The organism is Haloarcula sp. JP-Z28, assembly GCF_011440255.1.
GTDB classification, from domain to species: Archaea; Halobacteriota; Halobacteria; order Halobacteriales; family Haloarculaceae; genus Haloarcula; species Haloarcula marismortui.
On sequence record NZ_JAAOHT010000016.1, the window covers coordinates 1 to 54,325 of the forward strand.

62 protein-coding genes, 1 tRNA gene and 3 pseudogenes (1 of these 66 cut by a window edge) are annotated in these 54,325 nt (G+C 62.5%); 41 read left to right on the forward strand and 25 right to left on the reverse strand.

The window, feature by feature from the left end; all coding sequences use genetic code 11:
- Positions 1–305: 305 nt before the first annotated feature.
- Complete coding sequence (locus G9463_RS08630; protein ID WP_165896477.1) at positions 306–1,376, forward strand: HAMP domain-containing sensor histidine kinase; 1,071 nt, start codon at positions 306–308, stop codon at positions 1,374–1,376.
- A gap of 19 nt (positions 1,377–1,395) precedes the next feature.
- Here the strand turns inward: G9463_RS08630 and G9463_RS08635 are convergent, their stop codons facing one another.
- On the reverse strand, positions 1,396–1,827 hold the full coding sequence (locus tag G9463_RS08635) for an SRPBCC family protein (protein ID WP_165896478.1): 432 nt from the start codon (positions 1,825–1,827) through the stop codon (positions 1,396–1,398).
- A gap of 60 nt (positions 1,828–1,887) precedes the next feature.
- Between G9463_RS08635 and G9463_RS08640 the strand changes: the two genes are divergently transcribed.
- From G9463_RS08640 to G9463_RS08660, 5 genes are all read left to right on the forward strand, one after another.
- The gene (locus G9463_RS08640; protein ID WP_004962357.1) at positions 1,888–2,790 is read left to right on the forward strand and encodes an ABC transporter ATP-binding protein; all 903 of its coding nucleotides are present in this window, start codon (positions 1,888–1,890) and stop codon (positions 2,788–2,790) included.
- Positions 2,791–4,800, forward strand: coding sequence for an ABC transporter permease (locus G9463_RS08645; protein WP_165896479.1), 2,010 nt, complete (start codon positions 2,791–2,793; stop codon positions 4,798–4,800).
- Complete coding sequence (locus G9463_RS08650; protein WP_165896480.1) at positions 4,793–5,881, forward strand: ABC transporter permease; 1,089 nt, start codon at positions 4,793–4,795, stop codon at positions 5,879–5,881. Before G9463_RS08645 ends, G9463_RS08650 begins: the two co-directional genes overlap by 8 nt.
- 43 nt (positions 5,882–5,924) lie before the next feature.
- Entirely contained in the window at positions 5,925–6,902 is a 978-nt protein-coding gene (locus tag G9463_RS08655) for an aldo/keto reductase (RefSeq protein ID WP_165896481.1), read from the forward strand.
- 132 nt (positions 6,903–7,034) lie between these two features.
- Positions 7,035–7,328: a hypothetical protein gene (locus G9463_RS08660; RefSeq protein ID WP_011223047.1), complete on the forward strand. Its 294-nt coding sequence runs from the start codon at positions 7,035–7,037 to the stop codon at positions 7,326–7,328.
- A 7-nt stretch (positions 7,329–7,335) separates the two neighbouring features.
- Here the strand turns inward: G9463_RS08660 and G9463_RS08665 are convergent, their stop codons facing one another.
- Complete coding sequence (locus tag G9463_RS08665; RefSeq protein ID WP_165896482.1) at positions 7,336–7,836, reverse strand: macro domain-containing protein; 501 nt, start codon at positions 7,834–7,836, stop codon at positions 7,336–7,338.
- Between the two features lie 119 nt (positions 7,837–7,955).
- Between G9463_RS08665 and G9463_RS08670 the strand changes: the two genes are divergently transcribed.
- From G9463_RS08670 to G9463_RS08725, 12 genes are all read left to right on the forward strand, one after another.
- On the forward strand, positions 7,956–8,660 hold the full coding sequence (locus G9463_RS08670) for a YqjF family protein (protein ID WP_165896483.1): 705 nt from the start codon (positions 7,956–7,958) through the stop codon (positions 8,658–8,660).
- 21 nt (positions 8,661–8,681) lie between these two features.
- Complete coding sequence (locus G9463_RS08675) at positions 8,682–9,356, forward strand: DUF2071 domain-containing protein (protein ID WP_004962383.1); 675 nt, start codon at positions 8,682–8,684, stop codon at positions 9,354–9,356.
- An 80-nt stretch (positions 9,357–9,436) separates the two neighbouring features.
- Complete coding sequence (locus G9463_RS08680) at positions 9,437–10,822, forward strand: response regulator (RefSeq protein WP_004962385.1); 1,386 nt, start codon at positions 9,437–9,439, stop codon at positions 10,820–10,822.
- A gap of 36 nt (positions 10,823–10,858) precedes the next feature.
- Positions 10,859–11,653: an HAD-IIA family hydrolase gene (locus G9463_RS08685; protein WP_004962387.1), complete on the forward strand. Its 795-nt coding sequence runs from the start codon at positions 10,859–10,861 to the stop codon at positions 11,651–11,653.
- Positions 11,654–11,719: 66 nt separating this feature from the next.
- Positions 11,720–12,310 carry a DJ-1/PfpI family protein gene (locus G9463_RS08690; RefSeq protein WP_004962389.1) on the forward strand — a complete coding sequence of 197 codons (591 nt, stop codon included), beginning with the start codon at positions 11,720–11,722 and terminating at the stop codon, positions 12,308–12,310.
- 227 nt (positions 12,311–12,537) lie between these two features.
- Positions 12,538–12,762: a zinc ribbon domain-containing protein gene (locus G9463_RS08695; RefSeq protein WP_004962392.1), complete on the forward strand. Its 225-nt coding sequence runs from the start codon at positions 12,538–12,540 to the stop codon at positions 12,760–12,762.
- Between the two features lie 11 nt (positions 12,763–12,773).
- On the forward strand, positions 12,774–12,935 hold the full coding sequence (locus G9463_RS08700) for a hypothetical protein (RefSeq protein WP_004962397.1): 162 nt from the start codon (positions 12,774–12,776) through the stop codon (positions 12,933–12,935).
- Between the two features lie 158 nt (positions 12,936–13,093).
- Complete coding sequence (locus G9463_RS08705) at positions 13,094–13,342, forward strand: MTH865 family protein (RefSeq protein ID WP_004962398.1); 249 nt, start codon at positions 13,094–13,096, stop codon at positions 13,340–13,342.
- Positions 13,343–13,470: 128 nt separating this feature from the next.
- Complete coding sequence (locus tag G9463_RS08710) at positions 13,471–13,620, forward strand: hypothetical protein (protein ID WP_004962400.1); 150 nt, start codon at positions 13,471–13,473, stop codon at positions 13,618–13,620.
- 80 nt (positions 13,621–13,700) lie between these two features.
- A complete protein-coding gene (locus tag G9463_RS08715; RefSeq protein WP_004962401.1) occupies positions 13,701–14,393 on the forward strand; it encodes a metal-dependent transcriptional regulator in 693 nt (230 codons plus the stop codon).
- Positions 14,390–15,097: a TMEM165/GDT1 family protein gene (locus tag G9463_RS08720; RefSeq protein WP_127013378.1), complete on the forward strand. Its 708-nt coding sequence runs from the start codon at positions 14,390–14,392 to the stop codon at positions 15,095–15,097. The genes G9463_RS08715 and G9463_RS08720 overlap by 4 nt, the downstream gene beginning before the upstream one ends.
- 60 nt (positions 15,098–15,157) lie before the next feature.
- Entirely contained in the window at positions 15,158–15,556 is a 399-nt protein-coding gene (locus tag G9463_RS08725) for a hypothetical protein (protein ID WP_011223055.1), read from the forward strand.
- A 75-nt stretch (positions 15,557–15,631) separates the two neighbouring features.
- On the opposite strand, the gene G9463_RS08730 is transcribed toward G9463_RS08725, so the two are convergent.
- Genes G9463_RS08730 through G9463_RS08740 form a run of 3 tightly spaced genes read right to left on the reverse strand, consistent with a single transcriptional unit; the run spans position 15,632 to position 18,494 of the window.
- Positions 15,632–16,606, reverse strand: a complete 975-nt coding sequence (locus G9463_RS08730) for a metal ABC transporter permease (protein WP_011223056.1) — start codon at positions 16,604–16,606, stop codon at positions 15,632–15,634.
- Positions 16,603–17,400 (reverse strand): metal ABC transporter ATP-binding protein, encoded by a 798-nt coding sequence (locus G9463_RS08735; RefSeq protein ID WP_165896484.1) that lies wholly within the window; start codon positions 17,398–17,400, stop codon positions 16,603–16,605. The genes G9463_RS08730 and G9463_RS08735 overlap by 4 nt, the downstream gene beginning before the upstream one ends.
- 8 nt (positions 17,401–17,408) lie before the next feature.
- A complete protein-coding gene (locus tag G9463_RS08740; protein WP_165896485.1) occupies positions 17,409–18,494 on the reverse strand; it encodes a metal ABC transporter substrate-binding protein in 1,086 nt (361 codons plus the stop codon).
- Between the two features lie 154 nt (positions 18,495–18,648).
- Between G9463_RS08740 and G9463_RS08745 the strand changes: the two genes are divergently transcribed.
- From G9463_RS08745 to G9463_RS08755, 3 genes are all read left to right on the forward strand, one after another.
- Positions 18,649–19,239, forward strand: coding sequence for a winged helix-turn-helix transcriptional regulator (locus G9463_RS08745; protein ID WP_165896486.1), 591 nt, complete (start codon positions 18,649–18,651; stop codon positions 19,237–19,239).
- 129 nt (positions 19,240–19,368) lie between these two features.
- Positions 19,369–22,002: a heavy metal translocating P-type ATPase gene (locus G9463_RS08750; protein WP_165896487.1), complete on the forward strand. Its 2,634-nt coding sequence runs from the start codon at positions 19,369–19,371 to the stop codon at positions 22,000–22,002.
- Positions 22,003–22,048: 46 nt separating this feature from the next.
- Positions 22,049–23,803, forward strand: coding sequence for an AarF/ABC1/UbiB kinase family protein (locus G9463_RS08755; protein WP_165896488.1), 1,755 nt, complete (start codon positions 22,049–22,051; stop codon positions 23,801–23,803).
- A gap of 35 nt (positions 23,804–23,838) precedes the next feature.
- Here G9463_RS08755 and G9463_RS08760 read toward each other — a convergent pair whose 3' ends face one another.
- The gene (locus tag G9463_RS08760) at positions 23,839–25,365 is read right to left on the reverse strand and encodes a cryptochrome/photolyase family protein (RefSeq protein WP_165896489.1); all 1,527 of its coding nucleotides are present in this window, start codon (positions 25,363–25,365) and stop codon (positions 23,839–23,841) included.
- A 170-nt stretch (positions 25,366–25,535) separates the two neighbouring features.
- Between G9463_RS08760 and G9463_RS08765 the strand changes: the two genes are divergently transcribed.
- Positions 25,536–26,108 (forward strand): halocyanin domain-containing protein, encoded by a 573-nt coding sequence (locus tag G9463_RS08765; RefSeq protein WP_004962431.1) that lies wholly within the window; start codon positions 25,536–25,538, stop codon positions 26,106–26,108.
- Between the two features lie 21 nt (positions 26,109–26,129).
- Here G9463_RS08765 and G9463_RS08770 read toward each other — a convergent pair whose 3' ends face one another.
- From G9463_RS08770 to G9463_RS23985, 3 genes are read right to left on the reverse strand one after another with little or no spacing between them, the layout of a single operon-like run.
- A complete protein-coding gene (locus tag G9463_RS08770) occupies positions 26,130–26,432 on the reverse strand; it encodes a hypothetical protein (protein WP_004962433.1) in 303 nt (100 codons plus the stop codon).
- Positions 26,429–26,629, reverse strand: a complete 201-nt coding sequence (locus tag G9463_RS23980) for a hypothetical protein (protein ID WP_240149980.1) — start codon at positions 26,627–26,629, stop codon at positions 26,429–26,431. Before G9463_RS23980 ends, G9463_RS08770 begins: the two co-directional genes overlap by 4 nt.
- Entirely contained in the window at positions 26,630–26,791 is a 162-nt protein-coding gene (locus G9463_RS23985; RefSeq protein ID WP_370457902.1) for a winged helix-turn-helix domain-containing protein, read from the reverse strand.
- Positions 26,792–27,033: 242 nt separating this feature from the next.
- Here G9463_RS23985 and G9463_RS08780 point away from each other — a divergent pair, with 242 nt between their 5' ends.
- Together G9463_RS08780 and G9463_RS08785 are read left to right on the forward strand one after the other, a co-directional pair.
- Entirely contained in the window at positions 27,034–27,924 is an 891-nt protein-coding gene (locus G9463_RS08780; protein ID WP_240149981.1) for a halocyanin domain-containing protein, read from the forward strand.
- 157 nt (positions 27,925–28,081) lie between these two features.
- A complete protein-coding gene (locus G9463_RS08785) occupies positions 28,082–28,900 on the forward strand; it encodes a halocyanin domain-containing protein (protein ID WP_165896510.1) in 819 nt (272 codons plus the stop codon).
- 24 nt (positions 28,901–28,924) lie between these two features.
- On the opposite strand, the gene G9463_RS08790 is transcribed toward G9463_RS08785, so the two are convergent.
- Positions 28,925–29,698, reverse strand: a complete 774-nt coding sequence (locus G9463_RS08790; protein WP_004962437.1) for a fumarylacetoacetate hydrolase family protein — start codon at positions 29,696–29,698, stop codon at positions 28,925–28,927.
- A 163-nt stretch (positions 29,699–29,861) separates the two neighbouring features.
- On the opposite strand from G9463_RS08790, the gene G9463_RS08795 reads away from it, so the two are divergent.
- From G9463_RS08795 to G9463_RS08810, 4 genes are read left to right on the forward strand one after another with little or no spacing between them, the layout of a single operon-like run.
- A complete protein-coding gene (locus G9463_RS08795; RefSeq protein WP_127013386.1) occupies positions 29,862–30,596 on the forward strand; it encodes a prephenate dehydrogenase/arogenate dehydrogenase family protein in 735 nt (244 codons plus the stop codon).
- The gene (locus G9463_RS08800) at positions 30,593–32,068 is read left to right on the forward strand and encodes a class I SAM-dependent methyltransferase (protein WP_165896490.1); all 1,476 of its coding nucleotides are present in this window, start codon (positions 30,593–30,595) and stop codon (positions 32,066–32,068) included. The genes G9463_RS08795 and G9463_RS08800 overlap by 4 nt, the downstream gene beginning before the upstream one ends.
- 36 nt (positions 32,069–32,104) lie before the next feature.
- On the forward strand, positions 32,105–32,914 hold the full coding sequence (gene surE / locus G9463_RS08805; RefSeq protein ID WP_004962440.1) for a 5'/3'-nucleotidase SurE: 810 nt from the start codon (positions 32,105–32,107) through the stop codon (positions 32,912–32,914).
- A 7-nt stretch (positions 32,915–32,921) separates the two neighbouring features.
- Positions 32,922–33,845, forward strand: coding sequence for a DMT family transporter (locus G9463_RS08810; RefSeq protein WP_165896491.1), 924 nt, complete (start codon positions 32,922–32,924; stop codon positions 33,843–33,845).
- A gap of 11 nt (positions 33,846–33,856) precedes the next feature.
- Here the strand turns inward: G9463_RS08810 and G9463_RS08815 are convergent, their stop codons facing one another.
- The 3 genes and pseudogenes from G9463_RS08815 to G9463_RS08825 all read right to left on the reverse strand — a co-directional run.
- On the reverse strand, positions 33,857–34,543 hold the full coding sequence (locus G9463_RS08815) for a hypothetical protein (protein WP_165896492.1): 687 nt from the start codon (positions 34,541–34,543) through the stop codon (positions 33,857–33,859).
- On the reverse strand, positions 34,540–35,457 hold the full coding sequence (locus G9463_RS08820; RefSeq protein WP_193569575.1) for a GAF domain-containing protein: 918 nt from the start codon (positions 35,455–35,457) through the stop codon (positions 34,540–34,542). Before G9463_RS08820 ends, G9463_RS08815 begins: the two co-directional genes overlap by 4 nt.
- 118 nt (positions 35,458–35,575) lie before the next feature.
- Positions 35,576–36,697 (reverse strand): annotated as a pseudogene (locus G9463_RS08825) (DHHA1 domain-containing protein); the annotation flags it as partial.
- 63 nt (positions 36,698–36,760) lie between these two features.
- On the opposite strand from G9463_RS08825, the pseudogene G9463_RS08830 reads away from it, so the two are divergent.
- Positions 36,761–36,892: pseudogene (locus tag G9463_RS08830) on the forward strand (ISH3 family transposase); the annotation flags it as partial.
- A 168-nt stretch (positions 36,893–37,060) separates the two neighbouring features.
- Here the strand turns inward: G9463_RS08830 and G9463_RS08835 are convergent.
- Complete coding sequence (locus G9463_RS08835; protein WP_370457904.1) at positions 37,061–37,216, reverse strand: alanine--tRNA ligase-related protein; 156 nt, start codon at positions 37,214–37,216, stop codon at positions 37,061–37,063.
- Between the two features lie 221 nt (positions 37,217–37,437).
- On the opposite strand from G9463_RS08835, the gene G9463_RS24310 reads away from it, so the two are divergent.
- Positions 37,438–37,566, forward strand: coding sequence for a hypothetical protein (locus G9463_RS24310; RefSeq protein WP_255458684.1), 129 nt, complete (start codon positions 37,438–37,440; stop codon positions 37,564–37,566).
- Positions 37,567–37,710: 144 nt separating this feature from the next.
- Positions 37,711–37,851 carry a hypothetical protein gene (locus G9463_RS08840; protein ID WP_165896476.1) on the forward strand — a complete coding sequence of 47 codons (141 nt, stop codon included), beginning with the start codon at positions 37,711–37,713 and terminating at the stop codon, positions 37,849–37,851.
- A 332-nt stretch (positions 37,852–38,183) separates the two neighbouring features.
- Here the strand turns inward: G9463_RS08840 and G9463_RS08845 are convergent, their stop codons facing one another.
- The 4 genes from G9463_RS08845 to G9463_RS08860 all read right to left on the reverse strand — a co-directional run bounded on the left by G9463_RS08845 (position 38,184) and on the right by G9463_RS08860 (position 40,277).
- Positions 38,184–38,582 (reverse strand): hypothetical protein, encoded by a 399-nt coding sequence (locus tag G9463_RS08845; RefSeq protein WP_127013826.1) that lies wholly within the window; start codon positions 38,580–38,582, stop codon positions 38,184–38,186.
- 62 nt (positions 38,583–38,644) lie between these two features.
- The gene (locus G9463_RS08850; RefSeq protein WP_127013390.1) at positions 38,645–39,457 is read right to left on the reverse strand and encodes an HD domain-containing protein; all 813 of its coding nucleotides are present in this window, start codon (positions 39,455–39,457) and stop codon (positions 38,645–38,647) included.
- 47 nt (positions 39,458–39,504) lie between these two features.
- Positions 39,505–39,972: a peroxiredoxin gene (locus tag G9463_RS08855; RefSeq protein ID WP_004962455.1), complete on the reverse strand. Its 468-nt coding sequence runs from the start codon at positions 39,970–39,972 to the stop codon at positions 39,505–39,507.
- Between the two features lie 59 nt (positions 39,973–40,031).
- The gene (locus tag G9463_RS08860) at positions 40,032–40,277 is read right to left on the reverse strand and encodes a hypothetical protein (RefSeq protein ID WP_004962457.1); all 246 of its coding nucleotides are present in this window, start codon (positions 40,275–40,277) and stop codon (positions 40,032–40,034) included.
- A gap of 543 nt (positions 40,278–40,820) precedes the next feature.
- Between G9463_RS08860 and G9463_RS08865 the strand changes: the two genes are divergently transcribed.
- From G9463_RS08865 to G9463_RS08875, 3 genes are all read left to right on the forward strand, one after another.
- Positions 40,821–41,060, forward strand: coding sequence for a twin-arginine translocase TatA/TatE family subunit (locus G9463_RS08865; protein ID WP_004962460.1), 240 nt, complete (start codon positions 40,821–40,823; stop codon positions 41,058–41,060).
- Positions 41,061–41,137: 77 nt separating this feature from the next.
- A tRNA-Arg gene (locus G9463_RS08870) sits at positions 41,138–41,211 on the forward strand.
- Positions 41,212–41,511: 300 nt separating this feature from the next.
- Entirely contained in the window at positions 41,512–43,143 is a 1,632-nt protein-coding gene (locus G9463_RS08875; protein ID WP_165896493.1) for a GMC family oxidoreductase, read from the forward strand.
- Here the strand turns inward: G9463_RS08875 and G9463_RS08880 are convergent.
- The 3 genes from G9463_RS08880 to G9463_RS08890 form a co-directional block, all read right to left on the reverse strand.
- On the reverse strand, positions 43,140–43,718 hold the full coding sequence (locus G9463_RS08880; RefSeq protein ID WP_165896494.1) for a metal-dependent hydrolase: 579 nt from the start codon (positions 43,716–43,718) through the stop codon (positions 43,140–43,142). The genes G9463_RS08875 and G9463_RS08880 overlap by 4 nt on opposite strands.
- Positions 43,719–43,802: 84 nt before the next feature.
- Complete coding sequence (locus G9463_RS08885) at positions 43,803–44,255, reverse strand: hypothetical protein (RefSeq protein ID WP_004962482.1); 453 nt, start codon at positions 44,253–44,255, stop codon at positions 43,803–43,805.
- Between the two features lie 48 nt (positions 44,256–44,303).
- Positions 44,304–45,002: a chemotaxis protein CheC gene (locus tag G9463_RS08890; protein ID WP_165896495.1), complete on the reverse strand. Its 699-nt coding sequence runs from the start codon at positions 45,000–45,002 to the stop codon at positions 44,304–44,306.
- 256 nt (positions 45,003–45,258) lie between these two features.
- Between G9463_RS08890 and hisC the strand changes: the two genes are divergently transcribed.
- The 5 genes and pseudogenes from hisC (at position 45,259) to G9463_RS08915 (ending at position 49,452) form a co-directional block, all read left to right on the forward strand.
- A complete protein-coding gene (gene hisC / locus G9463_RS08895) occupies positions 45,259–46,341 on the forward strand; it encodes a histidinol-phosphate transaminase (RefSeq protein WP_165896496.1) in 1,083 nt (360 codons plus the stop codon).
- Positions 46,338–46,844 (forward strand): adenylate kinase family protein, encoded by a 507-nt coding sequence (locus G9463_RS08900; protein WP_165896497.1) that lies wholly within the window; start codon positions 46,338–46,340, stop codon positions 46,842–46,844. Before hisC ends, G9463_RS08900 begins: the two co-directional genes overlap by 4 nt.
- Complete coding sequence (locus tag G9463_RS08905; protein ID WP_004962502.1) at positions 46,841–47,449, forward strand: CDP-alcohol phosphatidyltransferase family protein; 609 nt, start codon at positions 46,841–46,843, stop codon at positions 47,447–47,449. Before G9463_RS08900 ends, G9463_RS08905 begins: the two co-directional genes overlap by 4 nt.
- Before the next feature lie 163 nt (positions 47,450–47,612).
- Positions 47,613–48,854: pseudogene (locus G9463_RS08910) on the forward strand (RNA-guided endonuclease InsQ/TnpB family protein).
- Between the two features lie 67 nt (positions 48,855–48,921).
- The gene (locus G9463_RS08915) at positions 48,922–49,452 is read left to right on the forward strand and encodes a multiprotein bridging factor aMBF1 (protein ID WP_023843198.1); all 531 of its coding nucleotides are present in this window, start codon (positions 48,922–48,924) and stop codon (positions 49,450–49,452) included.
- A gap of 1 nt (position 49,453) precedes the next feature.
- Here the strand turns inward: G9463_RS08915 and G9463_RS08920 are convergent, their stop codons facing one another.
- On the reverse strand, positions 49,454–50,059 hold the full coding sequence (locus tag G9463_RS08920) for a response regulator (RefSeq protein WP_165896498.1): 606 nt from the start codon (positions 50,057–50,059) through the stop codon (positions 49,454–49,456).
- 96 nt (positions 50,060–50,155) lie between these two features.
- Here G9463_RS08920 and tpiA point away from each other — a divergent pair, with 96 nt between their 5' ends.
- The gene (tpiA, locus tag G9463_RS08925) at positions 50,156–50,803 is read left to right on the forward strand and encodes a triose-phosphate isomerase (protein WP_005535122.1); all 648 of its coding nucleotides are present in this window, start codon (positions 50,156–50,158) and stop codon (positions 50,801–50,803) included.
- A gap of 27 nt (positions 50,804–50,830) precedes the next feature.
- Here the strand turns inward: tpiA and G9463_RS08930 are convergent, their stop codons facing one another.
- Together G9463_RS08930 and bluB are read right to left on the reverse strand one after the other, a co-directional pair.
- The gene (locus G9463_RS08930) at positions 50,831–52,768 is read right to left on the reverse strand and encodes a helicase HerA domain-containing protein (protein ID WP_165896499.1); all 1,938 of its coding nucleotides are present in this window, start codon (positions 52,766–52,768) and stop codon (positions 50,831–50,833) included.
- 169 nt (positions 52,769–52,937) lie between these two features.
- Entirely contained in the window at positions 52,938–53,609 is a 672-nt protein-coding gene (gene bluB / locus G9463_RS08935) for a 5,6-dimethylbenzimidazole synthase (protein ID WP_049919243.1), read from the reverse strand.
- A gap of 169 nt (positions 53,610–53,778) precedes the next feature.
- On the opposite strand from bluB, the gene G9463_RS08940 reads away from it, so the two are divergent.
- Positions 53,779–54,126 (forward strand): hypothetical protein, encoded by a 348-nt coding sequence (locus tag G9463_RS08940; RefSeq protein WP_007188033.1) that lies wholly within the window; start codon positions 53,779–53,781, stop codon positions 54,124–54,126.
- A 6-nt stretch (positions 54,127–54,132) separates the two neighbouring features.
- On the opposite strand, the gene dinB is transcribed toward G9463_RS08940, so the two are convergent.
- Positions 54,133–54,325, reverse strand: partial view of a DNA polymerase IV gene (gene dinB, locus G9463_RS08945; RefSeq protein ID WP_165896500.1) — the 3' end only. The gene runs 1,169 nt beyond the window's last position; only the last 193 of its 1,362 coding nucleotides appear in the window; the start codon falls outside the window, past its right edge — the gene reads right to left on this strand; it ends in the stop codon at positions 54,133–54,135.

Sequence of the window (54,325 nt, forward strand, 5' to 3'; positions counted from 1 at the left end):
GTTTGACTAGCTGCCGACACTGCTCAACGAAGTCGAGGAGATCGACTTCCATAGCCAGAATTGATTTCCTCGGCTTCGTCCTTCTAACCCGTGATAACCGCCGATTAGATCGCTATTCAACGCGGCAGTAAATGCACGTCTCACAAACAAATGCGGAAGTGACACACCCAGATCGCCTCTCAGACCGCCTGCCAGCGCTTATTCAGGGAGTCGGGTTTTTCCTCCTCCTCGGAGGTGTGGGTAACTATTTTTATTTTTCTGACGCTGGACTGCCGGCCCTTTTGACGGCAGATTTCGTGGTCAGTATGCTGGCAGTTGTGCCGTTTGCAGCAGCGATCATCGTCGGCGGGTTCTGGCTCGACAACTCGAAGATTGACACGGACCAGTATCGGCGTATCGGGGTCTGGTTCGCTGGCGGACTGGTCGCTTTTTTGTTGTTGAATGTGGTGATGATTTTCACCTGGCCGACGGGGTCGCTGGGTGAAGACATCGGCTGGGCACTGTTCGCGGCTGTCGTCGGCGGCGCTGGCGGCCTTGTGATGGGTATCTTCGAGGCACGTGCGATATCCCGGGCTGTCGAGGCCGAGCGGCAGCGACTCCAACGGGAGGCCATCGAGCAGCGCAACGAACGGCTCGACGAATTCGCCGCCGTTGTGGCACACGACCTCCGGAACCCGCTCAACGTCGCGTCTGGGCAGGTCGAACTCGAACGAATGGACCGCGACTCGGAGCACCTGCAGGCGGCTGCAACAGCGATGGACCGGATGGAAACGCTCATTGACCGGACGCTAACGCTGGCCCGGAGCGGGCACGTCATCAGCGATACGGAGACCGTTGCTCTCGCAGAACTGGTCGACGGCTGCTGGGAGGCCGTGCCGACGATGGATGGGACGCTAGAAAACGAGGTAACAGCCGTCATCGACGCTGACCCGGATCGGCTCCGTCACCTGTTCGAGAACCTGTTTCGGAACGCCGTGGAACATGGTTCCACAGGCAGTCAGACGGAGTCCGACGACAGTGTCGAGCACGGGTCCACGGGCAGGCAGTCACCGTCAGCGGACACTCTCGAACGTGGCAGTGTTGACCTGACGGTCCGTGTCGGCGAGATGGCTGGTGGGTTTTACGTCGCCGATAACGGCTCCGGAATCCCGCCCGCCAAGCGTGATGCAGTGCTTGACGACGGCTACACCACCACTGACGGCGAAGGCGGGCTCGGACTGGCAATCGTCCAGCGCATTGTCGAAGCCCACGGCTGGGAAATCGACATAACTGAAAGCGACGAGGGCGGGACACGCTTTGAAATCACGAACGTCACGAAAACACCTCGCTCCGACGAAGACACCGACACGCGCTCGAAGACACCGATTCAGCCCTGATGCTCGGCGCGGTCGCTGCTTACGCGTCGCGTTGTTGTGCCAGAGTGGCGATCCGCTGGCACGCTCGGGCACACACCGGGGCGTAGCCAGTTGCCAGCGGGGGAATTTCGAACCCGACGACGGAGCCACCGGCCCGTTCTTCGACGAAGTGTCCAGTCGCCGGAAGCCGTGCGACGGTCCACGTCCAGCGGTACGGCGTACATGCCGTCACTTCAAACGGGAGCCACACCGCACCAGCAACGCGAACGCGGCCGGTCGTCCCATCGTCGATATACCGGGTCGCTGTTTCGACGGCTGTGACAGACGGCCCCCAGTCTGCCCAGCAGTCGGTGTCGGTCAGGATATTCCACACGGTGTCGACCGACGTGTCGGCGTCGTGCCGGACGACCAGGCGCCGTCCGTCCGGTGTTTTTTCAAGCGAAACGCTGCTCGTTCCCAGTTCGAGTGCCATTATCAGAAGCAATAGGCCGGAGCCAAGGTATAGGTTAGTTCACTCGTAATCAATCGGCAGATGATTGACGCCCGTGATATTCGGAAGGAGTACGGCGGTTTCGTCGCTGTACAGGGCAGTTCGTTTTCAGTCGACCGCGGCGAAGTGTTCGGTATCATCGGGCCAAACGGGGCCGGCAAGACAACGACGCTAAAGATGCTTGCGGGCCTGCTGGAGCCGACGAGCGGCTCCGCCGAGATAGCGGGACTCGATACCGAAACCGCGGAGATGCGCCAGCAGCTGGGCTTTCTGCCCGAGGAATCGCCGCTGTACGAGGAGATGACGCCGATCTCCTACCTGAAATTCTTCGCCGACCTCTACGACGTGGACCCGGACGTGGCCGAGGAACGGATGCACGACACGCTGGACGAACTCGAACTCGAACACCGCGACCGAAAGCTCGGCGATATGTCCAAGGGGATGAAACGGAAGGTCGCCATCGCTCGCTCCCTTATCAATGACCCTGACGTGCTTATTTACGACGAGCCGGCGTCGGGGCTGGACCCGTTGACGACGAACTACGTTATCGAGTTCACGGAGCAGTTGGCAAAGGAAGGCAAGACCATCGTCTTCTCGGCGCACAACCTCTTTCACGTCGAATCTATTTGTGACCGGGTCGTCATCATGAACGAGGGCGAAATCGTCGCCCGCGGCGACCTCGAAGAACTCCAGGCCGAGTACGGCCACACGCGGTATCACGTCTACACGACAGTCGACGTGCCCGACGCAGTACAGGAGAACGGGTCGTACAAGCGGGTCGTCGAGAGCATGGACGCCGTCGAAGCGACGCGAGAACAGGCGGAGTCAAACGGCGGTGACGTGGTCGACATACGAACGGAGGAATCCAGTCTGGAGGAGGTGTTCCTCAACGTCGCTGAGGCCGGCACTCGCGGCACGCGGTACGTCGAGGAGGACGCGGAGTAGATGCAACTCGACAAGCTCCTGCGCGTCGCGAAGTGGGAGGTGACAAAAAACGCCGGCGGTGTCGACAAGCGGACCATCGTCGTGATGGCGCTGTCCCTCGTTGCGATGGGCGCGGTCGCCGCGATAGCCGTCAGTGGCGGCACCGGTGCGGGGATGGACGACGGCATCTACCGGATCGGCGTTGACGACGACAGTCCATACTACGGCGTCGCGGCCGATGATTCGACCTTCGATATCCGTGAGCCGGACCCAGCAGCCATCGAACGACGCCAGCAGGAACTCCTGTATCGGGGGATACGGCTTCAGAACGTGCCACAGACAGCCAAAGAGCGGGCTGCGCTTACCGAACTCCGCGACAGCACGGCGCAGTACAACGACCGGACGCTCGCTCGGGACGACAACCAGACCGCCGCGTTCCCCGTTTCTGTGACGCTTGTCTACGAGCAACAGTCGGGGGGCAGCCAACTCGACCCCCGGAGCGGCGACAGCAGTGACGGGTCTGGCTCCTCGGACGGCGGCACCAGTGTCGCCGATGAGGGAGAGACGAGTGCTCCGAGCGGGAGCGATTCGGACACCAGTGGCAGTACTGGAACGGGCGACGGCAGCAGCGATGATAGCGACGGAAGCAATGGCGATAGCTCGGCAACGGGCGATGACAGCGATAGCAGCGGTAGCAGCCAAGAGACCGTCGACAGCAATGTGAGCACCAGCGGCTCGGTCGCGAGCGGTGACGGCGGAACCGCCGGTGGCAGCGGCGCAAACCTCGGCGCTATCGGCGCGCGGCTGACCGGCGACGTGCAGGGTGGCACTCCCTCCGATATCTCGCCGCCGTTCCCCTTCGAGTCGCTCGTGCTTGCCTTCCTCTACATCGTGCCGATGAACTTCGTTATTCAGGCCTACGGCTCGTCGATGCTCTCGGAACGCTTGAACCGCCGCGGTGAACTCCTGCTGGTGACGCCGGCCTCGCGGGGCGACATCATCGGCGGCAAGACGCTCCCGTACCTCGCGGGCGCTGTCGGCGTGGCGGCGCTCATCACCGCGGCGCTACGGTTCGGGAACATCGCGCCAGCGGGGAGTTACGTCGCGGTGCTGGCGGTGGTCCCGCTCGTCGTCCTCTTCCTCTCGGCGACGTTCTGCGGGGCGATGTTCGCCCGCTCGTTCAAGGAACTCACCTTCGTGACGGTGACCATTACGGTGACGCTGACCTCCTACGCGTTCGTTCCGGCCATCTTCACCGACGTGACACCGATTGCGCTCATCTCGCCGCTGACGCTTGTCGTGCTCGACCTGACTGGCCAGTCCGTCGGGCTCTCGTCGTTCGTCTTCTCGACGACACCGCCGCTCCTGACCGGACTGGTGCTGTTCGGTCTGGGGGCCGGTCTCTACCGAGAAGAAGATATGTTCACTCAGCGGCCGATTCCGCTGAAGGTGCTCGATGCGCTGGCTGGTGGTATCAACTCCCGCCGGAGCGCGTTAAAGATGAGTATCGTCCTGTTGCCGCTGGTCATCGTCGCCGAACTGGCGGCCATCGCGTTCCTGTTCGTTCTCGACTCGGTGTCGCTGAACGTCTTCGGGACGAATCAGTCGCTCGGCATCGTGCTCGTGCTCGGCGTCATCGTCGTCATCGAGGAACTGGCAAAGAGCCTGCACGTCTACGCCGGCTACGAGCACGCCCGCTACGAGCGGACGCTCCGGTCGGCGCTCGGCATCGGTGCGCTCTCCGGACTCGGCTTCTTTATCGGGGAGAAAGGGCTGCTTATCGCCAGGCTGTCAGACCTTGAGAGCCTGCCTATCGGCGAAGCTGCCCTGCAGGGCGCAACGTTGCCCGCCGGCCTGCCGCTGTGGGTTGCAGGGCTCCTGTTCTTGCTCCCGCTGGCGCTGCACACGGTGACAGCAGCCATCTCATCGGTTGGCGCGAGCCGCGGGCGACGGGCCTACGTCGCTGCGCTAACTGTGGCTATCGTCGTCCACTTCGCCTACAACTTCACGGTGGTGAGCACCCTTGTCTGAGGACCGCCCCCTCTGGCGCGACCCGCGGGTCGTCATAGCCCGGCGGGATATCCGGTCGCTCTCCCGCGAGAAGACTATCGTGCTGGCGTTGCTCATTCAGCTGTTCGTCGCGGGGTTCTCCTCGTTCCTCGTCGTCGGCCTCACGTCGCTGTACGACCCCAGCTCGGTCGCAGCCGGCGAGGTGGAGATGGCCGTCACCGGCGACGCCCGCGAGGAGTTGGAGGCCGCGGCCGCTGAACAGGACGGGACCAGCGTCACCGCCTTCGAGAACGAGGCCGCCGCACAGCGGGCGTTCGACCAGCGACGGGTAGATGCGATATTGCGCGGCCAGTACGTGCCGTCAACGAGCGGGCCGGGGGAGCAGATAGCAGTCACTGCCACCGTCCCCGAAGGGAGCATCCGGTCGACGCTTATTGTCGTCGAAGTGCGTCGGGTCCTGAGCGCCCTAGAGCGTCAGGAGCGACTGGAGCGGACGCCGTATCTCGACCAGCCGCCCGTGCCGCTCCCGGACACCGTCAGCGCGAGCCAGTACTTCGGGTTCACCTACACCATTCTGATTCCGCTGCTCCTGTTCCTCCCGCCGTTCATCAGCGGCTCGGTGGCCGTCGACACCGTTACCGAGGAACTCGAACGTGGGACGATGGAACTGCTCCGTGTGGCCCCGGTGTCGCTGCTCGACATCATTGACGGAAAGGCGCTCGGGATGGTGTTGCTTGCCCCTGCACAGGCTCTCATGTGGCTTGCGCTGCTGTCGACGAACGGTATCGCCGTCTCGAACCCGGCGGCGATTCTGCTATTCCTCACGGCAGTCACCGTCGTTGTCGTGACGCTCGGGGTCGTGCTGGGCATCACGCTCCAGAACCGTCGCCCGGCGCAGTTACTGTTCTCCGTGCTTACCCTCGTGCTCTTTGGCGGAGCCGTACTCCTCCCGGAACACCCGGCAACGACGGTGGCGAAGCTTGCGGTCGATAGTCCAACCCTACTGACCTACAGCCACGTCGGCGGGGCGGTCCTGCTGGCGGTTGCCGGCTACGCCGTCGCCAGAGTGTACATCGGGCGAGTCGCAGCCGAATCACTGTAACCGACGGCGAACTTTTTTCGCCAGCGCGGACGCGAGTCCGAGCATGGAGTACACGACACTCGGGTCGACTGGCATGGAGGTCAGCCGGCTCTGCCTGGGCTGTATGAGTTTCGGCACCTCAGAGTGGCGCGACTGGGTGCTCGACGAGGACGAGAGCCGCGAGGTCATCGAGCGAGCCATCGACCTCGGCATCAACTTCTTCGATACGGCCAATATGTATTCGATGGGCGAGTCCGAGCGCGTCCTCGGGACCGTTCTCGATGACTACGACCGCGACGGGCAGGTCGTGGCGACGAAGGGGTACTTCCAGATGGACGAGGACAATCCTAACTCCGGCGGGCTCTCGCGGAAGGCCATCGAGCAGGAACTGTCGAACTCGCTTTCCCGGCTCGGGATGGACACCGTCGACCTCTATCAGACCCACCGCTGGGATTACGACACACCCATCGAGCAGACGCTCCGGGCGCTGGACGACGCCGTCCGGCGGGGACAGGCGCGGCACGTCGGCGCGTCGTCGATGTGGACCCACCAGTTCGCGGATGCGCTCCGGACGAGCGAGCGCGAGGGGCTGGAGCGGTTCGAGACGATGCAGAACCACTACAATCTGCTGTACCGCGAGGAAGAACGCGAGATGCTGCCGCTGTGTGACAAAGAGAACGTCGGCGTCATCCCGTGGAGTCCGCTGGCCCGGGGCTATCTCACCCGGCCGCACGAGCAGGTCGAGGAGACGGTTCGGGGCGAGACGGACGAATACGCCCGCGAACACCCCTACTACGAGGGCAACGGCCGCGAGGTCAACGAGCGCGTACAAGAGTTGGCCGACGAGTACGATGCCTCGATGGCACAGATAGCGCTGGCATGGGTGCTCGACAAGGAGTGGGTCGACGCACCGATTATCGGGACAAGTAGCCTCGAACACCTCGAAGAAGCGGTTGCAGCGCTCGAAATCGACCTCTCAGAGAGCGACGTGGAGTGGCTGGAGGCCCCCTACGAGGCGGTTCGGGTGTCAGGCCACGAATAATACTGTCGGCTGTCCGCCCGTGGGAGTTTCGCCGCCCCAAGCGAGTGTCCTGAAACGGGTACAGACAGCGGTTTATCCCGGCGAAATTGTTAAGACACAGTAAAATCAAACCTAGCTTGAGGGAAGGTAACAATGACCAACGCTCGGGGGCCGAGCAGCGAGACACTCGAGGAGACGGCGGGCGGTGACGCCTGCGTTTGCTCGATAGGCAATGCAGCCGAACACTACATGACCGGGATACTGGGGCTCGTCGCGACGCTCATCGTCGGTCTGCAGGCCTATCCGTGGCTACAGTCTGTCGCCGATACCACGTCGTATCTCGGGCCGACGTGGCTGGTGTTTAGCTTCGCCGCGATATGGCTCGTCTGCTGGATCGCACTGGAAGTCGCCTGGGAGTGGCGTGCTGGGCGCGTCCACCTGTTGTGACAGACAGTCAGTTGCGAACGCCAGCCGCGACGCGTTGCATCCCTTCGAAGTCGTCGTCGGAGTAGGCGATGAGTCGCACGTCTGTCAAGGATTCGGGCTGATACTCCTCGATGACAGCACAGATGATGTCGATACCTTCCTCGAAATCGAACCCAGCGATGCCACAGCCGATGGCCGGGAAAACGACTGATTCACAGTTTAGCGCGTCTGCTTCAGCCAGTACATTTCGGGTTGCGTTGCGGATGCTTTCAGCGGTTGACTGACCACCCGGTGGCATCGCGGCGGCGTGGATAACGTACTCGGCGTCGAGGTCGTAGGCATCGGTCGTGGCGACACCGCCGAGGTCGACCGGGCCTTTCGCGACGGCCTCGTCGTTCAGGCCCGACCCGGCCGCACGCTTGAGCGCCCCCGCGACGCCGGAGCCCATCCGCAGGCTCGTGTTCGCCGCGTTGACCAGTGCGTCCGCCGACTGTGCAGCGATGTCGCCCTGAATCACCTCGAACTCCATATGCGATGCTGGGAGCGGCACTGTCAAAATTTTAGTGCCGCCGCGACCGGCCGCACCTATTGGTATCTGTCACCGCTCCCCACGACAGGCAGAAACCTGTCTGGTCCCTACAGACAGACATGGACCTGCTGACGATGACGTGGCGGGACGTGGGGTTCATGCACTGGCCGGTCGAGCCAGACAGTGTCCAGTCGACGCTGCCGGACGGGCTCGATGTCGACACGTACGACGGGCAGGCATGGCTCAGTGTAGTCCCGTTCCAGATGGCGGACATCAGACCGCGAGGCAGTCCAGTCGGGCGGTCCTTCGGCGAACTGAACCTCCGGACCTACGTGGTCGCCGACGGGACACCGGGGGTGTACTTCTACAATCTCGACGCCGACGACCGCCTCAGCGTGACGCTGGCCCGACGGCTGTTCCAGCTGTCCTACTACCAGGCGTCGATGCAGGTCCGGACCGACGGCGACAGCGTCGAGTTCCGGAGCCGGCGGACCAGTTCGCGGGCCCCACCGGCGGATTTCCACGCCACCTACGAGCCGACTGAGCCGCCGTCGACACCCGAACCGGGCTCGGTGGAGTCGTTCCTGGTGGAGCGGTACCGCTTCTATGCCGCGAGCGACGACGGGACGGTGTACTACGCCGACATCGACCACGACCCGTGGCCGCTTCAGCGCGGGCAGGCAGATATTCGGACGAACGGGCTGTTCGCCGCGTCGGGGTTCGACAGGCCCGACGGCGACCCGCTCGTTCACTACTGCGCCGAGATACCGGTGACTGCGGGGCGGCTCCACCGGCTCGACGGGGTCGCCCAGTACACTGATTAGCGTGTCGCCCCCAGTGACTGTGTGGTCGCCCTCCGTCCGCTGCAGGTCACGTTAGACGACGTGTGCTTCTGTCACTGGCCGGTCTCCGAGGCAGCGGTACGAGCGGCAGTTCCCGACTGGCTCACCGTCGAGACGGCCGATGGCGACGCCTGGGTGTCGGCCGTCGTGGCGACTGTCGACCGCGTCGAGACGTTTGGTATCGAGGTCGCCGGGCCGTCTGAGTTGCTCACGGTTCGGACCTACGTCCGCGGCCCAACCGGTCAGCGCGGGGTCTGCGTGCTCGGGCTGTTCGGTGACGACAGGCGGACGGCGACAGCGGTCTCCGAACTGTTTCGTATCACAGTGGGAGATGCCGTCCCGCGGATGCTCTCAACGGCTGACCGTCGCCGGGTCCTTGATGCCGGCAACAGGCGGCTGTTCGAGTGCCGGTACACAGCCGGTGGTGACCCAGTGGCTATCCCGCCGGACTCGCTGGCCTCGTTCCTCGTCGACCGGCAGCGTTACTTCACAACGGGACGCTTTGGGACACGGCTCGTCGGCAGCGTCGGCCACGACCCGTGGCGACTCGACCGCGTTGACGCCACTGTGACCGGGTCTGTACTCTCACTAGTTGACATATCGGCCCGTAACTCGGACCCACTGGTTCATCACAGTCCTGCGCTTCGAGTGTCAATTGCCCCACCGGTACCGCCATAGCCGGGACCAGCGGGCAACCTAGCTCCCTTGAAATATAAGTACGGACAGACCGTTGGGGGGATAAGGACCTTGCCGCCCATATGACATCTGAAACTAATATACGGACGCTTGTTGTTGACGATAGCGATTTTTTCGCAGAGATGACCGCTGATACGCTCACGCAACAACACGACATTGAGTCCGTCGCTGCAAACAGCGCCGCGGAAGCGCTGGAACGGCTCGAGGGGGGCGGGTTCGACTGCGTCGTCAGTGACTACGAAATGCCCGAAATGGACGGGCTGGAGCTCCTTGAGGCGATCAGAGAGACAAACCCGTCTATCCCGTTCATTCTCCTGACCGGGCGAGGAGACGAGGAGACAGCGAGCGCGGCTATCGCGGCGGGCGTCGCCGACTACCTCCTGAAACTCGAAGTCGTCGAAGACAAACAGTACGGTCGGCTGGCAAACCGGATCGAGAACGTCGTCTCACAGGAGCGAACCCGCAAGAAGTTCGAATCGCTTGTGTCGGACTCACCAGACGGTATTGTCCACCTGACGACTAACGGAACCATCCTCTCAGTGAACCCTTCGATGGCAGGCAGGCTGGGTGCTGACCCCGATACGCTCGTCGGCCAGCAACTGAGTGCGGTGATGGACAGCGAGGCGGCCAACCAGCGTCTCGAAGCCGGGAAAAGCGCGGTCGAAAACGGGACTGCGACACGCTCCGAGGACGCTGTCGGAGGCCGACATTACCACAACCAGTATATCCCTGTCGACAGCCATCGCAAGTCAGATACCTTCCAGCTGGTCTCACGCGATATCACTGAACGTGTCGAGCGTCAGCGCGAACTGGAGCGCCAGAACGACCGACTCGAGGAGTTCGCCAGCGTCGTCAGCCACGACCTGCGGAACCCGCTGAATGTCGCTCAGGGCGCGGTCGACTTGCTCGGAGAGCCCGCCGATAGCGAGGAGGCCGAACTGGTCGCCAAGATCGACCGGTCGCTGGACCGGATGGGCTGTATCATCGAGGACGTACTCACACTGGCGCGGCAAGGCCAGACCGTCAGTGATCCACAGGAGACGGAGCTATCGACGCTGGCGTCGACCGCGTGGACCTGGATCGAGGCCGAACAGGCATCCATGTCGGTCGCGTCGAGCACGAAACTCGCCGCCGACAGTGGGCGTGCGCAGGACCTGCTGGCGAACCTGTTCCGGAACGCCATCGAACACAACGACGGCGACGTCGAAATCGAGATCGGATTACTGGAGTCCAACGACGGCTTCTACATCGCAGACAACGGCGAAGGTGTCGAAGGCGACGCCGAGGACGTGTTCGAGATGGGCTATTCCTCGACGAAGGACGGAACCGGGTTCGGCCTGGCTATCGTCGAACAGGTCGCTGAGGCCCACGGCTGGGAAGTGTCACTGACCGAGAGCGACAGCGGCGGGGCGCGTTTTGAGGTGTCGAGCGTCGAACTACACGACTGAGACGGACTTTTTACTGCCGGGTCCCCAGTAGTGGTAATGACAGTTGCGGGGGCTATCATCGACCTAGACGGAACGGTGTACCACGGAGACACGCTGTTGCCGGGCGCGGCGTCGGCAATTGATGTGTTCAGAGAGCGTGGCCTGGGAATCTGCTTTTTTTCGAACAACCCCATCCACGACGGGAGCGAGTACGTCGAGCGATTGCGTGGGCTGGGTGTCGACGCCCGTGAGGGTGAGGCCTGTTCCTCTGGCGTTGTCACCCGCGAGTACCTCAACGGGTCCCATGCGGGTGACGACGTGTTCGTCATCGGGAGTGACCCGCTCCGCAGTATGGTCACGGGGACAGAGGCACGGCTGGTCGAGGACCCCGCTGAGACCGACGTGTTGCTGGCCTCCTGGACGGATGGCTTCCACTACCACGACATGGTTGACGCGCTCCGGGCCATCGACGAGGAAACCGTCTTCCTCGGGACTGACCCGGACCGGACGTTCCCCGGCGAGGACGGCGACCCGGTCCCCGGTTCCGGGGCGATAATCAACGCCGTTGCCGGCGTCATCGAGCGGGATCCGGACCGGATACTCGGCAAGCCATCGGAGATTGCCGTTCAGGCGGCGCTGGAACGGCTGGACTGTGCCCCAACAGAGTGTGTTATTATCGGCGACCGACTGGAGACAGACATCGCGATGGGCGAGCGGAACGGCATGACGACCGTTCTCGTCCGGACCGGCGTGTCCAACGAGCGGTCACTGGAACGGAGCGCCGTAACGCCCGACTACGTCATCGACTCGCTGGGAGACATCGAAGAAGTGCTGACGTCGCTCGACGTGTGACAAAGAGTTGGTAATTCACCTGCGACTTTATTTTGACGGCGACCGTACCTTGCAGTGGTGTTTCCAATGGGCAAAGACATCCTCATGATCGCCGGTGACTTCGTCGAAGACTACGAAATAATGGTGCCGTTTCAGGCACTACAGATGGTTGGCCACGAGGTCGACGCGGTGTGTCCCGACAAAGCGGCCGAGGAGACAGTCAAGACAGCGATACACGATTTCCGCGGCGACCAGACCTACATGGAGTCCCGCGGCCACGACTTCGTCCTGAACGCGACGATGGCCGACGTAAATCCCAGTGACTACGACGCACTCGTCGTTCCCGGCGGGCGTGCCCCCGAATATCTCCGGACGTACGACGAGGTGCTGGATGCAGTACAGCACTTCTTCGAGGAGGACAAACCGGTCGCAGCGCTGTGTCACGGTCCGCAGATTCTCGCCGCCGCCGACGTGCTCGACGGCTACGAGATGACGTCGTACCCGGCCTGTCGCGCCGAGTGTGAGGCCGCCGGGTGTTCGTGGGTCGACGAAGTGGTCACCGACGGCAACCTCGTCACCGGGCAGGCCTGGCCCGACCATCCCGAGTGGCTTGCGCAGTTCATGACGCTCCTTGGCGACGACGTGTCCCACGGCGAGCCGATTCCCGCTGACGACTGAGGCCACAGAAGTTTGGTGGGATTCATAACAAACAAATAACGTGGGCGTTTCCCTCCGTTGAGGCGGGTGGGAACTGGCATAGTGCACCATTACGTTCGCCCGCCTCGTTTTCAGCGCTTATAGAATATGATAGATACTAGTAACTGGTTGTGACGACCGGCAGGGAGCCACGGACGTGTCACAGTGGCACCAGATTTGTTATGCTGGGGAGAGAACAGTTGCGTGTAATGCCCTCCGACACACATTCCACTGATGACCGCGGCTGTCCGAAGTGTGGTCACACCGGCACTGACGTGGGTAGCATCTCGACCACGGGCGGCGGCCTCTCGAAGATGTTCGATATTCAGACCAACCAGTTTCAGGTCGTCACGTGTACAAACTGCGGCTACTCGGAGCTGTACCGTGACACCGGGTCTGGCGGGAGCGACCTGGCAGACATCTTCCTCGGCTAACGATGCCTGCCATGACCGGGCTGTTCCTCGTGGTCGTGTTGCTCGCGGTGGCCGCACCGCTGGCCCTGTACGCGCTGGTTCGAAGCGAGCACGACCAACGCGTCGAGACGGACCGTGAGACCGCCGAACGGCTTGCTCGGCGCGATACAGACGACGAAAGTCGCGTCCGGTGAGTACTTGGGATATCCCATCGACTGTAGGCGTGGGTTGTTCAGACATCGGGACTGTACCACGAGGGTCCAGAACGTCGCAGGCCACGAATAAACTCCAAACAATGGGAAAGTGTACCGATGTCGAACCTTTTATCATAATACTCCCACAACGTCCGACCATGGTTGACAGAGAAGACCTCCGCTCACAGTTCGTTGAGGCGTTCGAGGAAGCAGACTACCCGATATCCAGTCCGATGGACCTCGTCCCGGCACTTCCGGGCGGTCCGTCGACGAAGTTCGAGTCCGGCGATTTCTCGATGACAGCGATGGAACTGAACACGAAGCTCAACGGGGAGTTCCCGTACGAGAGTGTCGACGACTTCGTCGACGACGTCATGGCTTCGCTCGAAGACCAGGACCTCATCTGACGGGCCACACTGGCTCTCGGCCGTTTTACCGGTTTCACGCGATAACTCGCGAGAGTCCCGGACGAACGAGTCGCTAGCCGTTCCGGCGTACCCTTGAGGTTTATCAGGGCAACGTCCCTAGTCAATGTATGGTCGGCTTGCCGGGGATTGAGACGCTTGTTCAGACGTTCGGACCGTTTCTCATCCCCGCAACGCTGTTCGTTCTGGGTGCCATCGGCTATCTGTTCCTGTGGCTGCTGACCCGGAACCGACGCGAAACGTACGCTGCCGACGAGTGACAGCGGGCAGCCAAATGTGGACGGCGCACAATGTTGTTGGAACCGCCAATTTTTTGGGTTAGATTCGTCTAATTTGGTGTATGCTGAGTGCCAAGATGGAGGATTATCTGAAGGCTATCTATCGCCTTGAGCGGGACGGCGACCCGCCGATTGCTCCGTCTACTATCGCCGAGATGCTGGACGTTACGGCACCGACGGTCACCAGTATGGTCGAGAAGCTGGCTGACCGCGGGCTGGTCGAACGCGAGAAGTACAAGGGCGTGCAGACAACGCCGGAAGGCGAGACGGTGGCGCTGGAGATTATCCGCCACCACCGCCTGCTTGAGACGTTTCTCACCGAGCAGCTGGGGTACGACTGGGCCGAGGTCCACGAGGAAGCGGAGGTGCTCGAACACCACATCAGCGAGGAGTTCGAGCGACGGGTCGCGGCAGTCCTCGACGAACCGGAGTTCGACCCCCACGGGGACCCGATTCCCAGCGACTCGCTGGACCCCATCGACGACGAGTCCGCGACGGCGCTGTCAGAACACGGCGAAGGGGGGCGACTTGAAGTTGCACGGGTCCGGGACCGTGACCCCGACGAACTCACGTATCTCTCCGACGCCGGCATCACGCCGGGGACCGTGCTGACTATCGAGGAGGTCGCCCCCATCGGGATGGTGACAGTCCAGCTGGAGAGCGGGTCGTCGGTGTCGCTCCCGGACCACATCGCCGATGCGATTCAGGTCCGCGCACCGGATACGCAGGGCGAAGACGGAGTGAGCCAGGCGTGAGCGACGCGACGTGGCTGACAGTGGTCGCGATAGCGGCCGGTGCGCAGTTGGCGGTCCTCCCCGGCGAGAAGGTCCAGTTCATCATCGCCGGCCTGTCGACGCGGTTCAACCCGTTCCTCGTCGTCAGTGCCGCGGGCACCGCCTTCGCCGGCTGGACGGCACTGGAGATCTGGTTCGGCTCCGCGATCACGTCGGTACTGCCGGGAATCGTTCTCGAAAGCCTCACCGCCGGGATGTTCCTGCTGTTCGCGATACTACTGCTCCGCAGTGCCCCGGCAGCCGGCGCAGAGCAACAGGAGCCTGCGTCCGGCTTCACCACTGACGGCGGACAGCTAGACGTTCGCGTTCCCGTCGTCGACTGGCAAGTACCGAACAAGCTCGGCGGCTTCCTCCCAATCTTTGCGATGATGGCCTTCGGCGAGTTCGGCGACAAGACTCAGCTCATTACAATCACGCTCGCCGCCCAGTACAGCGCCCACGCCAGCGCTATCTGGACCGGTGAGATGCTCGCCATCATTCCGGTGAGCCTCGCCAATGCGCTGTTTTTCCATCGGTTCGCCCATCGGTTCAACCTGCGGAAAGCTCACTTCGTCGGCGCAGGGCTGTTCCTGTTTTTCGCCGCGGACTTCGCCCTGAGCGTGACGATGGGGGTCTCGCTGTGGGAAACGATGGTCTCATCCATCGCGGCGCAGGTGGGCGCCTGAGACGAACGGCTGATTTGAGCGACAGAAGACTTTTCCAGAACGGCTGAACAGTTCCGAGTAATGCCCTCCAGACGTAGCGTTCTCACAGCAGGAACACTCGTTGCACTCTCGGGCTGTGCAGCACTCAGTCCTGCGAGCGCTCGACTCGCTGGCGTACGGCTAACGAACACCGGTTCGGCGACACGTACGTTCGAATTCACGGTCACGGTCGACAGTGAGACGATGTACGAGGAGACACATACTGTGAGGGCCGCGGAGGACGGTGCAACCGTGGAGTTGGACGATACGCTGCCGGACAGACAGGGCAAGATAACGATAGCGACGGCCATCGCCGGGACCGATATTTCAGAGGAGACAACGTTTGATGATAACAACTGTTACGATGTCATTGTCGAGTACACCGCTGACAACGTCGTCCACTGGCAGAGCGGGCGCAGCGACTGTGACGCATTCCAGTGACTCGCTCATCGGCCAGCGTTTCGTCGCCAGCCGTGGCTCCCGGTTGCAATCATCAACTTCAGTCGAGAAAGTCGTTCAGTCCTGGCTGATAGTGTCGAGTTCTCGCGTTTCATCCGGCGCGCCTGTCTGTCGGACTTTCCCGGCAAAGACCGAGAGGACGTAGATTCCCACTGCGACGAGAACGATGACGCCGCCGGCTGTCGCACCGGCGTAGTACGAGATACCGATACCGAGCAGGACGGCCAGTTCAGCCAGTACAATCGAGACCAGCAGTGATTCCGAGAAGCTCCGGGACACCTGTGTCGCGCCGGCGACCGGGACGACCAGCATGGCCGCGACGAGGATGACGCCCATGATCTGCATCGCGCCGACGACGACGAGCGCCGTCAGCATCACCATAATCCGGTTGTACCAGGCGACCGGGAGCCCGGCGACGGCGGCGGCGGTCTCGTCGAACGTGACGTACAGCAACTGATTGCGGGTGAGCGCGACCGTCCCAACGATGACGCTGAACAGCCCGAGCATGATGACCGCATTCTCGGCGGACACCGTCGAGAGGTTGCCAAAGAGGTACTGATTGATACCGACGGCCAGACCGCCAGCGTTGAGACTGATGAGGACCGTCCCCAGCGCGAACCCCGTCGAGAGGACAATCGCCATCGACACGTCGTTGTAGGCGTCGGTCGCCTCGGAGATGAGTTCGATAAGCAACGCCGCGATGACAGCCACGACGACGGCGGTGAGATACGGCGAAACACTCAGTTCGAGGACGGCGTTGAGAAACAGCCCGACAGCGACGCCAGCGAAGGCTGTGTGGGCGAGTGCGTCCCCGATGAGGGCGAGCTGGCGGTGGACGAGAAAAGTCCCGATTAACGGTGCGATGACGCCGACACACAGCCCAACCAGTATCGCCCGGTACATGAACGTGTACTCTGGATTGATGAGGTCCAGTCCGGTCAGCTGGTAGAGTAGTGCCAGAAGCCAGTACCACACTTCGAGAATCGGGAGGAACGCCTCGTAGACGCCGCCAGCAGCAAACGCAAGCGTCATCGGTTACCTCCGGTCAGCGACTGCGCACCCGTCCCGAACGCTCTGGCCAGCGCCGCACTGTCGGTGAATTCCGCCGATGGCCCGTCGAAGTATATCTCGCGGTTCAGGCAGATAACGCGCTCCGCGTGTTCGATGACGGCCTGAAGATCGTGTTCGATGAGCAGGACAGTGATGCCCTCGGCGTGGAGCGATTCGAGCAGTCCGTAGAAGGCGTCGACCGATTCGGTATCCACGCCGACGGTCGGTTCATCCAGAACGAGCAGGTCAGCCTCACCTGCGAGCGCCCGGGCGATGAACGCCCGCTGGCGCTGCCCGCCGGAGAGCTGGGTGATTCGCCGGTCGGCGAACCCCGACATCCCGACGGTATCGATGGCCCTGTCGACGATACGCCAATCGGCCGCGGAGAGACGCCCGAACCCGACGTGTGGGAACCGGCCCATCTTGACCACTTCGCGGACCGTTATGGGCATCTCCCGGCTCGTCCCGGCACGCTGTGCGACGTAGCCGACTCTGGCGCCGTCGTCGAACGCCGTTGCGTCGACGCCGAACAGCTCTGCAGTCCCGGCATCGGGCTCCAGCAGGCCGAGCAGCAACTGCATGAGCGTCGACTTGCCGGAGCCGTTCGGGCCGACCACGGCGACGTACTCCCCGGCGTCGATACTGGCACTGATGTCTTCGACGACGGGCGTGGACGTGTACCCGAACGACACGTCCGCGAGTTCGACGACAGATGGCTGGCTCTCGTTCGATTCGGTCGGCGCTTCGTCGGCATCGTCTCTGTGTTGTGAACACATTGTCGGTTTCATTCGAAGTTCCGCCAGGTCTCGCTCCAGCCGTCGGGGCCCGCGTCTGCAGGTGCCGTGTTGCCCAGAACGACCTCGAACGTCGGCATATTTATCTGGTAGGCGATTTCCTCGTACCCCCAGCCGTTTTCGACCCACTCCTCACGGACGCCAGCATACGGCGTCACGGGGTAGTAGGCTTCGACTGGTGTCTCGGCGAGGAGCTGCTTTGCAGGCTTGCGCGTCTCGAAGACACCGGCCCCAATGTACCGGATGTCATTGTCCTCGATGACCGCTTTCGCTTCGGTGATGTCCGAGGGCTTCACGTCACCGCTGGCAGCGAGGTTGACCACGAGCGGGCGCATCTCGACGCCGTAACGCGAGCCGATGTACTGGAAAGCGTTGTGCGCCGCAAGCTGGACCACGTTCCTGTCGGCCCGGTCGAAAATATCGGCGTAGTCCGCGTCGATGCGGTCGAGAACGTCCGCGTTGTACGTCTCGGCGTTGTCCCGGAGCGTATCTTCGGCGTCCGGTGCGAGCGCGACCAGCCCCTCGGTAATATTGTTGACCGACTGTTTCGCGCGTTGCGGGTCGAGCCAGAAGTGGGGGTCGCTGGCTCTGTTCTGTCCGACACCCTCTTCGTCGCGGTCGAGACTCGCCGCGAGCGATTCGAGTTCGATACCCTCACGGACGTTGATGAGTTCGGTATCGACGTTGTCGTCTTCGAGGGTCTGAATCGCGCGGTCAGCCCATGGCTGGAAGTCCGGGCCGACGTGAATGAACGCGTCCGCGTCGATGATATCTCGCGTGATCCCAGCGTCCGGTTCCCAGCCGTGGCCGTGCAGTCCAGTCGGAATGAGGTTCTTGACCGTTATCGGCGTCCCGCGGGCGACCTTTCGAGCAAAGTCATAGAAACTGAAAAACGACGCAACCGCGACCGGTCCGTCCGCACCACTGGTGCTGTCGCTGCTATTCGTTGCCGCTTCCGTCCCGCCGCCGGTCAGACAGCCGGCAAGGCCGGACGCAAGGACCCCCGCCCCGGCACTGAGTGCCTGCCTGCGGGTGACCCTACACGACTTATCGTCACAGGGTTGGTTAGTTTCCATGTGTTGCTTGCTGTCGGGAAAGGGTATAATAGTTCCCCTCTAATCAGAGTATTAGACTAATCTAATAAGGCAGGTCACTTGTGGCTGAAATCTACTCGGTGTCACAGACACGAGCGGACACAACACATAAACCGGCGCTCGAAGTTGGTCCGATATGCCCGGACTCGACGACACGGACCACGAAATCCTCCGGTTGCTGCTCGAAGACGCGAGGCGACCATACAGCGACATCGCCGAACGAGTTGACCTCTCGGCCCCTGCAGTTTCGGACCGCGTCGACCGACTCGTCGAAATGGGACTGATACAGGGGTTTACTGTCGATGTCGACCGCTCGCTGTTACAGGCCGGCGTGCCGGTCCTGATCGAGATAGATGCAAAGCCGGGTCGGGCCGCCGATATCGCCGAGTCGGTCAGCGACGCAGACACCGTCGAGCGGGTCTATCGAACTGCCGGCGGCCGAGTCGTGCTCGCGGCGACCGTTCCTCAGGCCGACGCGAGCGAACTCCTCGCCGAACACGTCGACCTCGGGGACGTGGACCGCTACGAGGTGCGGATGATTGCGGACAGCGAGTGGACCGCCGGGCTAGGTGCGGCGGAGTTCGCGCCCGACTGTGCGGAGTGTGGCAACACCGTCGATGAAGAAGGCGAGCAGCGCACACTCGACGGAGAGCGATACTACTTCTGCTGTGGGTCCTGTGCAGGGCGATTTGTCGACCAGTACAAGTCGCTGAAAGACAGTGCCTAAACTACGATAGTCCCTTTTGATTGCTGACTTTCCGGCGGTGGGAGTTTGGATACCAACCTAATAGTCTGCTTTGAGATTCGAATCAAAGGGACAAACCGCATGAATACGGAGGACGTACAATGAAACAAGATGAGTAACCGGACCACTCGGCTCGAACTGACGGGGATGAGCTGTGCCAACTGCGCGGGCACTATCGAGGAGTCGGTGGGCGAGCTGGACGGGGTCTCGTCCGTCGACGCGAACTACGCTACCGACGGGGGGAGCGTCGAGTACGACCCTGACGTGGTGTCACTGGCTGATATCGTCGCCGCCGTCGAAGACGCTGGCTACGGTGTGGCGACGGAGACGGTGACCGTCGGCATCACCGACATGTCGTGTGCGAACTGTGCAGACGCCAACGAGGAGGCGCTGGAAGGGACCGCGGGCGTCATCGACGCCAGCGTGAACTACGCCACCGACGAAGCCCAGGTCACCTACAACCCGGCCGACGTGTCGCGTGCGGACCTCTACGACGCTATCGAATCCGCCGGCTATACACCCGTAAGGGAGGACAGTAGGAGTGCAAACGGCGATGGCGACGATGGTGAGCAGTCCGGCGCTGACCGCCGTGCCGCCGCGCGCAACGAGGAGACGCGCAGACAGCTCCGGCTCACGCTGTTCGGAGCGGTGCTGTCGGCCCCGCTCTTGCTGTTCATGGCGGACCACCTGTTCTCGCTCGGCCTCGTCGGCGAGACGGTGCTGGGAGTGCCACAGGGCTGGGTTGCGTTCGCGCTGGCGACGCCGGTCCAGATACTGCTGGGCAAGCCGTTCTACGAGAATTCCTACAAGGCGCTGGTCAACAACGGGCGGGCGAACATGGACGTGCTCATCGCACTGGGTTCCTCGACAGCGTACGTCTACTCGGTGGCTGCGCTGTCCGGCCTCATCGCGAGCACGGGGCTGTACTTCGACACGGCCGCGCTGATCCTCGTGTTCATCACGCTCGGAAACTACCTCGAAGCCCGCTCGAAGAGCCAGGCCGGAGCCGCCATCCAGCAACTGCTTGAGATGGAGGCTGACACGGCAACGGTCGTCCGCGAGGACGGCAGCGAGGAAGAGATTCCCATCGACGAGGTCGGGGTCGGCGACCGGCTGAAAGTCCGGCCCGGGGAGAAGATTCCGACGGACGGCGTCGTCGTTGACGGCGATTCGGCGGTCGACGAGTCGATGGTGACCGGCGAGTCGGTCCCGGTCGAGAAAGGTGAGGGCGACGAAGTCATCGGCTCGACGGTGAACCAGAACGGCGTCCTCAAAGTCGAGGCGACGAAAATCGGCTCGGAGACGGCTATCCAGCAGATAGCAGAGCGGGTCCGGCAGGCCCAGTCGCGCCAGCCCGACATCCAGAACGTCGCCGACCGCATCTCGGCGTACTTCGTCCCGGCGGTCATCGGCAACGCCGTCCTCTGGGCGGTGCTGTGGGCGGTCGCGCCGGAGACGCTGGCTGCAGTCGTCGACGCGCTCCCGCTGTGGGGGCTGGCCGCGGGCGGCCCGGCCGGCGTTGGCGTGAGCGAGTTCGCTATCGTCGTGTTCGCGTCTGCCGTCCTGATTGCCTGTCCCTGCGCGCTGGGGCTGGCGACGCCCGCGGCGACGATGGTCGGGACGGCTATTGGCGCGCGCAACGGCGTCCTGTTCAAGGGGGGCGACGTGCTCGAACGCGTCCACGAGGTCGACACCGTTGTCTTCGACAAGACGGGGACGCTGACGAAAGGCGAGATGGAACTCACGGATGTGGAGGTTGTCGGTCCTGCGACGGACGGCGGGGCGCTCAAGCCCGAGCGCGAACGGACCGAGGCGTTCGTCCTCGAAGTCGCCGCCAGCGCCGAACACGCCAGCGAACACCCGCTGGCTGAGGCCATTGTCGACGGCGCACGCGAGCGCGGTATCGAAGTCGATGATCCCGACGAATTCGAGAACGTTCCCGGACAGGGCGTGAAGGCGACGACGCGCCACGGTCGCGTCCTCGTCGGCAACCGGAAACTGCTGTCCGAGGCCGGCGTCGACACCGCGCCGGCGGAGGAGCGGATGGACGCGCTCGAACGCGAGGGCAAGACGGCGATGCTGGTCGCGCTGGCCGAAGATGCAGACGATGACGACACCGAGGGCGACAGCGACCCGGACTATCGGCTCATTGGCATCGTCGCCGACGCGGACACGGTCAAAGAATCGGCGAAGGCCGCCGTCAGTGGGCTGCGAGAGCGCGGGCTTGGCGTCTGGCTCATTACCGGCGACAACGGGCGGACTGCCCGCGCTGTCGCTGAGGAAGTCGGAATCGACCCCGACAATGTGATGGCCGACGTGCTCCCGGAGGACAAAGCCGACGCCGTCGATGAACTCCAGAGCGACGGCGACCAGGCGATGATGGTCGGCGACGGCGTCAACGATGCGCCAGCGCTGGCGGCCGCGAGCGTCGGCTGTGCTATCGGTTCGGGGACCGACGTGGCAATCGAGGCCGGAGACGTGACACTGCTCCGGGACGACCCCGCCGACGTGATGAAGGCCATCCGGATCTCCGAGGCCACGCTCCAGAAGATCAAGCAGAACCTCTTCTGGGCACTCGGGTACAACACGGTGATGATTCCGCTGGCCTCGCTGGGACTCCTCCAGCCGGTGCTTGCCGCCGCGGCGATGGCCGCCTCGTCCGTGTCGGTGCTCGCAAACAGCCTCGCGTTCCGCCGGTACACACCTGATTCGGCGTACCGGCTGCTCGGGTTCCTCCGTCGCTGAGCCGTCTCCAGCAGACTCATTTGTCGCCGGGCCTCACTTGCAAACAGTGACTGCTGAGGAGCGTGTCGCCGACGAGCCGACAGGAGAGACAGTGTCACAGCCGGGCGGCCTCGGCGTTCGGCTCCGCGCGCTCTGGCGGGCGCTCGTCATCGTCTGGCAGTTCGTCCCGCTGCTCTGGCAGTGGGGCCGGGACCGGAAGCGGTTCCTCCTGTTCGGCCGGTCCCGGTCAGTGGCCCCCGAGACGCGGACGCGGCGCGCCCGCTACCTGAAGGATACGTTCGTCGACCTCGGCCCGGCGTTCATTAAACTCGGACAGATGCTCTCGACTCGGCCTGACGCCCTGCCACGGGCGTACGTCGGCGTCCTCTCAGAGCTACAGGACAACGTCCCACCTGACGCGTGGGCGACCATCGAGCCAGTTATCGAACGCGAACTGGGCGACGATATCGATACGCTGTTCGAGGCATTCGACACGACAGCCATTTCGGGAGCCTCGCTGGGCCAGGTGTACGAGGCACAGATCGACGGCCAGCGGGTCGCCGTGAAAGTGCTTCGACCCAACATCAGAACGCGCGTCGAATCCGACCTGCGCGTGCTGTCGACGCTGCTGCCCGTGCTCACCTACGGCGCGGACCCGGGCCAGGCATTTACGCTGGAAAATCTCACCGAAGAGTTCGCAACGACGGTCCGCCGGGAGATGGACTACGGCCACGAGGCGCGAATGCTCCGTGAAATCGGCGACAACTTCGCAAACGACGACGACATCGCCATCCCGGACGTCGTCGGGAGCCACTCGACGGACCGCGTGCTGACGATGACGTACCTCGACGGCGTGAAAATCGACGACGTAGAGCGGCTGGACGAACTCGGCATCGACAGGCCGGCACTCGTCCGCCGGCTCGAAGAGGTGTACATCCAGATGATCGTCGAGGACGGCCTCTTCCACGCTGACCCCCATCCCGGCAATCTGGCGGTCCAGCCCGACGGGACGCTCGTCTTCTACGATTTCGGGATGACCGGCTACCTCGGTCCCCGAACACAGGACCAGCTGCTTGAGTTCTACGTCGGACTGGCGACTGATGATGTAGACCGCGTGATGGACGCCTTCGTCGAGATGGGTGCGCTTGACCCGATGGCAGACCGTGACGTGATGCGGGAAGCGTTCGACATCGTTATCGAGCAGTTCCGCGGCGAGGACATCAGTGAGTACCGCATCGAACAGCTCGTCGGCCAGTTCGAGACGCAACTGTACGAGTTCCCGATGCGGCTGCCACAGGATCTGGCGCTGGTGGTCCGGGTAACGACGGTCCTTGAAGGCGTCTGTCGCACGCTCGACCCCGAGTTCGACTTCATCGAGATCATCTCCGAGTACGTCATGGAGCAGGGCGCTGGGGACGACGTTCGAGAGCAGATCAAGACGGAAATCCAAGAGGCAGTGACTGGCTCGACCCGGTCAGCAGTGCGGGCAGCCCCGAAGGTGGAGGACGCACTCGACAGAGTCGAGCGCGAAGAACTGCTCGTCAAGACCGTGCTCGAAGACTCTGATGGGCTAAGCCGGGTGCTCGCCAAGCGACTCCTGCTCGGTATCGTCGCCAGTGCCGGCGTGCCGGTGAGTGCCTACCTCTACACCGTGAGCGGGCTTCAGCCAGCAGGCCTCGCACTGGGCGGGAGCGCGGCGGTGCTCGGAATTCTCGCGTGGTCGTTCCGCCGACGGCGCGGACCAGCGCTGTCGACGCCACAGTTCACCCGCCATGAGATGCAACAGCGGCAGGCGACCGACGCTGCGGACGGAGACGAGTAGGCAAGCGCCGACGGTTTCCCACAAGACAGCGGCGCTCAGAGTTCGCCTTTGGTCGCCATTTCACGGATTTCTGCGGCCCGTTCGCGTATCTCCCCGAGTTCCTCGTCGCTTTTGTTGTCGACGTGGCTGTACATCAGTCCCATCCGGTGGTTCGACCGGAGCGTCTCCTCGTTGCGGTCGAGGAAGTCCCAGTACAGCGCGTTGAACGGGCAGGCTCCGTCACCCGTGGTCTTCGTTTTGTAGTACGGACAGCCCGAGCAGTAGTCGCTCATCTTGTCCACGTAGTTCGCCGAGGAGGCGTAGGGTTTGGTGGCGAACACGCCCGCGCCGTACAGCCCCATCTCGACGACGTTCGGCGTCGTCACCCAGTGGAAGGCGTCGACGTAGCCAGCGTGGAACCAGCGGTTCAGCTGTGCCGGCTCAACGCCATAGATGAGGCCGAAGTTCGCGAGAATCATCAGCCGCTCGATGTGGTGTGAATACCCGCGCTCCCGGACCCCGTCGACCACGTCGGAGAGACACGCCATGTCGGTGTCGCCGTTCCAGTAGAAGTCGGGCAAGGCCTCGTTCGCGCCAAGCTGGTTCGCTTCGGCCAGACTGGGCATCTCCCGGCGGTACACGTGCCGAAGAAACTCCCGCCAGCCGAGCACCTGCCGGATGAACCCTTCAACGCTGTTCAGTGGCGCATCGCCGTCCTCGTAGGCGGTGATAGCGCGCTCGATGACCTCCGCAGGGCCGAGGAGTCCCAGATTGAGCGACGTGGAAAGCAGGCTGTGGCTCATCGCCCACTCATCTTCCAGTATCGCGTCCTGGTACGAGCCGAACTCAGTCAACCGGTCCGTGACGAAATGGTCCAGTGCTTGGACGGCTTGGCGGCGAGTGACGGGCCAGCGGAACGGCTCTGGGTCGGCCCAGTCACCGCCGTATGGTCGCTCGTCGTAGCTTCCATCGAACGTCGAATCGACCCACTCGATAACGTCTTCGGTCACGTCGTCCGGCTCGAACTGCGGTGGCTCCGGTGGCGTCCACCCGTCGGGTGGCGTCTCACGGTTCTGGTCGTCGTAGTTCCACTCGCCGCCAACTGGGTCGCCATCCGCCATCAGGTAGCCCGTCTCCCGGCGCATGAACCGGTAGAAGTCCTCGTGGCGGTAGCGGCCGTCGCCGCGCCACTCGTCGAACTGGGACGATGCGCAGAGGAACCGTTCGTCGGCGACAAACTCGACGGCTCCGCCTGCCTCGGCGACCAGCGATTCGAGGCGCGCCTGTGCGGACTCAGTCTGCGGTCGGTGAGTCACGAGTGTGTCGTCAGGGTTGGCCTCAAAGTGTGCCGCCAGTCCGTCCTCAAAGGTCTCTGTCTGCTGGTATCGGACCGTTCGGCCGTCGTCCCGGAGATTGTCGCGGAAATGTCGCATCGCGCTGAACAGCAGAATCAGCTTGTGTGGGTGGTACGGCAGCTTGCGGGCGAACGACTCCGATTCTATCAGAAGCACCGGTTCGTCAGGTCGTCGAGCGACGGGTCCGGACCGCCGGATGAGGTGGTCACCGCGAAGCCAGACAGTCATCGGCAAACGGACACTCCCATTAGTTACAGTATATGCCTGTATCCGCATCAATCCCCGTCCGAACTGTGTTGGTATCCCGGGACAGCGGGGTGGTCAAAACCTCAATTATTGTTTCTTTACAAACGACAGAAGCGACTTCCTTATAAGTACACAGTCATAACTTTAAATGCATGACAAACGACCTCGACAGACGGACGTTCATTCGCACGACGGCGGCCGTATCAGGCGCTGGACTCCTCGCTGGCTGTGGCGGGTCCGGCGGCGACGGTGGCAGCGACGAGACGGAAGCCGAAGAAATGGAGACCACCGAAGCCGAGGAGATGGAATCCACTGAAACTGAGGAAATGGACACCGAGAGCAGCGGTGGGATGGAAACCGCCGAAGCGCCGAGCGAGGTCGCAGACTACGTTGGCGAGTCGTCGAATTTCGATGGCTCCATGGTCGTGATGACGGACCAAGACGAGGTTTCCGTCTCCGTCGGGGCCGAAGGCAACGGCGGCGCGTTCGCCTTCGACCCGCCGGCGATAAACGTCTCGACCGGAACGACGGTCGTCTGGGAGTGGACCGGCCAGGGGGCCGGCCACAACGTCAAGTCCGAAGGCGACGGGCCGCTTGACTCGGGTTCGGCTGTCGCAGAGGAAGGAACCACCTACGAGTACACGTTTGAGGAAACCGGCACCTACCTCTACAACTGTGTCCCGCACAAGGCGCTCGGGATGGTCGGCGCAGTCGTCGTCGAATAACGGATAGCTGTCTGGCAGATTTTATCGTGTTACCAGCGTGGAGCGACTGGTGACGTACAGCGAATACGCGATGACGGCGAAGCCGACCGCGGTGAGCGCGTTCTCGAAAATCAGTGCGGCATCGGTGGGTAAACCGAACAGCTGGTCCGCGACGCCAGCGATGAGCGACCCGACAGTAATGGTCGCGAATCCGACGGCGAGATACGTGAGCCCGGTCGCCCTCGTTGTCAACGCTGCGCGAGCAGCGAAGTAGGTGATGAGCCCGCCAAGTAACACTGTTACCGTCTTGAATCCGATGACGATGAGTGGGATATCTCCGTTCATAGTTCCTCGCTGACGCGCGACCACAGGAGTGCGAGCCGGTCGCTTGGCCGCTCCTCGGCAGGCAGCACGTCGACCTCGAACGCGCCGTCGGCGTCGATCCCGACGAACACCCCGTCACAGTCCCGAATGTACGCCGTCGCGTGATGACCGTCGGCACGCACCTCTGTTTCCTCAGCGACCAGTTCGGCCTCGCTCAACTATTCGAGCTTCCGGTAGGTGCTTGTCTGGGGCAGGTCACAGACCGAGGCAACCTCTTTGGCTGGCAACGGCTCGTCGAGCACCCTGAGGATGTCGCGACAGTCAGGGTCGGCGAGGGCGTCGAACAGCGCCTGTGTCTCGCTCGCGTCGTTGTATGCCACGGAGGGGCCCTCTCAGGGGACGGGTGGAAGTGGTTCTGCGGACGGTTCGGTCTCGATATGACGGGGCATCGACGTGAAAGCTGTGGGATATTGTTCCCACGGTGTCCTGCGGTACCCCGGCAGCCGCTCCCAGTCAGTGTCGGGAATATAAACCACCCTCAGATAAAGGGCGACTGTTTGTTTCCAGAATCTGGAAAGGGGCACCCCTTTTTCTATCATCGAATATCAACGACTAGTTTGCTATGCAACGGCCCTCCACGCGTAGACAGTTTCTCGCAGGCACGGGGTTGACAGCGCTCGCCGTTACCGCCGGGTGCGTTTCCTCAAGCGGCACAGGCCCGACTGACAATGAGACCGAAGCCGCTACATCGACACCAGAATCTCTTGACACTTGGTTTGACGACTCCAACGGCTACGATGGCGAGCCCGTCAAGTACGGCCCCCTCTCACAGCCAGTGATCATGGTCGGTGAGACAACCGACGGGGGCCTGGCATTCGATCCGCCAGTCATCGAAGTGTCGCCGATGACAAACGTTACATGGGACTGGACTTCCCATGGTGGTCAACGGAACGTCGTCGCGCTTGATGGTACCTTCGACAGTGGTCGGACGAACGCCCAGATCGGGACGAGCTACAACTACATCTTTGACGAGGTCGGCGAGTACCCCTACGTCTCCGAGCCCCACCGCGATGAGGGAATGAAAGGGGCGGTCATCGTCAAAGAACGGGAGTCCTCAGGATACCCTGCCATCGATCAGTGGCTCGGGTCAACGGGCAACTTCGACGGGACCATTACCGACCGCACCGGTAAGTCTGAAGCCACAGTTGCCGTTGGCGCAGAAGGCAATGGCGGTCAGTACGCGTTTGACCCGCCCACGATCAAGATTTCAACAGGGACAACGGTCATCTGGGAGTGGACCGGCGCTGGCGCAGCACACAATGTATTCTCGACTGACGGTAGTCAGATGGAGTCGGATAGCGTTATTTCGGACGACGGTAGTCCGCTTGATTCAGAACTCGTTTCAGAGGAAGACAGTACCTACAAGCATACCTTCGAGGAAACCGGAGTATCTCTGTATACCTGTCAACCGCACCAGGGCCTCGGTATGAAAGGTGCGGTCGTCGTCGAATAACGCAGCAGTCGGTACCTCATTTCCAGAATCTGGAAAGGGGGCATTCCCTTTTGTATCATCGAAAGACAACAACTAGCTTGCTATGCAACGGCCCTCCACTCGCAGACAGTTTCTCGCAGGCACAGGGTTGACAGCGCTTGCCGTTACCGCCGGGTGCGTGTCCTCGGGAAGTAGTTCAGAACCAGCAGCCGAAACCGGAACCGGAACTGAAACCGCGACGGAAACTGCGACCCCAACCGCGACGCCTGAATCGACGCCCGAGTCGCTTGACGACTGGCTTGATGATGCCAACGGCTACGACGGCGAGCCCCGCAGGTTCGGCCCCGAGTCTCGGCCAACGGTCTGGGTTGGGCAGGAGATGGACGGCGGACTGGCGTTCGACCCGCCTGTCATTGAAATCCCACCGATGACGACAGTTCGGTGGGACTGGACTGGGCACGGCGGCCAGCAGAACGTGGTCGCCCTCGATGATACCTTCGACAGCGGCCGAACAAACGCGCAGGCCGGAACAATGTATCACTACTTTTTCGAGGAGACCGGCGAGTATCGCTACGTCTCCGAACCCAATCGTGACGGTGGCATGAAAGGTGCGATTATTGTGAAAGAGCCACCGTCTTCGGGTAACGACACTGTTGATGAATGGCTCGCAGCGGCGAGTAACTTCGACGGCACCATTGTCGACCGCACCGACACTGACACTACAACTGTTACCGCCGGTGTGGAAGGGAACGGTGGGAAGTTCGCGTTCGGCCCCCCGGCGCTGAAGATTTCGACCGAGACGACCGTCCGCTGGGAGTGGACCGGCGAGGGAGGGCCACACAACATCGTCTCAAAAGGCGATGGCCCGCTCAACTCGGAACTCGTCGCCGAGGAAGGGAACACCTACGAGCACACCTTCGCGGAAACCGGGACCTACCTGTACTCCTGTAAACCGCATAAGGGCCTGGGGATGAGAGGCGCGGTCGTCGTGGAATAACTACCGAACTAGTGTGGCAGCCGCCTACGGAATCTTGACGCTGTGTTTGAGCGTGCCGATACCTTCGATTTCGACTTCGACTTCGTCGCCGTCTTCCATCGGTCCGACCCCTTCAGGGGTCCCCGTGGCGATGACATCGCCCGGTTCCAGCGTCATGTACGACGTTATTTCGGCGATTAGTTCGGGGACAGAGAAGATGAGGTGCTCGCGGGAGGAGGACTGCTTCGTCTCGCCGTTGAGACGGAGTTCGATACTGGCGTCTTCCGGGACGTGCTCTGGCGTGGCCACGAGCGGGCCGATTGGACACGCGTTGTCGAAGGCCTTCCCGCGGACCCAGTTCTGCTCCCGTCGCTGGTCGTCACGGTTGGAGATGTCGTTGACGCAGGTGTAGCCCGCGACGACGTCCATCGCGCCCGATTCGCTGACGTTCCGACACTGCTCGCCGATGACGACGCCGAGTTCAGCCTCGTAGTCGATGCGTTCCTTCCCCGAGGGCATCGTGAGGTGCTTGCCGTGGGACGCGACGGCGTTCGGGGCTTTGAGAAACAGCATCGGCCGGTCCGGAAGCTCCGAGTCCATCTCCTCGGCGTGGTCGGCGTAGTTGCGCCCGATACAGACGACTTTCGTCGGCTCGCAAGGCGGGAGGATGTCCACCTCGTCGGGGTCGTAGGACTCGTCGCCAAAGGCAATACGGCCGTACGGTCCGGCGGCGGCGGTGACGACGGGCTCGCCGTCCTCGACGGTCCAGCGACCGCCGCGAACGTTCCCCCCAGTATCACGGAATCGAACGCGCTTCATGTCACCGTTCTCTCAGGGCCGACAGATAAGCGTTTAGGAGGGGGAAACCGGACTACAGCGGGCTATTCGACGGTTGTCTACCCGGCCATCGTCACCTGCGGTGTCGCGGCGAGCAGGCGTGTGACCGAACGGCTTTTGAGACGGGACGGGCTACGCTGGGCCGATGAACGTCCTCGTCGTTGGTGCCGGCGCGATGGGCCAGTGGTTCGCACGCACAGTCCGGACCCACGCCGACGCGGCCGTCGCCTTTACCGACCTCGACCAGTCGGCTGCTGAAGCTGCTGCAAACGCGGTCGGCGGGCGCGCTGTCGCCAGCGACGCGGCCGAGACTTTCGATGTTGTCTGTATCGCAGTGCCGATGCCTGTCGCCGAGACGGCTATCGACGAGTTCGCGCCGTGTGCCACGGACGCAATCGTTGACGTAACGGGGAGCATGGCAGGCCCCATCGCAGCAATGCGGGACGCGATGCCCGATGGCCAGCGACTCAGCCTGCACCCACTGTTTGCCCCCGAGAACGCGCCCGGCAACGTCGCTGTCGTCGCTGACGCGTTGGGACCCGATGCTACTGCCGTCGTCGACGCAATCGCTGCAGCCGGAAACAACTGCTTCAAGACGACGGTGTCGGACCACGACGAAGCCATGGAAACGGTACAGGCCAGCGCTCACGCCGCCGTACTCGCGTTCGCGATGGCCGCCGCGGACGTGCCCGACCAGTTTCAGACGCCGATTTCGGCCGGCCTGTTCGACCTTGTCGAGCAGGTGACCGGCGGCGACTCGCGGGTGTACGCCGATATCCAGCGGACATTCGACGGCGCGGACGCGGTCGCCGACGCCGCCAGCGAACTCGCCGACGCCGACGCAGATACTTTTGAGCGGCTCTACGAGCAACTCTCATGAACCAGGACACACGCCAGCAGATACGCGACAACGCCCAGTACCTCCGGAACGTCCGACCGCTTGACCCAGAGGAGCTACACGAATACGTCGAGGGCCAGCCCCACCCCGCCGTCGTCAAGCAAGTACTCCGAGAGGAGGCATTCGACCTTGGCATCGTCGAGCAGGATGACGGGACCTTCGTGCCGGCACCTGAGGGTCGCCTGTCGGTAGCATTCGACGGTGTCGACCGGTTCCCCGACAGCTACGAACAGCAGGTCATCGACCTGTTGACAGAGTGGGGCGGGCTGGAGTGGCACAGCGGCGACAGCGGTGACGAATTCCGTGAGCGTATCCGCGACATCAAAGAGCGGTATCTGCAGGGCCAGGCCGTCGAATACGACGAACTGACCGCGCTGGGCTACGCCGTCTACCACCTCCCGGACTACTACGCCGTGGCGAAGTACGTCCTTGCGGACCTCGCCGCCGACGGCCTGCTCCCGTCACAGCTTCGAGTGCTGGACGTGGGGGCCGGTGTCGGCGGCCCGGCGGTCGCCCTGCGCGACCTGCTTCCGGACGACGCGCTGCTCGACTACCACGCGGTCGAACCGAGCGCCGCCGCGGACGTGCTGGAACATCTGCTGGAGGACAGCGGCCAGAACGTCCGCTGGGAGATTCACCGGGCACTCGCCGAGGAGTTCGACCCGTCGTCGCCGCTTGTCGGCGACGACAGCGGTAGTGGGGCCGGAGACGGGGACAGCGGTAGCGACGACAGCACCGACGAGGGATACGACCTCATCATCTTCGGCAACGTCCTCAGCGAACTCGACGACGCGGCGGCGACCCTCTACCGGTACGTCGAGGCGCTTGCCGACGACGGGACGTTGCTGGCGCTGGCCCCCGCCGACCGGAACACGGCCATACAGCTCCGAACTGTCGAGCGCGAGGTGGCCGACGGCGGCCCGGCGACGGTGTATGGGCCGACCGTGCGACTCTGGCCTCACCAGTCCCCCAACAGCGAGTCGTGGTCGTTCGACCGCAAGCCGGACATCGAGGTGCCAACCATGCAACAGCGCCTCGACGACCCTGCCGGCGGGACAGGCGAGTTCGTCAATACGGACGTGCAGTTCGCCTACAGCGTCCTGCGAACCGACGGCAAGCGAGTGCACGATGTAACACCGGACCGGGGCATCCACGCGCCGATGGCCGACGCCGAGAACTACGTCACCGACCGGGTGAATTTTCTGGGTGTGAAACTCAGCCACGACCTCGCCGAGCGGGAGGGCGCAAATCCGCTGTATCTGCTGGGCGATGGAAGTCAGCAGGTCGACCACTTCGCCGTGCTCACCGAGGCGTCGATACTGAACGAGGACCTCCGGAAAGCCGACTACGGCGACCTGCTGTCCTTCGAGAACGCGCTGGTGCTGTGGAACGACGACGAGGAGGCGTACAACGTTGTCGTCGACGGCGAGACGGTCATCGACCGGGCCCGCTAGCGGTGGGCTTTTCTCGGGGACGGCCCCACGGAGCGTATGGACGAGCCGACGATTCTGCTGACGAACGACGACGGCATCGAGAGCGCCGGCCTCCGGGCAGTGTACGATGGTCTCTCGACGGTCGGCGACGTGACCGCGGTCGCCCCGGCGGAGGACCAGAGCGCGGTCGGTCGGGCTATTTCCCACGAAGTAACCGTCCACGAGCACGAACTCGGCTATGCTGTCGAGGGGACGCCCTCAGACTGCGTCGTGGCGGGGCTGGAAGCGCTCGTCACCGACACCGACCTCGTCGTCGCGGGCTGTAACCGCGGGGCGAACCTCGGCGCGTACGTTCTCGGCCGCTCGGGGACCGTCAGCGCCGCCGTCGAGGCCACCTTCTTTGACGTGCCGGCGATGGCCGTCTCGATGTACATCCCGGTCCGCGAAGACGCCGCCTTCGCGGACATCGAGGCCAACGGCGACAGTTACCGCGAGGCAGCGAAAGCGACAACCTACCTTGCCGACCACGCCGTCGACGCCGGCGTGTTCGAGCAGTGCGACTACCTGAATATCAACGCCCCCGTCGCCGAGTGGGGCGACGCACAGATGACGGTCACCCGACCGTCCCACCTCTACGAGATGGACGCCGAACAGGATGGCGACGCTGTGACGCTCCACGACCGCATCTGGGAGCACATGGCCGACGGCGACATCCCCGACCCTGAGGGGACCGACCGTCGCGCCGTCGTCGACGGAAAGGTCAGCGTCTCGCCGCTGACCGCGCCGCACACGACGGAGCATCACGAGGCCCTCGACGCGATTGCGGAGACGTACGAGCCGGACGACGGCGGCGAGGCGGCCGACTGAGCGGACGATGCGGTTCCGCAACGCCATCCTCTTCGTCGCGCTCGCAATCGCCTGGGGCAGCGCCTTCACCGCGATCAAGGCTGGGCTGGAGTATTTCCCGCCAATCCTGTTTGCGGCGTTCCGGTACGACCTCGCCGGCCTGTTGATGCTCGGCTACGCGGTGTACGCTACCGACCAGTGGGTCCCGAAGAGTCGGACCGACTGGATTGTCGTGGGTATCGGCGGCTCACTCCTGATCGCCGCATACCACATCTTCCTGTTCGTCGGCGAGCAAGGAACCACCAGTGCCGCCGCCGCTATCGTCGTGAGCCTCTCGCCGATTCTTACGACCGGGTTCGCGCGTGCGTTTCTCCCGGACGAACGGCTCACGACGCTGGGCATCGTCGGCCTCCTTGTCGGGTTCCTCGGTGTCGGCGTTCTCAGCAACCCCGACCCGGGGAACCTTCTCAACCCCCGGACCGTGTCGCTGTTTCTTGTATTCCTCGCGACCACGTCCTTTGCTCTCGGGAGCGTGTTGACCCGTCGGTTCGACGACGACTTGGAGATAGAGACGATGGAAGCGTGGTCGATGCTGCTCGGTGCGGTGCTCATGCACGGCATCAGTTTCGGTGCCTCCGAGTCGATGGCCGACGTTCAATGGACTCCTGAAGCCGTGCTGGCGCTGCTGTATCTGGTCGTCGTCGCCAGCGCGCTCGGCTTCCTCATCTACTTCGATTTGCTGGAGCGGCTGGGACCCATCGAGATCAATCTCGTCTCCTACGCCGCGCCGGTCGTCGCCGCCGCCACCGGACTGCTGTTCCTCGGGGAGACGCCGACGGTTTACACGGGTGTCGGATTCATCTGTATTCTCATCGGGTTCGGGCTGTTGAAACGGGACGCACTGCGAAACGAAGTTGCGCGGTTCAACGGGACGCCAAACCGGGGCGATTGAGTCCCCGGTTGCTATTCAGAGAGGGTGAACGGCTGCCAGCCGTTGGGCTGGTCTGGCAAACCACGGACCCGGAGTTCGCCGTCGCCCGCCCCGCTCTCGGATTCTCTGACTTCGATACGCCCGTCTGCGACCTGACTCAACGTGTTGACTGCTTTCGTGTCGTGGGTCGTCGGGTCGATAGCGAGCACACCGAGGCCCCCGGCGCTGTCAATGCGACCAGAGACGGTCTGTGCAAACTGGAACAGCGCCCGCAGGTCGACGTACATCGATAGCGATGAGAGGCTTATCAGTCCAGTCCGGACACGACCGTGTTCGACGGTCCCGTACAGCCCCTCATACAGTGCCGAGAACTTCATCCCGATGCCGGTCAAGTCACTCTGTGTCGAGACGTACTTTACGCGCTCGCCCAGCGCAGACTGCGCGGCGTCTTGCCCGCTACAGTCGATGACCCCCATTCTGGTGTCGTCAAACGACGGTTGGGTCTGTCGACAGGCGTTCAGCAGCTTTTCCGCGGTCATGTTCGTCGAAATGTACAGCATCCCCTCCTCGGCGTCGCTGCCGCCGGCGACGAGCGTTCGTGCGACGGCCTCCGCCCGGCTGAGGGCCGGCCCAGCGACAAGAACGATAGTCCCCGGATCGATCGGGTTGATCGGGATACCGTCGGGGAACTTGTACCCACCATCAGTCTCTGTAGTCATTGCGCTCCCCCTGTGTCTCCGGCGACGCTATCCAGCCGTGAGTGGAGTTCGATGAGGTCCATTGCGACATCAGCGAGGTCGCAGAGGTACGCCTCATCGGCCGCCGAGAACTCCCGTGAGTCGTCGTCATACACGCACAGCGGCCCAATAACCAGTCCGTTCGAGGTGATCAGGTTCGCCCCCATATACGCTCGAATACCCATGTCCAGCAGGGTCTCGCTCCGGGTCTCGAAGCGAGGGTCCTCGGTGACATCTTCGACGGCCATCACGTCGTCGTCTTCGAGAATCGTAAACGTGCAGATAGAGTCCTCGCGGTCCATTGACTCCCAGTCCTGAGCGTCGCCGTAGCAGGCCAGGAAGTCCTGGCTGTGTTCGTTGATGATATTTATCGAAGCCCGGTCGACATCGAAGTGGTCAGCCGCGAGGTTGGTAATTCGGTCCAGCGATGCCTGCAGGTCCGGGCTGTCGAGGTCATACGAACGGAGCGCCGCCAGCCGTTCGGCCTCGTTTTGTGGGACCGGATACGTCGCCTGAACGCGTGTTTCGATGGTCGTCCCCAGCAGTTGCGAAAGGCGCTCCGTCCCGAAAACCGAATCCTTACCGACGAACTCCGTAATCGAGCCGCGAAGTTCCGTGGTGTCGATGGTGTCCGGGTTGGTGTCGGTGTAGAGAATACACCCGGCGTCCGGACAGGCCGTCTGTGCCGCCCCGATGAGGTCGAACCCAGTCCCATCGGGGAGTTCGTATTCGGTGATGACTGCCGCGGTGTCCGTTGTCAGTTCGGCCTCCGCGCTGGCCAGTGTTCCAGCCGTTTCAAAACGGAGGCTCTGGTCCGACAACTCCGACCGGAGCTTAGCGACCGTCTCCTCGCGGGCGTCCTCGTCCGGGTCCACACAGAGAATGCGATGTACCATCGGTATCTGGTGTGAGATTCCTGCCGGCAGGCATGTACGTACTGGCCCAGCTATCAACCACGAAAACGGGAACGAAGCCGATTGCGAAGCGGACGGACTGACTGCCAGTTGTACCCACTCAATCCACGTTTCCAGAGAGGTCTTTGAGAAAAGCGACGATGTCATCGCCATCAGCGCTGAGTCCACCGCCCTGAGCGACTGTCGGTCGCCCGCCACCGCCGCCACCGAACTCTGTAGTCACCTGACCGACCACTTCACCGGCGTCGACGCCGCCGGTCGTCCCGACGCCCAGGTACTGGCCGTCAGCGTCGACCAGCGCGGCCACGTCGATGTCGTCGTTGACGGCGGACTCTGCTCGGTCCGCGAGCGCGTTCGCGTCAAGCCCTGCGACAGTGCCGACGAGCCACGTCCGCCCGTCCGCTTTGATGGCGTCATCATGCAGGTCAGCGAGACGAGAATCGACGAGGCGCTTTCGGAGGGTCGATACTGTGTCCCGGAGGTCGTCGCGCTCCGACTGGAGTCCGTCGACAGCATCCGAGAGTTCAGCAACGTTCGTATCCAGCGACTGGGCGGCAGCCATCGCTCGCTCGTGCTCGGTCGCACGCTGGCGGATCGCTCGCGGGCCGACAGCGAATTCAACGCGAGTCAACCCCTCGCCGGGGTTGGAGCGAGCGAGCACTGTCACCGGCCCGATCTCACGTGTATTCCCGACGTGTGTCCCACCACAGGCGGCCACGTCCCAGCCGTCAACGGTGACGACCCGAACCGTCTCGCCCTCGATTCCCTCTTCTGTCTTCGTGTTGAACGCGATATCGTCGCGACCCAGTGCCTCGTCCCGCGGAATTTCTTCCCAGGTCACGTCGTAGGATTCCCAGACGGCGCGGTTAGTCAGCCGCTCAAGTTCGGTGAGTGTCTCGTCGTCGATTTCGGTCGTTGTTTCGAAATCTACCCGCACCTTCCCGGTGATAGCCGGTCCGAAGTCGTCGTCGGCGTTGTCAGGGACCGTCGCGCTGATGTCAAAGCCCCCGTAGCCGAGATCTGACAGCAGCCGGCGACCAGCGCCATAGAGGACGTGACTGGCCGTGTGGGCACGCATACAGTACGTCCGGAATGCCGTGTCAATCTGTCCCTCGACTGTCTCGCCCGGGTCGAAGGCCGGCGGTTCGGCCAGTTCGTGGACAATATCGCCGTTTCGATGCTGGACATCGACGACTTCGACGCCACCGAGGGTCAGTCGATCACATCGGGTTAGAGGAGGCGTCTGCTTGGATGCGGTGTAAAGCCTAGCGGCGCCCTGCCGTGGGGGGGGCGCCGCCTCTTGCGGTGGTCGTTCACGGAGTTTTGCGAAATGACGCTTCGCGCAGTTTGGACAGCACTTGGTGTCCGCAGGTCTGTTCCAGCGAATCAACCACTTGACGACCGGTTCTTCCGGTAACTGTCCATCGGGCCGGACAGCGGTCGTCAGTGGTGACACTGTCGCGTCGGCGGCAGTCCGCCGCCGACAGCGACGGTCCATCCCGAAAATCATGCTCACCAACGGTTCGAAGATGCTCCACAGCTAGTTCGGTTTGGTTCACCGCCATCAAACGGGGTTACGCGGCTGTCAATGTGATCGACTGAGGGTTCCCCGATCCGCCGGCTGGCCGCCGCCTTCGGCGTAGAAGTACGTCTCCGTTAGCACGACAGCAGTCGTATCGATACGGTCGACGGTCGACGTGAAGGTCGTCACAGTGGGCTCGGCTGCGGCTGTTCCCGTCATCGGGCGTGGCTACGGCGGCGTGAACAAAAATGTCTGGGCGTACCCCAGACAGTCGTCTGGGGCCACCCAGCCGACAAGAGCGCAGCCCTCGTGTGTACCGAGTCGGTATGGGTGACTGACGGCGCCCTCACAGTTACCGGTGGCATAATCCGCTGTGTGACACCGCATCCGCTCCCGATACAGTGCTACTAATTAAGTATCGACAGTGATCTTTACAGTCCATGCTCGGGAGTGGGGGCCACTCGATACTGCTCTGGCTGGTGGCGGTCTGGCTGTTCGCAGTTGGACTGTTTCTGGCACTTCTGTACGCGTCCGGCAGGCGGGGCCGGCGTGAGCAGGCTCGCGCGTAAGTGAGTGACTGTGCGGGCTGGGCGGTGTGACAGCGACGTCTGACGCTCGGCTGACGGGCACTCAGAATCGGCGTCGAGTCGTGCGGTTTTCACTTTCACCGTGAATTACCCGATTATATGAGTCCCGGTGTCCTGTCTGACAATATGATGGAGCGATTACGCCGGGTCGTGGGGACTCGACAGCAGTCACATCTGGAGTGTCGACGCTGTGGAACCACCCTCGAAACGGACGGGACGGCCTGTCCGGCCTGTGGCTCCAGTGACATCGCGCGGTACGATTTCTAGTCGTTGTCTCCAGTTAGTCCGTCGTCGCTCCCGCACCCACAGCCCCTGACTGGGCCTGTTGTTCCTGTCCATCAAACTGGGCGACGAGCGAGAAGTCCCCCAGTTCGCTCGACACCGGTCTGTAAATCTGTCACTCCTGAGACGGTCACACTAGTCTAGACTTCAAGGAGCGTCTTCGTTTCAACAACTATCGCGACTGCCGCTTCGCACTCTGGGCTCCGTTAATGGCCTGCTGCGACTGGATAACTTTGACACAAAAGCGAACACGAAAATATCACGTCAAGATATCAAATACCAAGACTCGATAATAAATGGAGCAACGATTCCACTGATTACTGTTCGACGTCCATCCAGATATCAGATGTTATTTTCGCGTCCGAGTTGTCCGGATGCGTCATGGTGAGCTGGTCCCCGCCCTCGACTGCGATGAGGTCGACAGTGTTGCTCTCCGTGTGATTCCGTGTCGGGTACGTAAACGGCCGTGACCGCGTTGGAAGGTCGCTGATCGACGGGCACTCCGGCGGCGCAACAACGTCGTCAGCGAACCCATCGGTGTGGATCTTCGACTGTGGCTTGTCTCGACCACGGTTATCAAGCCACGCAAAACATCGCTCCCCAAACGAAATGGTCTCAATGGCTGAGCGCACGCGGTACCTGACCCGGTCCAGCAGCGAGGGCGGTGGCGCGTCGCCGTCGTCCATCCTCCCCCGGGCACCCCGTGGCTCATCCATGGGTGTGAGACTCATGAACATAGCTAGGGAAGCACGGTACAAAACCGTTGTGTCGGTCCGGTTTAGAGTTCGATTCGCTCGACAATCTGGTTGCCGTCCTCCCGAGTGTTGAGCGCGACGATACGGACGTGTTCCTCCAGGCCAGAGTCCTTGAGTTTGGCTTTCAGAAGGTTATCGACCTGATAGACACCGGCCGCGTTGTTCATCGCGATTTCGACGAGGACGGGATAGTCGTCGCCCAGGCTCAGCGTCACCGTCTCGATAGCCTGGCTGGAAACGGTGTCGATACCGCGACCGCCACGCTTGTACGGAATGCGCGAACGGCCACGTTCCATGTCCAGCGCGTCGGCGACGCGGACGACGCCAGCTTCCAGCGTCAGTGGGTTTTCCTCGGTGTGATGGCAGAGAATTGCGTGGAGTACCTCGCCCTTTATCTGAACTGCCTGACGGATGCCGTAGAACTCATCGAGCAAGTCATCCAGAATGTCAGCGGCCAGCGGAATCGAGTAGTACGGGTGTGAATCGCGGTGGACAACGTGCCCAATGTCGTGTAGCGTCGTCGCAAGTGCAATAATAACAGCCTCATCGGCCTCATCGAGTCCGTGGTCGGCTGCGCCGTTGAACTCAACGCCGGCCTGCTTGAGGAGGTCATACAGACACAGCGCTCGGTTTCGAACGATGCCGATGTGTTTCGCGCCGTGGTCGTTGTACCGCTTGCGTGCGACGGGGTTGATGTTCTGAGCTTCGAGATACGCCTGAATCTCTTCGTCAGTCGTGACGGTGTCGAGAACTGCGTTCAGCCGCCCGTCCGGGAACGCGTGATCCGCCTCGGGGTCATAAATACGGCCACCGGTATCAGGTCTATCAACACTCATACTACAACCCAGACGACCCACCGCGAAAAATCCCCCTTCCGGCGCGGTCAGGTGGCGGCGTCAATAACCTCGTCGTAGTCCGGTTCGACGCCAGGGTCGTCGCTGACCCAGGCGTACGTGACTTCTTGATTTTCGTCGATAACGAAGACGGCCCGCTTGGCTACGTTCGGGACGCCGAGCGCCTCAAAGTCCATCGAAATGTCGTAGGAATCGACAATCTCCCGGCCTGAGTCACTGACGAGGTCGAACTCGAGCCCCAGTTCGTCCCGGAACGCGTTCTGTGAGAACGGTGTGTCGATGCTGACACCGTACAGCGTCGCCCCCGCTTCAGTGAGTTCGTCGAGTCGGTCCTGGAACGAGTTCATCTCGTGACTGCAAACGCTGGTGAACGCGCCCGGGAAGAACGCGAGCACAACGGGCCCGTCGTCAAGCGCTTCAGACAGCGTTATCTCGTCAACGTCGCCGTTTGCGATCGGTGCCGTGAAATCAGGTGCAACGTCTCCAACTGAGACCATACTGCCGAGTGGACCCAGGCGAGTAAAACCCTTTCCGACCTGATCGAGTCCGGGCGAGATTAGAACTGTGCGAACTTCGCCGTGACCTCGTCGATCCACTCCGGCAGGTCGCGGTCCGCAAGTGTCCCGTCGGCATCACGGGTCGTGACAACATCGGCGATTTCGCCCTCACGCGTGATATCGAGTCGCCACACCCCCTCAGCCTCGATGTCAACCCGAACAACGTCCTCCCCGACGGGTTTGATCGGTCGAATCGTTACTTCTTCCCCGCTCCTGACTTCCATCGTGTGACTATCGGCCGGCATCTGGTATCTCTGAGCGCCCGATAGCAGTTATATCCCCGGGCGGCGGAGGCATCTCGCTAGGGCTGTTCCCGCTGTGAATTAGATTAACAAGCGGATAATGAATTGACAGGGCGATGTAGCCAGTGCCGCGGGTGCGAACCCGCAGACGGACAGCCCACGAACGTAGCACATGGCCACGCAAGCCGTGTCACTTGGGTCCCTCAGCTATCAATCTGGTCCCGTGGACATGGTGTGGTCCGTCTGTCGACGTGCCGACCCAGACCAGCGACATGGAACGGTCGGAGACCTGGTGCCTCGCGTTACCCCGTCCGATTCACACCCCGTTGTCGGGCCTCGCCGGCAGTTCCCGGCGAGGCCGTTTCCACAGACTGAGTGGGTCCGCCTCGTCTGTATCACATATCCTGTCTCTACCCGATGTCAGCGCAGCGTCAGTCCCACTGGCAGTGAATCACTCAGGAGGCCGTCCTGAGCAAAAAGGTTATAATAGCAACCACGTAACCTTCGGATACAATGTTAGGGACATCCGGAGTACTGTTCCCGGGGATGCCCGGGACGACGGAGATGATGGTCATCCTCCTCATCGCCGTCCTGCTGTTCGGCGCGAACAAGATTCCGAAACTAGCGCGGTCGACTGGCGAAGCCATGGGTGAGTTCCAGAAGGGGCGAGAAGAAGTCGAACAGGAACTCGAAGAAATGCGCGACGGCGGCGCTGCAGAAGGGACCGATGCGTCCACCGTGGACTCGGCCGAGTCGACCGAAACGGCGACGGAAACCGAGACGTAATCTCGACCACTTCTCCGTTTTCAGCGGGCCACAGTGATAACGAAAGGATTTTTCACCGCTCAATCGACCACCCGGTAGGGCGTGTGGCCTAGTGGACCAGGGCGAGGGGTTCCTAACCCCTAGAACGCGGGTTCGAATCCCGCCACGCCCGTGCAGCGACCGCAGGGAGCGAACCGGCATGTCGGGATTCTAATCAGGGAGGTCGTGCGCAGCGAAGCGAGCACGTCCGACCGTGGTTCGAATCCCGCCACGCCCGCTTCGTGGTTTCTCGCATTCGCTCGAAACACACTCGCGGCCGTGGCGACCTTCGCGAAACCTGCGGTTTCGCTCAGTCCCGCCACGCCCACTTTCGGAAGCAACAGCGAGCCAACAAGCGAACCGAGCCGTCGCCACCAGACACGGCACCTGAGATGCCAACGTATAAGTTTAGGCTTGCCTAACTCCTGCTGAAATGGACCGGGAGCCGTCCGAGCGGGCGGATGTCTGTGTCGTCGGGGCCGGACCGGCGGGGGCACTCATCGCAAGCCAGCTCGCCAGCGACGGACAGAAGGTGGTCGTGCTAGAGGCCGGGCCGCGGTTCGACAGGTCGAAGCGAGAGCAGCAGATGGAGGAGGCAATCCGACCCGGCGACCACGGCTCCGTCTGGGAAATGGGTGGCGACCGCGACGCATTCAGTGCGAGCGGCGAGCGGTACTACCCGCTGAACATCTCACGAGTGAAAGGCGTCGGCGGGTCGACGCTGCACTGGCAGGGGATGGTGATGCGGCTGCACCCCTCGGATTTCGACGGGAGCCACGACACCGACGACCCGGCGTGGCCGATCAGCTACGACGACCTGCGGCCGTACTACGCCGACGCTGAGCGGGCGCTAGGTGTCGCCGGCGACGCAGACAACCCCTTTGCACCGCCGCGAGACGGTGCATATCCGCTGCCCGGGTTCCCGCCATCATACAGCGACTCGTTGTTTGCTGAGGCCTGCGAGCAACTGGGCATCACGATGCACTCCGTTCCTAACGCCCGGAACTCCGAACCGTACGATGGCCGGGGGCCATGCGTCGGCTACGGGACCTGCCAACCGGTCTGTCCGTCCGGCGCGAAATACGACGCCAGCGTCCACATTGAGGACGCCGAAGCCGAGGGTGCCAGAGTCATCGACCGCGCGCCGGTCCAGCGCCTCGTTACCGACGCCGACGGACGCATTGAGGCGGCCGTCTACGCAACGCCGGACGGGACCGAACACCGCCAGATGGCCCGCGAGTTCGTCATCGCGGCGGGCGGCGTCGAAACGCCGCGACTCCTTCTCCTGTCGGCGAGCGAGGACCACCCGGACGGGCTGGCGAACAGTTCTGGACTGGTCGGCCACTATTTCATGGACCATCTGTTCGCCGGGGCAGGCGGGACGCTCGACCGTGAAACGCGCCAGAACCACGTCGGCTTTCTCACGAGCGAGTGCCATCAGTTCTACGACGACCCCGGGCAGGCAGTCGAGCGCATCGCGGACGGCGAGACGGTCGTCAAGGCCACCGACGAAGCGCTGTCGCCGCTGAAACTGGAGTTCCTGAACTACGCCGGTCCGTCGCCGGTCGAACTCGCGCTCTCTGGCGAGGAGTGGGGCGATACGCTGCTGTCGAGCCTCCGCGAGAGTTACGGCAACAGCATCGCGATGGGCGGACTGGTCGGCCAGCCGCCCCGGAAGGAAAACCGCGTAACGCTGGACACGTCAACGGCGGACGACCACGGGAACCCGGTGCCGGACATCCGGTGGTCGTGGGGCGACCGGCTGGAACGGTCGCTCTCACGGGCGAACGAGATACAACACGCCGTGCTGTCGGAGCTGGGCGTCGACATCTCGTGGACGGTCGGGCCGGCTGACACCGGGCCGGCGTACCACCACATGGGCACGACGCGGATGGGGACCGACCCTGACAAGAGCGTGGTCGATCCGCAACTACGGACACACGACGTGGCGAACCTCTCAATCGCGTCCTCGTCGGTGTTCGTCACCGCCGGGTCGATGAACCCGACGCTGACTATCGCCGCGCTGGCGTTGAAATGTGCCGACCATATTTCCGAGCGGCTTTAGTCCGCAGATTCGGTGAGCACTGCTTTGCTCCGGCGAGTGACTGACCGAAACCCGGGCGCGCCGTGAGCGAGCCATACGGCGACAGCGAGGCCGAACAGTCCGAACTGAAACAGGACGTACGAGTCGAACGAGAGCGAGGCGAACTGTTCAACGAAGGAGGTGTCGTTGGCGTACGGCGGTGGAGGCTGGAGCGGCCAGACCAGAAAGCGAAGCCACTGGAGCTGTGTCAGGTCACCGCCGAGTACCCCGGCCAGCGCTGTCGGGCCCATATCAGTCAGCGTGTGTACGAACGCACCGAGCGTGAACGCTGTCGAGAGGTCCGTTCGGCGATATCGGACTGCGAGCCGGTGTAAGACTACGGCAACAAGGAGGAGCGTGAACAGCGAATGGGCAAGTGACCGCCCGGACGGCAAGACGCCGAACGTCCAGGCGAAGGGCTTGTCGATCAGGTCCGGAAACTGCGACCCCACCGCCAGCGCGGTCAGCGTGGCCGCTGTCTGGCGACGGGTCGGGTCAAACTGAGTGTACACGACGTAGACGAGGTAGGCGACGGCGAGATGTCCCCACGGCCACATTGCGTGCTGGTATGCCGGATGGTGATTTGTATCTGCTGATACAGGTATGCGTGAGGAAGAAGCGGCAACCGAGATGTCGGCCGGTCAGTACAGGCCGAGAATCGCGCCGGCGTCAAGCAGGAGGAGGATTGACACAAGAGACGCCCCCAGCAGGAACGGCCGTGCGTTCCGGGCCGGTTCGCGCACCTTCTGCTGGTCGAAGCCGTCGCTGAGCTTCGACGCGCCAACCTCGACGAGCCCAGCCAGAATGAACCACAGGACGATCATCGTGATGACGAGGTGGCCGCGACCAGTTCCCGTCAACGACTCGGCGGTGTAGCGGGTCGCTGCCAGATGCCCACCCGTCAGAAACAGGAGCGTCGCACTCGCCCGGGACACCGTCCGGAGCTTCCCGGTAATCGCTGACAGCGGTCCCGGCGAAGAGTCGCCGTTCATCGCCGTCGGGAGAATAGCATAAGTCATGAACAACACGGTTCCAGCCCACAGCGCGGCGAATATCAGGTGCACCCCGAAGACAGCCGCGTTTACGACACTCATATGCGGCGGTTGGACGCGACCCTATTCAACGTCGTGGGTTCGACACAGCTACTCCGAGGAATCGAAGGCATCGAGCGCGTCCGCGTCACCTGACATATCGAGTTCTGTGACTGCGTCGGTGTCGGCAGAGATGTGCGTTTCCCGGTCGGTGTCGTAGTCCAGTTGGTCGATAAGGTGGACGAACGAGCCGGGGTCGGGGATGAGGAAGATGCGGAGCGAAAACGCCACATCACTCTCCTTGATGTCGACGAGCGAGTCGAGCACGATAGTCAGCGAGTCCCGGCGGACATGGGAGAGCGCCTTGTCGGCGATCTCGGTCGCGTCGTCCTGTACGACCGTTGGCGTCCCCATGTTGATTGTCGCGTTCAGCGTGTTCGCGATGCCGTCGATGAAGCCCGAGGTGAGGATGTTACACATCTCTTGCAGCGCGGACTCGTGGAGCTGTGTGAACCCATCTTCGACACTGGAGCCGGTCATCAGCTCCGCGATCTCCGCGGCCGTCTCCGTCTCGAATGTCATCAGGAAGACGCCGTACGGCGGCTCTGTCAGCCGAACACGAGCGCTGTAAATATTTCCGCCGCCCATCTCGGTGGCGATGTCCTCCGGCTGGACGAACGAGAGGCTCTTTATCTCGACGGCGGCGTCGACGCCGGCCAGTGTCGCCAGCGAATCGGCGACCTGCTCGGCCCCGTCCTGAATGAGTCTGGTGATGAGTGTGAGTTTCCGAATATCGATGAGAAGCGGCATTGCACAGTATCAGGACCTATGATGTGTTACCGTTTTCGGTGGCTGCAGGGTCGGCAACCCGACGGTGGGCCACCGTAACCCTCATTACCACTGACTGACAGGGATTTGGTGGGGAGCGTGCTATTCCGTGTCTTACCCGTCATCGACGGGTTTCTCACGGGAAGCCGCCATCGAATTTCTGTGCCATACGCGCTGGGGAGCCACGGCCACGCCCGATGTGAGCACGCTTAAGCCGCCCCGTCCGTTTTGCACAGCCATGGAACCACGGGACCTCTCCGCTCACACTGTCTATCGGGCAGGTCGCGGTATCGAGGAGGTCGCCCGGGAACTCGGTCTCGACCCGGACGACATGGTGAAGCTGGCGTCAAACGAGAACATGTTCGGACCGAGCCCGGACGCCGTCGAGGCGATTCGCGGGTCGGCCGAACGGATGCATTCCTATCCGAAGGCCTCCCACGCCGACCTCGTCGACGAACTGGCGGATATGTGGGACGTAACGCCCGAACAGGTGTGGCTGAGCAACGGCGGCGACGGCGCGCTGGACTGCCTCGCCCGAGCCATGCTCGACCCCGGGCAGGACGTGCTCGTCCCGTCGCCGGGCTTCGCGTACTACGCGATGAGCGCCCGCTATCACCACGGCGAGGTCAACGAGTACACGCTCTCGAAGGCCGACGACTTCGCCCAGACCGCCGACACCGTCCTGAAAGATTACGACGGCGAGCGAATCGTCTACCTCACCAGTCCGCACAACCCAACCGGGGCAGAGTTCACGACCGACGCAGTCCGGACTATCGCCGAAGAAACCGACGAGCAGACGCTGGTCCTCGTCGACGAAGCCTACGGCGAGTTCACTGAAAAGCCGAGCAAACGGCCGTTACTTTCCGACCGCGACGACGTTGCGCTCCTGCGAACGTTCTCGAAGGCCTACGGGCTCGCGGGCGTTCGACTCGGCTACGCGGTCGTTCCCGAGGACTGGGCAGACGCGTACGCCCGCATCAACACGCCGTTCTCGGCCAGCGAACTCGCCTGCCGCGCCGGGCTGGCGGCGCTCGACGATGATGAGCACGTTGAGCGCTCCGTCGACACCGCCGCGTGGGCCCGGGAGTACCTCTCGGCGGAACTCGACGCACCGACCTGGGACAGCGCGGGGAACTTCATCCTCGCGGAGGTCGGCGACGCGTCGGCCATCGCGGATGCCGCCCAGGAGCGCGGCGTCATCATCCGCGACTGTTCCTCGTTCGGGCTCCCCGAATGCATCCGTATCACCTGCGGAACGCGCGAGGACACGGAACGCGCCGTCTCGGTACTGAACGAGGTTATCGAGGGGGTTAAGGCGTGAGAGTCGCCGTTACCGGCACTCCGGGGACAGGCAAGACCACGGCAACGGAACACCTCGACACAGACCTCGATGTCCTCCATCTCAATGACATCATCAAGGACGAGGGGTTTTCAACGGGCATCGACGAGGACCGCGGGAGCCTCGTCGCGGACCTCGACAGGCTGTCGGAGTGGCTTGACAGCCGCGACGACGTGCTGTTCGAATCCCACCTCGCGCATCATTTCGCCGCCGACCGGGTGATTGTGCTGCGAGCCCACCCTGAAACCATCGTCGAGCGGCTTCGAGAGCGCGGCGACGACGATTCGAAGGCCTACGAGAACGCGGAATCGGAAGCGCTCGATGTCATCCTCGGCGAGGCCGTCGAGGAGCACGGGATGGAGTCCGTCTACGAAATCAAGACGACGGACCGGGACCCCGACGAGGTGGCACAGGAGATTCAGGCCGTCGTGGCCGGTGAACGCGAGCCGAGTGCGGGGACTGTCTCCTACATCGACTGGCTATGACGCTCGATAAGTTCCGCCCGCTGGCCGACCGCGCGCTTGGCCCGTTCGTCAGCGCCGCCAAGGTTGCCGGCCTCTCACCCAACGGCGTCAGCGTCATCGCGTTTCTGCTGGCCCTTGGAGCGGGCGGAGTGTACGCCGTCGCTACGCGGGAGCCCCTGCTGTATCTCGGCGGTGCCGTTCTCGTCTTTTTGAATGGCTGGCTCGACCTCGTCGACGGCGCGCTCGCGCGGGAACTGAACGTCGCGTCCTCGGGCGGTGACCTGCTGGACCACGTGCTCGACCGCTACGCCGACATCGGTATCATTGTCGGCCTCGCTGCCGGCGTGAGCCAGTGGGAACTGGGCATCGCCGCCGTCACTGGCGTCCTGATGACCTCCTATCTCGGGACGCAGGCACAGGCGGTCGGCCTCGACCGCGTGTACGGCGGCCTGCTCGGTCGCGCTGACCGGCTTGCACTTGTCGGTGTGGTCACGGGCGTCGCGGCGTTCGTCCCGAACGCACTGGCCGGACTGACGCTGGTCGGCTGGCTGCTGGTCGTGTTCGCCGTTGTCGGCCACGTTACCGCCGCCCAGCGGTTCTATCACGCGATGCGGGCGCTCGACTGAACATCGGTTCAGCAATTGACGGACCGGCATCCCGCTGAGAACGACCAGTGCACTATTTATACTGATCAGCGTGGCGAATCCCCCGACACACCATGAACGGGGATGAAGCCGAAACTCCATGTCACAAACCATTAAATAAACATGTCGACAATCAAGGATAGCGATGGAACACAGTTACCGCTACCGTGCCTATCCGACAGAAGGGGTAGCGGACGAACTGGAGCATCAGGTAGATATTCATCGCCAACTATACAACCACGTCCGATGGGACTACACGAACAGCCCCGTGGATGCTAAGCCGAGTGAGTTCGACCAGAACAACAAACTCCCTGAGTGGAAGCAAAAATGGCCAGTGTTCGCGGAAACGTATTCGAAAGCCGCGTAAGCTACCGTTGCCCGCTTCCACCGCAACCTCTCGAACCTTCGTAAACAAAAAGAGAACGGGCACACCGTTGGTCGTCTCAGACGGCAAGCACCTACCGATTACCGGAGCGTGACGTACAACCAGTCTGGTTTCGACCTCGATGAAAAGAGGGGCCAAGACGGGTTTGCGTACGTTCGCTTCAGCAAAGTCGGATGGGTCAAAATACGGTACTCCCGTCCAATCCCTGCTGATTCCATAATAAAGGAAGCCACGTTCAAGAAAGAGACTACCGGTGAGTGGTTCGTTTCCTTTGGGTTGGAAATCGACGACGCTAACTTGCCCGAGAAGCCCGATGTGGACTCACTCAACCCGAGCAACAGCGTGGGTATTGACCTCGGCATCTTGAACTACATCCATACCAGCGACGGGAAGACCGTGGATTGGCTCGACCTCAAAGGCGAATACGAACGACTCCGACGTGCGCACCGCAAACTCTCGCGGAAAGAACATGGGTCGAACAACTACGAGAATCAGCGAGTCGAAGTGGCGAAGGCCAAACGCGACATCCACCGGAAAGTACTGGACTACCAGCACAAAATAACGACGTGGCTCGTCAAGGAGTACGATGCCGTGTTTGTGGAGGACTTGAACGTTCAGAGTATGCTTCGAGCGGATGGAAACGGTCGGAACAAGCAGGATGCGGCGTGGCGACAGTTTATCACTTTGCTTGAATACAAGGGCGATGTGTACGGTACGCACGTTGTGCAGGTCGAAGCGGCAGGGACGACAAAAGAATGTGCGGTGTGTGGTGTGGTGTCATCGAAGTCCATCTGGGTCCGGGAACACTCCTGTCCATCATGTGGGTTTGAGACAGATAGGGATGCGAATGCAGCGATGAACGTCTTGCAAAGGGGGTTTTCTGAACTAGGGCTGGGATGGCCCGAATCAACGCCTGTGGAGACTGTGACCGCTACGGACACCGCTGATCTTCAGCGAATGTCTGCAAGTCACGTCATCGAAACAGGAAGCCTGTCTACGTGAGAACAGGATTCCCCGCGCCAGCGTGCGCAGGGCAACATTCAAACCGCGCCCCGTCCAAGCCGTCGGTATGGTTCAGTGCGAGATGTGCGGAACGGAGGTTTCGTCTCCGAACCGCGTCAAAATCGAGGGAGCCGAACTCGACGTCTGTGACGAGTGTACCGACTTCGGCACGGAGGTCAAAACGGAGGAGACGTCGTCTACGTCGACGAAGTACTCGACGTCGTCCTCCTCGTCATCGTCGTCGAGTTCGTCCTCCTCGTCGAGTTCCTCGGGTGGTGGCGGGTCCGGTGGCCGCCGTCGAGATATGTTCGACGAGATGGACGAGATCGCACAGGATTACCACGACCGGATCCGCAAGGGCCGGGAGTCCCAGGGACTCAGCCAGGAGGAACTCGCAAAGCAACTCAACGAGAAGGCGAGCCTGATCCGGAAGCTCGAACAGGGTAACTCACTGCCCAGCGACGACGTCCAGAAGAAACTCGAAAGCGCGCTCGAAATCTCCCTGAGCGCCGGCGGCAGCGCCGACGAGACCGAGTGGTCCGGCGGCAGCAGCGACGGCGAGTACACGCTCGGCGACGTCGTGAAGCGGAAGGACTAGGTTACAATTGGAGGTCGTCTTTCTTTACGTCGAGTTCGTCGGCGAGTGACTCGACGTTCGACGAGATAGTTTCAATCTCGTCTTGGAGTTTCTGATACCGTTCGCTGTCCTGCAGTTCCCGGTCGGTTTTCTCGACGCGGAGGACGTTGCGCTTGAGCTTTTTTGATGTGAGTGTCCGGAGTCGGTCGTTGTACTTCCGAATACTGTACAGCCGGTCGACGACCTCCTGTAGCTCGTCACGGGTGACAGGTTTGACGAGGTAGTCGTCGACGCGCATCTCGATGATGTCGAAGTCGGGGTCGATGGCGGTAACCATCGCGACGCGGCACCGGAGCCCCTGCTCTTCAATCTGTGCGAGCACTTCGTTGCCGGAGACGACCGGCATCCGGCGGTCGAGTAACACCACGTCGATATCGGTCGACAGCAGTTCTAAGCCCTCTTCACCGCTGTAAGCCGTCTGTACGTGGTACTGGTCGGCCAGGTAATCGGTGTACAGGTCGGCCAGGTGTTGTTCGTCCTCGACTATCAGAACGGTCGGTGTGTCGTCATCCCCTGCTGTCACGGCTTGTCTCGTTTCTTGTCTCGGCTGAATCGTAATAACTGTCATCCCCGAGCGGTGGACCGAGAAAACGAAGTCGCAGTGGTAGGGACGCCAAGCGGTGGCTTCGCAACCTATTTCCCCACAGCAACCGGTTCGTTTCGTATGTTCGTCCTTGTCAATCTGAAGGCGTACCCGTGTGACCCAGTCGAGGTAGCAACCGCTGCTGCTGACGTCAGCGACGATTCCGGCGTTCGCGTTGCCGTCGCGCCACAGGCTGCCCAGATCAGCGCTGTGGCGGAGACCGGCGTCGAAACGTGGGCTCAGCACGTCAGCGCCGTCGAGCACGGCAGCCACACCGGCAGCACCCTCGCCGAGGCCGCTGCAGACGCCGGTGCCGTCGGGACGCTGCTGAACCACTCCGAAAACCGGCTCAAGCTCGCGGACATCGATGGGGCACTCGACGCCGCCGACCGCGCGGACCTCGAAACGATCGTCTGTGCGAACAACCCCGCACAGATCGGCGCGGCCGCCGCGCTCGACCCCGACGGTGTGGCCGTCGAGCCACCGGAACTCATCGGGACTGGCACGCCCGTCAGCAAGGCAGACCCAGATATCGTGACCGGCGCAGTCGATGCTGCCGCTCGCGTTAACGGTGACGTGGACGTGCTCTGTGGGGCCGGCATCTCAACCGGCGAAGACCTCGTCTCGGCGAGCGACCTCGGCGCGAGCGGCGTCCTACTGGCAAGCGGCGTTGCGAAGGCTGACGACCCGCGCGCCGCACTCGAAGACCTCGTCGAACCGCTGCTGTAAAGTCGACGGCGTCGCAGTACTACCTTTTCAGTCGCTGTCCCCGTCCAGAAACACCGATTCGAGTCGAGAGACGACTGACTCGACCTCGTTGTCGTCGAGCCGGCGGTCGCTCTCCTCCTGAACCAGCGCCGCCAGCCGCGTGTCGTACTGTCCGCGGCCGACGTGTTCGACCAGCCCGCGGAGCCGGAGTTCTCTGTTTCGCGCATAGGCCGCCGTCCGGTCGCCGGAGCCGCCGGCCGAGAAATGTGCGTTCAGCGGCGTCCCGGGGCCCTGCTCGCGGTAGTACGCGAGCATCCGGCAGGTCTTTCGGTCCAACTCCTCGATATCGGCTTGCAGGTCGCCGTAGACAGCGGGGCCGTCAAAGTCGGCTGGCGTCTCGCTGTCAGCGGACCCCGTTGCCTCGTCCGACTGCTCAGCTTCAACGGCCTCGGCGATGGCCGCCCTCAGAGCTTCGTCATCAGCCTCAGCAGTTTCTGTCTCAGCCTGGCCGTTGACTGGCGCGGCCACCGCACCGTTGTTTGCGACGGCCCCGTTCGCCACTACGTCGGTGTTCGTGGCGTGACCGTTCGATATCGGTTCAGCGTCCACACTGCTGGAGTCTGACGCCGATTCAGCGTCCGTGCTGCTGGCATCCGACTCCTGTCCGGCGTCCGCACTGCTTCCATTCGCGTCTGCGCCGCCACTGGCGCTGCCGCCGTTCATCGCGGCCCCGTCCTCGGCAAAGGCACTGAACGCATCGCCAAATCCGCCGCCAGACGTGGCGTCAGCGGTCTCGTCTGGTTCCGGGGGCTGCTCATGGGGACCGTCGGCGTCCGCCTCACTGACGGCGTCTGTGTCGCCGTCCGACGCCTGCTGGTCGGCGAACCGTTCGCGCTGGCGGCGCATCTTCTCCTGTTCTGTCCGGCCGGGGTTGTAGTCCTCGGCCTGATCCAGCATTGCTTCGGTGAACTGCTCGGCCATCCGCGAGAGGTCCCGGGCGTCCTGCAGTTCTGCCTCCAGTTCGGCGATGCGGGAATTCTTTTTGTCCAGTTCCTCACGGAGTTCCTTGATGCGGTTCTCCGTCTCCTGCTGGTCCTCGCTGATGGTCTCCAGTTCGGAGACGAGGTCGTCGCTGACGGACTTGAGTTCAGGGCGCTCGAAGTCGTCAAGACCCGGCGTCGCACCGGCATCGAACGTCTGCTTGCGGTGGAACTGGACCCGGCTGACCTGCTCGGCCCAGTCGTTCATCATGAACGCCTCGCCGTCGTCTAAGTCCTCGACGGCGTCAGCGTACTTGTTATCAAGAATGCGCCCGACGACTTTCGTGTCGTTGTTCCAGGTCAGGCGATGCCAGACAAGCCAGTCGCACTGTGTGATGTAGTCCTTCTTTACGTCGGCCGGGCGCTGGCTGATGCCGACGATGCCAAGCCCGTGTTTCCGGCCGCGTTTCCCGATTTTGATGAGCATCTTCCCGACCTCGCCCATCGAACCCTTCTCCGGCATCCACTCGTGGCACTCCTCGACGAGCATCAGGAAGGGCTGTTTCTGTTTTTTTGCCTTCGCGAACAGCTGCTTGGCGACTTCTGTCAGTAGCGTCTCTGCTTCCTCCTCGTCAAGGAACGACGAGATGTCGAGGATGATAGGGACGTTCTGTTCAAGCGCCAGCGAAGCGATCTTGCCGGCGTGGTCGTCCGTGACCTGAATGTCACACTCCTCATCGCCACCGACATGGAGTATCTCGTACTCCTCTTTCAGACCGTAGTACTCGCCGTCGATATCGACGATAAGCAGTCCAAACCCGTTGTCAAGCAGTTTCTCGGCGATGACACTCGCCGTGTTCGACTTTCCAGACCCGCTCTTGCCGGTGATGAACCCCCGGCCGGTCAGCAGCTCCACCACCGGGAGATTGACGGTCTCGCCCGGCTCCCCGGTCCCACCCGGCCCCGCGCTCGTCGTCGCGACAGTTATCTGTTCGGTCTCTGCCATGCGTTTCTGTCACGAATGAGACGCGCAGGCCCCATAACTCTCCGTCAGACGCCCATCAGCTGTGGAACAGGTCTGGACGCAGCAAGCAGTTCGAAGCCAGTCCGAGGTTTCGCTCGCTCGGGCTTCAAATTCTCGTGTGCTACCGACGGGGCTTCGGTTACCGACGCCGCTATGACTTCGTTTCGGGCGTCCGACTGGGGTCCCACTCGTCGTAATGGACCAGTTCAGATCTGTCGATACGACTACGCCAGCCTTCCTGTTGCAGTACTGGTTCGGACGGGAAGCCGTCCTCTGGGTATCCGACACAGAGGTAGGCCACGGGTTGAATGTGGTGTGGAATGTTCAACACATCACGGAGTTCGTGGGGATACAGAAATGAGACCCAGCCGACACCGATGCCCTCAGCACGGGCAGCGAGCCAGAGGTTTTGCACGGCAAGGCACGTCGAATAAACGTCCATTCGCTGCATCGTGTTCCGGCCGAGAACGTGTGGCGCATCACGTGTGGGGTCACAGGTAACACAGATATTCACCGGCGCATCGGTTATTCCCTCCAGTTTCAACTGGCCGAACTCTGATTTGCGCGGCTCTTTGTAGCCTTCGCGTGCGGCGGCTATCGCCCGTTCGGCAATCGCTGCGACCGCTGATTTCGTCTGCTTGTCTTCTATCACAATGAAATCCCACGGTTGCGAGAACCCGACGCTGGGCGCGTTGTGGGCAGCGTCTAGAATCCGTCCGAGTACTTCCTCGGGAACTGGGTCGCCGACAAATCGTCTGATGTCCCGTCGCGAATAAATGGACTTGTAGACTGCCTCGCGGTCTCGGGGGCCGAACTCAACCATATGTTCCATGACAGACGACAGTTGTATACCGGTTGTGCTGGCCAGCGAATGTCCCGAATACAGCGAGACCCGAATGCAGGGCAGACCGTGGTGGCTACCGGTCAGTTCAGGACGGGGTAACGGCTATTGCGGTGGGATGCCTTGACACGGTTGTTCGGCTGGGCTGTCCATGGACAGATACGAGACGTTCGTCGAGGACGGAACCGTGTACGTCGGGAGTGACGACGGTCCCCTGAAAGTGGCCCCGCTCGACGATATCGTCGCGGCCGCAGGTGGCCCGGCGTGGACGATTTCCTACACCGAGGCGGAGAAAGAACGCTACGCTGGGATGGACACCAGCGACGAGGGGCTTGTGGTCGACGTGGTCGATATGCTGCACGCAATGACCCACAGCCAGCGATTCGTCGACACGCTGGCCGCACATCCGACGGATGTCCCGGCTGATGACACTATTTCGCCGCGAGCCGGCCTGTTCGTCGGGAAGCTGCTGGAAAATCTGGAACACGGTGTCGCCTGAGAACGTCTAGAACTCTGCGAGCGTGGTCTGACCGGGCGGGAGCGAGATATGCGTCTCACTGGCGTCTGTTCCCTCGTCCGCCGTGTCTTCGGCAGCCTCGGTATCCCCGTCGTTCGCAACGAACGTCCCGAGTCCGACCTGCCCGTCGTCGTCCAACTCGTCGGCTGCCGCTGGGGTACTGCTGGTGCGGGAACTACCG

Excerpts from the sequence above, each read along its gene's own strand:
- G9463_RS08630 (WP_165896477.1), top strand. The coding sequence starts at position 306 with ATGCTGGCAGTTGTGCCGTTTGCAGCAGCGATCATCGTCGGCGGGTTC.
- G9463_RS08635 (WP_165896478.1), bottom strand. The coding sequence starts at position 1,827 with ATGGCACTCGAACTGGGAACGAGCAGCGTTTCGCTTGAAAAAACACCG.
- G9463_RS08640 (WP_004962357.1), top strand. The coding sequence starts at position 1,888 with ATGATTGACGCCCGTGATATTCGGAAGGAGTACGGCGGTTTCGTCGCT.
- G9463_RS08645 (WP_165896479.1), top strand. The coding sequence starts at position 2,791 with ATGCAACTCGACAAGCTCCTGCGCGTCGCGAAGTGGGAGGTGACAAAA.
- G9463_RS08655 (WP_165896481.1), top strand. The coding sequence starts at position 5,925 with ATGGAGTACACGACACTCGGGTCGACTGGCATGGAGGTCAGCCGGCTC.
- G9463_RS08660 (WP_011223047.1), top strand. The coding sequence starts at position 7,035 with ATGACCAACGCTCGGGGGCCGAGCAGCGAGACACTCGAGGAGACGGCG.
- G9463_RS08665 (WP_165896482.1), bottom strand. The coding sequence starts at position 7,836 with ATGGAGTTCGAGGTGATTCAGGGCGACATCGCTGCACAGTCGGCGGAC.
- G9463_RS08670 (WP_165896483.1), top strand. The coding sequence starts at position 7,956 with ATGGACCTGCTGACGATGACGTGGCGGGACGTGGGGTTCATGCACTGG.
- G9463_RS08680 (WP_004962385.1), top strand. The coding sequence starts at position 9,437 with ATGACATCTGAAACTAATATACGGACGCTTGTTGTTGACGATAGCGAT.
- G9463_RS08685 (WP_004962387.1), top strand. The coding sequence starts at position 10,859 with ATGACAGTTGCGGGGGCTATCATCGACCTAGACGGAACGGTGTACCAC.
- G9463_RS08690 (WP_004962389.1), top strand. The coding sequence starts at position 11,720 with ATGGGCAAAGACATCCTCATGATCGCCGGTGACTTCGTCGAAGACTAC.
- G9463_RS08695 (WP_004962392.1), top strand. The coding sequence starts at position 12,538 with ATGCCCTCCGACACACATTCCACTGATGACCGCGGCTGTCCGAAGTGT.
- G9463_RS08700 (WP_004962397.1), top strand. The coding sequence starts at position 12,774 with ATGACCGGGCTGTTCCTCGTGGTCGTGTTGCTCGCGGTGGCCGCACCG.
- G9463_RS08705 (WP_004962398.1), top strand. The coding sequence starts at position 13,094 with ATGGTTGACAGAGAAGACCTCCGCTCACAGTTCGTTGAGGCGTTCGAG.
- G9463_RS08710 (WP_004962400.1), top strand. The coding sequence starts at position 13,471 with ATGGTCGGCTTGCCGGGGATTGAGACGCTTGTTCAGACGTTCGGACCG.
- G9463_RS08715 (WP_004962401.1), top strand. The coding sequence starts at position 13,701 with ATGCTGAGTGCCAAGATGGAGGATTATCTGAAGGCTATCTATCGCCTT.
- G9463_RS08725 (WP_011223055.1), top strand. The coding sequence starts at position 15,158 with ATGCCCTCCAGACGTAGCGTTCTCACAGCAGGAACACTCGTTGCACTC.
- G9463_RS08730 (WP_011223056.1), bottom strand. The coding sequence starts at position 16,606 with ATGACGCTTGCGTTTGCTGCTGGCGGCGTCTACGAGGCGTTCCTCCCG.
- G9463_RS08735 (WP_165896484.1), bottom strand. The coding sequence starts at position 17,400 with ATGTGTTCACAACACAGAGACGATGCCGACGAAGCGCCGACCGAATCG.
- G9463_RS08740 (WP_165896485.1), bottom strand. The coding sequence starts at position 18,494 with ATGGAAACTAACCAACCCTGTGACGATAAGTCGTGTAGGGTCACCCGC.
- G9463_RS08745 (WP_165896486.1), top strand. The coding sequence starts at position 18,649 with ATGCCCGGACTCGACGACACGGACCACGAAATCCTCCGGTTGCTGCTC.
- G9463_RS08750 (WP_165896487.1), top strand. The coding sequence starts at position 19,369 with ATGAGTAACCGGACCACTCGGCTCGAACTGACGGGGATGAGCTGTGCC.
- G9463_RS08760 (WP_165896489.1), bottom strand. The coding sequence starts at position 25,365 with ATGACTGTCTGGCTTCGCGGTGACCACCTCATCCGGCGGTCCGGACCC.
- G9463_RS08765 (WP_004962431.1), top strand. The coding sequence starts at position 25,536 with ATGACAAACGACCTCGACAGACGGACGTTCATTCGCACGACGGCGGCC.
- G9463_RS08770 (WP_004962433.1), bottom strand. The coding sequence starts at position 26,432 with ATGAACGGAGATATCCCACTCATCGTCATCGGATTCAAGACGGTAACA.
- G9463_RS08780 (WP_240149981.1), top strand. The coding sequence starts at position 27,034 with ATGCAACGGCCCTCCACGCGTAGACAGTTTCTCGCAGGCACGGGGTTG.
- G9463_RS08790 (WP_004962437.1), bottom strand. The coding sequence starts at position 29,698 with ATGAAGCGCGTTCGATTCCGTGATACTGGGGGGAACGTTCGCGGCGGT.
- G9463_RS08795 (WP_127013386.1), top strand. The coding sequence starts at position 29,862 with ATGAACGTCCTCGTCGTTGGTGCCGGCGCGATGGGCCAGTGGTTCGCA.
- G9463_RS08800 (WP_165896490.1), top strand. The coding sequence starts at position 30,593 with ATGAACCAGGACACACGCCAGCAGATACGCGACAACGCCCAGTACCTC.
- surE (WP_004962440.1), top strand. The coding sequence starts at position 32,105 with ATGGACGAGCCGACGATTCTGCTGACGAACGACGACGGCATCGAGAGC.
- G9463_RS08810 (WP_165896491.1), top strand. The coding sequence starts at position 32,922 with ATGCGGTTCCGCAACGCCATCCTCTTCGTCGCGCTCGCAATCGCCTGG.
- G9463_RS08815 (WP_165896492.1), bottom strand. The coding sequence starts at position 34,543 with ATGACTACAGAGACTGATGGTGGGTACAAGTTCCCCGACGGTATCCCG.
- G9463_RS08820 (WP_193569575.1), bottom strand. The coding sequence starts at position 35,457 with ATGGTACATCGCATTCTCTGTGTGGACCCGGACGAGGACGCCCGCGAG.
- G9463_RS08835 (WP_370457904.1), bottom strand. The coding sequence starts at position 37,216 with ATGACGGGAACAGCCGCAGCCGAGCCCACTGTGACGACCTTCACGTCG.
- G9463_RS24310 (WP_255458684.1), top strand. The coding sequence starts at position 37,438 with ATGCTCGGGAGTGGGGGCCACTCGATACTGCTCTGGCTGGTGGCGGTC.
- G9463_RS08840 (WP_165896476.1), top strand. The coding sequence starts at position 37,711 with ATGATGGAGCGATTACGCCGGGTCGTGGGGACTCGACAGCAGTCACAT.
- G9463_RS08845 (WP_127013826.1), bottom strand. The coding sequence starts at position 38,582 with ATGGATGAGCCACGGGGTGCCCGGGGGAGGATGGACGACGGCGACGCG.
- G9463_RS08850 (WP_127013390.1), bottom strand. The coding sequence starts at position 39,457 with ATGAGTGTTGATAGACCTGATACCGGTGGCCGTATTTATGACCCCGAG.
- G9463_RS08855 (WP_004962455.1), bottom strand. The coding sequence starts at position 39,972 with ATGGTCTCAGTTGGAGACGTTGCACCTGATTTCACGGCACCGATCGCA.
- G9463_RS08860 (WP_004962457.1), bottom strand. The coding sequence starts at position 40,277 with ATGCCGGCCGATAGTCACACGATGGAAGTCAGGAGCGGGGAAGAAGTA.
- G9463_RS08865 (WP_004962460.1), top strand. The coding sequence starts at position 40,821 with ATGCCCGGGACGACGGAGATGATGGTCATCCTCCTCATCGCCGTCCTG.
- G9463_RS08875 (WP_165896493.1), top strand. The coding sequence starts at position 41,512 with ATGGACCGGGAGCCGTCCGAGCGGGCGGATGTCTGTGTCGTCGGGGCC.
- G9463_RS08880 (WP_165896494.1), bottom strand. The coding sequence starts at position 43,718 with ATGTGGCCGTGGGGACATCTCGCCGTCGCCTACCTCGTCTACGTCGTG.
- G9463_RS08885 (WP_004962482.1), bottom strand. The coding sequence starts at position 44,255 with ATGAGTGTCGTAAACGCGGCTGTCTTCGGGGTGCACCTGATATTCGCC.
- G9463_RS08890 (WP_165896495.1), bottom strand. The coding sequence starts at position 45,002 with ATGCCGCTTCTCATCGATATTCGGAAACTCACACTCATCACCAGACTC.
- hisC (WP_165896496.1), top strand. The coding sequence starts at position 45,259 with ATGGAACCACGGGACCTCTCCGCTCACACTGTCTATCGGGCAGGTCGC.
- G9463_RS08905 (WP_004962502.1), top strand. The coding sequence starts at position 46,841 with ATGACGCTCGATAAGTTCCGCCCGCTGGCCGACCGCGCGCTTGGCCCG.
- G9463_RS08915 (WP_023843198.1), top strand. The coding sequence starts at position 48,922 with ATGGTTCAGTGCGAGATGTGCGGAACGGAGGTTTCGTCTCCGAACCGC.
- G9463_RS08920 (WP_165896498.1), bottom strand. The coding sequence starts at position 50,059 with ATGACAGTTATTACGATTCAGCCGAGACAAGAAACGAGACAAGCCGTG.
- tpiA (WP_005535122.1), top strand. The coding sequence starts at position 50,156 with ATGTTCGTCCTTGTCAATCTGAAGGCGTACCCGTGTGACCCAGTCGAG.
- G9463_RS08930 (WP_165896499.1), bottom strand. The coding sequence starts at position 52,768 with ATGGCAGAGACCGAACAGATAACTGTCGCGACGACGAGCGCGGGGCCG.
- bluB (WP_049919243.1), bottom strand. The coding sequence starts at position 53,609 with ATGGTTGAGTTCGGCCCCCGAGACCGCGAGGCAGTCTACAAGTCCATT.
- G9463_RS08940 (WP_007188033.1), top strand. The coding sequence starts at position 53,779 with ATGGACAGATACGAGACGTTCGTCGAGGACGGAACCGTGTACGTCGGG.